The 54,410-nt window shown below is 68.9% G+C and carries 62 protein-coding genes (2 of these 62 only partly in view); 33 read left to right on the forward strand and 29 right to left on the reverse strand.

The features are described 5' to 3' along the window. The 3 genes from FMM06_RS07775 to FMM06_RS07785 all read left to right on the forward strand — a co-directional run. Positions 1–25 carry the 3' end of a hypothetical protein gene (locus FMM06_RS07775; RefSeq protein ID WP_144236696.1) on the forward strand. 482 nt of this gene lie to the left of the window's left edge, so 25 of the gene's 507 nt are visible here — the last part of the coding sequence; its start codon lies off the left edge, out of view; the stop codon is at positions 23–25. After that, positions 22–516 carry a CinA family protein gene (locus tag FMM06_RS07780; RefSeq protein ID WP_144236697.1) on the forward strand — a complete coding sequence of 165 codons (495 nt, stop codon included), beginning with the start codon at positions 22–24 and terminating at the stop codon, positions 514–516. The genes FMM06_RS07775 and FMM06_RS07780 overlap by 4 nt, the downstream gene beginning before the upstream one ends. A 100-nt stretch (positions 517–616) precedes the next feature. After that, positions 617–1,612, forward strand: a complete 996-nt coding sequence (locus FMM06_RS07785; RefSeq protein WP_144236698.1) for a sensor histidine kinase — start codon at positions 617–619, stop codon at positions 1,610–1,612. Here the strand turns inward: FMM06_RS07785 and FMM06_RS07790 are convergent. Beyond that, positions 1,604–2,062 carry a type II toxin-antitoxin system RatA family toxin gene (locus tag FMM06_RS07790; protein ID WP_144236699.1) on the reverse strand — a complete coding sequence of 153 codons (459 nt, stop codon included), beginning with the start codon at positions 2,060–2,062 and terminating at the stop codon, positions 1,604–1,606. The two genes, FMM06_RS07785 and FMM06_RS07790, sit on opposite strands and share 9 nt — an antisense overlap. Continuing rightward, entirely contained in the window at positions 2,049–2,966 is a 918-nt protein-coding gene (gene lipA / locus FMM06_RS07795; RefSeq protein ID WP_144236700.1) for a lipoyl synthase, read from the reverse strand. The genes FMM06_RS07790 and lipA overlap by 14 nt, the downstream gene beginning before the upstream one ends. Before the next feature lie 60 nt (positions 2,967–3,026). Between lipA and FMM06_RS07800 the strand changes: the two genes are divergently transcribed. After that, positions 3,027–3,674, forward strand: a complete 648-nt coding sequence (locus tag FMM06_RS07800) for a carbonic anhydrase (protein WP_144236701.1) — start codon at positions 3,027–3,029, stop codon at positions 3,672–3,674. Here FMM06_RS07800 and FMM06_RS07805 read toward each other — a convergent pair. The 11 genes from FMM06_RS07805 to eno form a co-directional block, all read right to left on the reverse strand. After that, complete coding sequence (locus tag FMM06_RS07805; RefSeq protein WP_144236702.1) at positions 3,671–3,874, reverse strand: hypothetical protein; 204 nt, start codon at positions 3,872–3,874, stop codon at positions 3,671–3,673. The two genes, FMM06_RS07800 and FMM06_RS07805, sit on opposite strands and share 4 nt — an antisense overlap. 56 nt (positions 3,875–3,930) lie before the next feature. Beyond that, entirely contained in the window at positions 3,931–4,509 is a 579-nt protein-coding gene (locus FMM06_RS07810) for an SRPBCC family protein (protein WP_185965088.1), read from the reverse strand. After that, on the reverse strand, positions 4,422–4,769 hold the full coding sequence (locus FMM06_RS16760) for a hypothetical protein (protein WP_185965089.1): 348 nt from the start codon (positions 4,767–4,769) through the stop codon (positions 4,422–4,424). Before FMM06_RS16760 ends, FMM06_RS07810 begins: the two co-directional genes overlap by 88 nt. A 105-nt stretch (positions 4,770–4,874) precedes the next feature. Next, positions 4,875–5,051, reverse strand: a complete 177-nt coding sequence (locus tag FMM06_RS07815) for a YdcH family protein (RefSeq protein WP_144236704.1) — start codon at positions 5,049–5,051, stop codon at positions 4,875–4,877. A 140-nt stretch (positions 5,052–5,191) separates the two neighbouring features. Further along, the gene (lpdA, locus tag FMM06_RS07820) at positions 5,192–6,586 is read right to left on the reverse strand and encodes a dihydrolipoyl dehydrogenase (RefSeq protein WP_144236705.1); all 1,395 of its coding nucleotides are present in this window, start codon (positions 6,584–6,586) and stop codon (positions 5,192–5,194) included. After that, positions 6,583–7,977 carry a pyruvate dehydrogenase complex dihydrolipoamide acetyltransferase gene (locus FMM06_RS07825; RefSeq protein ID WP_144236706.1) on the reverse strand — a complete coding sequence of 465 codons (1,395 nt, stop codon included), beginning with the start codon at positions 7,975–7,977 and terminating at the stop codon, positions 6,583–6,585. The genes lpdA and FMM06_RS07825 overlap by 4 nt, the downstream gene beginning before the upstream one ends. Before the next feature lie 26 nt (positions 7,978–8,003). Further along, positions 8,004–9,386 carry a pyruvate dehydrogenase complex E1 component subunit beta gene (locus FMM06_RS07830; RefSeq protein WP_144236707.1) on the reverse strand — a complete coding sequence of 461 codons (1,383 nt, stop codon included), beginning with the start codon at positions 9,384–9,386 and terminating at the stop codon, positions 8,004–8,006. After that, the gene (locus FMM06_RS07835; protein WP_144236708.1) at positions 9,383–9,802 is read right to left on the reverse strand and encodes a DUF6794 domain-containing protein; all 420 of its coding nucleotides are present in this window, start codon (positions 9,800–9,802) and stop codon (positions 9,383–9,385) included. The genes FMM06_RS07830 and FMM06_RS07835 overlap by 4 nt, the downstream gene beginning before the upstream one ends. Beyond that, complete coding sequence (gene pdhA, locus FMM06_RS07840) at positions 9,802–10,848, reverse strand: pyruvate dehydrogenase (acetyl-transferring) E1 component subunit alpha (protein ID WP_144236709.1); 1,047 nt, start codon at positions 10,846–10,848, stop codon at positions 9,802–9,804. Before pdhA ends, FMM06_RS07835 begins: the two co-directional genes overlap by 1 nt. 66 nt (positions 10,849–10,914) lie before the next feature. Continuing rightward, positions 10,915–11,235 carry an FtsB family cell division protein gene (locus tag FMM06_RS07845; RefSeq protein ID WP_235889147.1) on the reverse strand — a complete coding sequence of 107 codons (321 nt, stop codon included), beginning with the start codon at positions 11,233–11,235 and terminating at the stop codon, positions 10,915–10,917. A gap of 145 nt (positions 11,236–11,380) precedes the next feature. Further along, positions 11,381–12,655, reverse strand: a complete 1,275-nt coding sequence (eno, locus tag FMM06_RS07850) for a phosphopyruvate hydratase (protein ID WP_144236710.1) — start codon at positions 12,653–12,655, stop codon at positions 11,381–11,383. A 145-nt stretch (positions 12,656–12,800) separates the two neighbouring features. Between eno and FMM06_RS16765 the strand changes: the two genes are divergently transcribed. Genes FMM06_RS16765 through FMM06_RS07880 form a run of 7 tightly spaced genes read left to right on the forward strand, consistent with a single transcriptional unit; the run spans position 12,801 to position 16,340 of the window. Then, positions 12,801–13,253 carry a hypothetical protein gene (locus FMM06_RS16765; protein ID WP_185965090.1) on the forward strand — a complete coding sequence of 151 codons (453 nt, stop codon included), beginning with the start codon at positions 12,801–12,803 and terminating at the stop codon, positions 13,251–13,253. 31 nt (positions 13,254–13,284) lie between these two features. Beyond that, positions 13,285–13,674 carry a phage holin family protein gene (locus FMM06_RS16770; protein WP_185965091.1) on the forward strand — a complete coding sequence of 130 codons (390 nt, stop codon included), beginning with the start codon at positions 13,285–13,287 and terminating at the stop codon, positions 13,672–13,674. Between the two features lie 2 nt (positions 13,675–13,676). After that, positions 13,677–14,312 carry a DUF3618 domain-containing protein gene (locus tag FMM06_RS07860; RefSeq protein ID WP_144236712.1) on the forward strand — a complete coding sequence of 212 codons (636 nt, stop codon included), beginning with the start codon at positions 13,677–13,679 and terminating at the stop codon, positions 14,310–14,312. Positions 14,313–14,368: 56 nt separating this feature from the next. After that, on the forward strand, positions 14,369–15,004 hold the full coding sequence (locus FMM06_RS07865; protein WP_144236713.1) for an MlaC/ttg2D family ABC transporter substrate-binding protein: 636 nt from the start codon (positions 14,369–14,371) through the stop codon (positions 15,002–15,004). Next, positions 15,001–15,582: a gamma carbonic anhydrase family protein gene (locus FMM06_RS07870; RefSeq protein WP_144236714.1), complete on the forward strand. Its 582-nt coding sequence runs from the start codon at positions 15,001–15,003 to the stop codon at positions 15,580–15,582. The genes FMM06_RS07865 and FMM06_RS07870 overlap by 4 nt, the downstream gene beginning before the upstream one ends. A 9-nt stretch (positions 15,583–15,591) precedes the next feature. Further along, a complete protein-coding gene (locus FMM06_RS07875; protein ID WP_144236715.1) occupies positions 15,592–15,807 on the forward strand; it encodes a DUF4170 domain-containing protein in 216 nt (71 codons plus the stop codon). Further along, positions 15,804–16,340: a VOC family protein gene (locus FMM06_RS07880; protein ID WP_144236716.1), complete on the forward strand. Its 537-nt coding sequence runs from the start codon at positions 15,804–15,806 to the stop codon at positions 16,338–16,340. The genes FMM06_RS07875 and FMM06_RS07880 overlap by 4 nt, the downstream gene beginning before the upstream one ends. A 3-nt stretch (positions 16,341–16,343) precedes the next feature. On the opposite strand, the gene FMM06_RS07885 is transcribed toward FMM06_RS07880, so the two are convergent. Genes FMM06_RS07885 through FMM06_RS07920 form a run of 8 tightly spaced genes read right to left on the reverse strand, consistent with a single transcriptional unit; the run spans position 16,344 to position 25,781 of the window. Further along, positions 16,344–17,222: an MBL fold metallo-hydrolase gene (locus FMM06_RS07885; RefSeq protein ID WP_144236717.1), complete on the reverse strand. Its 879-nt coding sequence runs from the start codon at positions 17,220–17,222 to the stop codon at positions 16,344–16,346. Positions 17,223–17,271: 49 nt separating this feature from the next. Beyond that, a complete protein-coding gene (locus FMM06_RS07890; protein ID WP_235889148.1) occupies positions 17,272–17,628 on the reverse strand; it encodes a hypothetical protein in 357 nt (118 codons plus the stop codon). Next, a complete protein-coding gene (locus FMM06_RS07895; protein ID WP_144236719.1) occupies positions 17,625–18,803 on the reverse strand; it encodes a class I SAM-dependent methyltransferase in 1,179 nt (392 codons plus the stop codon). Before FMM06_RS07895 ends, FMM06_RS07890 begins: the two co-directional genes overlap by 4 nt. Continuing rightward, on the reverse strand, positions 18,800–19,822 hold the full coding sequence (locus FMM06_RS07900; RefSeq protein WP_235889149.1) for a nitrilase-related carbon-nitrogen hydrolase: 1,023 nt from the start codon (positions 19,820–19,822) through the stop codon (positions 18,800–18,802). Before FMM06_RS07900 ends, FMM06_RS07895 begins: the two co-directional genes overlap by 4 nt. Continuing rightward, entirely contained in the window at positions 19,819–21,369 is a 1,551-nt protein-coding gene (locus FMM06_RS07905; protein ID WP_144236720.1) for an FAD-binding oxidoreductase, read from the reverse strand. Before FMM06_RS07905 ends, FMM06_RS07900 begins: the two co-directional genes overlap by 4 nt. Next, on the reverse strand, positions 21,369–22,571 hold the full coding sequence (locus FMM06_RS07910) for an MFS transporter (protein ID WP_235889150.1): 1,203 nt from the start codon (positions 22,569–22,571) through the stop codon (positions 21,369–21,371). The genes FMM06_RS07905 and FMM06_RS07910 overlap by 1 nt, the downstream gene beginning before the upstream one ends. 19 nt (positions 22,572–22,590) lie before the next feature. Beyond that, complete coding sequence (locus FMM06_RS07915; protein WP_144236722.1) at positions 22,591–23,328, reverse strand: DUF3108 domain-containing protein; 738 nt, start codon at positions 23,326–23,328, stop codon at positions 22,591–22,593. After that, positions 23,298–25,781, reverse strand: coding sequence for a TonB-dependent receptor (locus FMM06_RS07920; protein WP_144236723.1), 2,484 nt, complete (start codon positions 25,779–25,781; stop codon positions 23,298–23,300). The genes FMM06_RS07915 and FMM06_RS07920 overlap by 31 nt, the downstream gene beginning before the upstream one ends. Positions 25,782–25,923: 142 nt before the next feature. Between FMM06_RS07920 and FMM06_RS07925 the strand changes: the two genes are divergently transcribed. The 5 genes from FMM06_RS07925 to FMM06_RS07945 are packed head-to-tail and all read left to right on the forward strand — an operon-like array spanning position 25,924 to position 30,517. Then, a complete protein-coding gene (locus FMM06_RS07925) occupies positions 25,924–26,592 on the forward strand; it encodes a hypothetical protein (RefSeq protein WP_144236724.1) in 669 nt (222 codons plus the stop codon). A 53-nt stretch (positions 26,593–26,645) separates the two neighbouring features. Further along, positions 26,646–27,155, forward strand: coding sequence for a MaoC family dehydratase (locus FMM06_RS07930; RefSeq protein WP_144236725.1), 510 nt, complete (start codon positions 26,646–26,648; stop codon positions 27,153–27,155). Beyond that, on the forward strand, positions 27,152–28,318 hold the full coding sequence (locus FMM06_RS07935) for an acyl-CoA dehydrogenase family protein (RefSeq protein ID WP_144236726.1): 1,167 nt from the start codon (positions 27,152–27,154) through the stop codon (positions 28,316–28,318). The genes FMM06_RS07930 and FMM06_RS07935 overlap by 4 nt, the downstream gene beginning before the upstream one ends. Continuing rightward, positions 28,315–29,499: a CaiB/BaiF CoA transferase family protein gene (locus tag FMM06_RS07940; RefSeq protein ID WP_144236727.1), complete on the forward strand. Its 1,185-nt coding sequence runs from the start codon at positions 28,315–28,317 to the stop codon at positions 29,497–29,499. Before FMM06_RS07935 ends, FMM06_RS07940 begins: the two co-directional genes overlap by 4 nt. Next, a complete protein-coding gene (locus tag FMM06_RS07945) occupies positions 29,480–30,517 on the forward strand; it encodes a CaiB/BaiF CoA transferase family protein (RefSeq protein WP_235889152.1) in 1,038 nt (345 codons plus the stop codon). The genes FMM06_RS07940 and FMM06_RS07945 overlap by 20 nt, the downstream gene beginning before the upstream one ends. On the opposite strand, the gene FMM06_RS07950 is transcribed toward FMM06_RS07945, so the two are convergent. Further along, entirely contained in the window at positions 30,514–31,242 is a 729-nt protein-coding gene (locus FMM06_RS07950) for a GntR family transcriptional regulator (protein WP_235889154.1), read from the reverse strand. The two genes, FMM06_RS07945 and FMM06_RS07950, sit on opposite strands and share 4 nt — an antisense overlap. Positions 31,243–31,274: 32 nt before the next feature. Between FMM06_RS07950 and FMM06_RS07955 the strand changes: the two genes are divergently transcribed. Genes FMM06_RS07955 through FMM06_RS07990 form a run of 8 tightly spaced genes read left to right on the forward strand, consistent with a single transcriptional unit; the run spans position 31,275 to position 39,601 of the window. Next, positions 31,275–32,513, forward strand: a complete 1,239-nt coding sequence (locus FMM06_RS07955) for an MmgE/PrpD family protein (RefSeq protein WP_144236729.1) — start codon at positions 31,275–31,277, stop codon at positions 32,511–32,513. After that, positions 32,510–33,763, forward strand: coding sequence for an MmgE/PrpD family protein (locus tag FMM06_RS07960; RefSeq protein WP_144236730.1), 1,254 nt, complete (start codon positions 32,510–32,512; stop codon positions 33,761–33,763). Before FMM06_RS07955 ends, FMM06_RS07960 begins: the two co-directional genes overlap by 4 nt. Then, the gene (locus tag FMM06_RS07965; protein ID WP_144236731.1) at positions 33,760–35,127 is read left to right on the forward strand and encodes a phenylacetate--CoA ligase family protein; all 1,368 of its coding nucleotides are present in this window, start codon (positions 33,760–33,762) and stop codon (positions 35,125–35,127) included. Before FMM06_RS07960 ends, FMM06_RS07965 begins: the two co-directional genes overlap by 4 nt. Beyond that, entirely contained in the window at positions 35,124–36,332 is a 1,209-nt protein-coding gene (locus FMM06_RS07970) for an amidase (RefSeq protein WP_144236732.1), read from the forward strand. The genes FMM06_RS07965 and FMM06_RS07970 overlap by 4 nt, the downstream gene beginning before the upstream one ends. After that, complete coding sequence (locus FMM06_RS07975; protein WP_144236733.1) at positions 36,329–37,108, forward strand: SDR family NAD(P)-dependent oxidoreductase; 780 nt, start codon at positions 36,329–36,331, stop codon at positions 37,106–37,108. Before FMM06_RS07970 ends, FMM06_RS07975 begins: the two co-directional genes overlap by 4 nt. Next, positions 37,108–37,962, forward strand: coding sequence for a polysaccharide deacetylase family protein (locus tag FMM06_RS07980; protein WP_144236734.1), 855 nt, complete (start codon positions 37,108–37,110; stop codon positions 37,960–37,962). The genes FMM06_RS07975 and FMM06_RS07980 overlap by 1 nt, the downstream gene beginning before the upstream one ends. Then, positions 37,959–38,723, forward strand: a complete 765-nt coding sequence (locus FMM06_RS07985; protein ID WP_144236735.1) for an enoyl-CoA hydratase/isomerase family protein — start codon at positions 37,959–37,961, stop codon at positions 38,721–38,723. The genes FMM06_RS07980 and FMM06_RS07985 overlap by 4 nt, the downstream gene beginning before the upstream one ends. Continuing rightward, positions 38,720–39,601 carry a hypothetical protein gene (locus FMM06_RS07990; RefSeq protein ID WP_144236736.1) on the forward strand — a complete coding sequence of 294 codons (882 nt, stop codon included), beginning with the start codon at positions 38,720–38,722 and terminating at the stop codon, positions 39,599–39,601. Before FMM06_RS07985 ends, FMM06_RS07990 begins: the two co-directional genes overlap by 4 nt. 90 nt (positions 39,602–39,691) lie before the next feature. Here FMM06_RS07990 and FMM06_RS07995 read toward each other — a convergent pair whose 3' ends face one another. The 4 genes from FMM06_RS07995 to FMM06_RS08010 are packed head-to-tail and all read right to left on the reverse strand — an operon-like array spanning position 39,692 to position 42,490. Beyond that, entirely contained in the window at positions 39,692–40,666 is a 975-nt protein-coding gene (locus tag FMM06_RS07995; protein ID WP_144237147.1) for a quinone oxidoreductase family protein, read from the reverse strand. After that, the gene (locus FMM06_RS08000; RefSeq protein WP_144236737.1) at positions 40,666–40,974 is read right to left on the reverse strand and encodes a DUF1330 domain-containing protein; all 309 of its coding nucleotides are present in this window, start codon (positions 40,972–40,974) and stop codon (positions 40,666–40,668) included. Before FMM06_RS08000 ends, FMM06_RS07995 begins: the two co-directional genes overlap by 1 nt. Beyond that, positions 40,974–41,864 (reverse strand): DUF1838 family protein, encoded by an 891-nt coding sequence (locus FMM06_RS08005; protein WP_144236738.1) that lies wholly within the window; start codon positions 41,862–41,864, stop codon positions 40,974–40,976. Before FMM06_RS08005 ends, FMM06_RS08000 begins: the two co-directional genes overlap by 1 nt. Next, the gene (locus FMM06_RS08010) at positions 41,861–42,490 is read right to left on the reverse strand and encodes a hypothetical protein (protein ID WP_144236739.1); all 630 of its coding nucleotides are present in this window, start codon (positions 42,488–42,490) and stop codon (positions 41,861–41,863) included. The genes FMM06_RS08005 and FMM06_RS08010 overlap by 4 nt, the downstream gene beginning before the upstream one ends. A gap of 122 nt (positions 42,491–42,612) precedes the next feature. Here FMM06_RS08010 and FMM06_RS08015 point away from each other — a divergent pair, with 122 nt between their 5' ends. From FMM06_RS08015 to FMM06_RS08045, 7 genes are all read left to right on the forward strand, one after another. After that, a complete protein-coding gene (locus FMM06_RS08015) occupies positions 42,613–43,590 on the forward strand; it encodes a COX15/CtaA family protein (protein WP_144236740.1) in 978 nt (325 codons plus the stop codon). Continuing rightward, the gene (locus FMM06_RS08020) at positions 43,587–43,940 is read left to right on the forward strand and encodes a DUF2237 family protein (protein ID WP_144236741.1); all 354 of its coding nucleotides are present in this window, start codon (positions 43,587–43,589) and stop codon (positions 43,938–43,940) included. Before FMM06_RS08015 ends, FMM06_RS08020 begins: the two co-directional genes overlap by 4 nt. A 110-nt stretch (positions 43,941–44,050) precedes the next feature. Beyond that, positions 44,051–44,563 (forward strand): 50S ribosomal protein L13, encoded by a 513-nt coding sequence (gene rplM / locus FMM06_RS08025; RefSeq protein WP_144236742.1) that lies wholly within the window; start codon positions 44,051–44,053, stop codon positions 44,561–44,563. After that, positions 44,563–45,060: a 30S ribosomal protein S9 gene (gene rpsI / locus FMM06_RS08030; protein WP_144236743.1), complete on the forward strand. Its 498-nt coding sequence runs from the start codon at positions 44,563–44,565 to the stop codon at positions 45,058–45,060. Before rplM ends, rpsI begins: the two co-directional genes overlap by 1 nt. A gap of 235 nt (positions 45,061–45,295) precedes the next feature. Further along, entirely contained in the window at positions 45,296–46,102 is an 807-nt protein-coding gene (locus tag FMM06_RS17175; RefSeq protein WP_235889156.1) for a choice-of-anchor W domain-containing protein, read from the forward strand. 63 nt (positions 46,103–46,165) lie between these two features. Continuing rightward, complete coding sequence (locus tag FMM06_RS08040) at positions 46,166–48,208, forward strand: protein-disulfide reductase DsbD family protein (RefSeq protein ID WP_144236744.1); 2,043 nt, start codon at positions 46,166–46,168, stop codon at positions 48,206–48,208. Between the two features lie 11 nt (positions 48,209–48,219). Continuing rightward, positions 48,220–48,810, forward strand: coding sequence for a redoxin domain-containing protein (locus FMM06_RS08045; protein WP_144236745.1), 591 nt, complete (start codon positions 48,220–48,222; stop codon positions 48,808–48,810). A 159-nt stretch (positions 48,811–48,969) separates the two neighbouring features. Here the strand turns inward: FMM06_RS08045 and FMM06_RS08050 are convergent, their stop codons facing one another. The 3 genes from FMM06_RS08050 to FMM06_RS08060 all read right to left on the reverse strand — a co-directional run bounded on the left by FMM06_RS08050 (position 48,970) and on the right by FMM06_RS08060 (position 52,279). Then, positions 48,970–50,520: an amidohydrolase gene (locus FMM06_RS08050; RefSeq protein WP_235889157.1), complete on the reverse strand. Its 1,551-nt coding sequence runs from the start codon at positions 50,518–50,520 to the stop codon at positions 48,970–48,972. Between the two features lie 227 nt (positions 50,521–50,747). Beyond that, positions 50,748–51,611, reverse strand: a complete 864-nt coding sequence (locus FMM06_RS08055) for an NAD(P)-dependent oxidoreductase (protein WP_144236747.1) — start codon at positions 51,609–51,611, stop codon at positions 50,748–50,750. Next, a complete protein-coding gene (locus FMM06_RS08060; protein ID WP_144236748.1) occupies positions 51,608–52,279 on the reverse strand; it encodes a DUF4760 domain-containing protein in 672 nt (223 codons plus the stop codon). Before FMM06_RS08060 ends, FMM06_RS08055 begins: the two co-directional genes overlap by 4 nt. A gap of 257 nt (positions 52,280–52,536) precedes the next feature. Between FMM06_RS08060 and FMM06_RS08065 the strand changes: the two genes are divergently transcribed. Then, entirely contained in the window at positions 52,537–53,781 is a 1,245-nt protein-coding gene (locus FMM06_RS08065) for a threonine ammonia-lyase (protein WP_144236749.1), read from the forward strand. A gap of 87 nt (positions 53,782–53,868) precedes the next feature. Further along, positions 53,869–54,410 carry the 5' portion of an arginyltransferase gene (locus FMM06_RS08070; protein WP_144236750.1) on the forward strand. The gene runs 199 nt beyond the window's last position, so 542 of the gene's 741 nt are visible here — the first part of the coding sequence; the start codon lies at positions 53,869–53,871; its stop codon lies beyond the right edge, outside the window.

Consider the following 54,410-nt stretch of genomic DNA (forward strand, 5'->3'; position numbering starts at 1 on the left):
GCTGTGCGAAGACGATCGCCGATGATCGACGACGAGCTGCTGGCCCGCGCGCAGGCGGTCATCGACGCGAACCGCGCGATCGGGCGCACGGTCGCGCTCGCTGAATCCTGCACCGGCGGACTGGTCGCGGCCGCGCTGACAGAGATCCCGGGCGCCTCGGAGGTCTTCGAGCGCGGCTTCGTCACCTACTCGAACGAAGCCAAGATGGAGAGCATCGGGGTCAACCAGGACATCCTCGAGACCTTCGGCGCGGTGTCTGTGGCGGTCGCCTGGGCAATGGCGCAGGGTGCCCTCAAGCACAGCCACGCCGACCTCGCCGTCGCGATCACGGGGATCGCCGGGCCCGGCGGCGGGTCGGAAAAAAAGCCCGTCGGCACGGTCGTCTTCGCGTGCGCGACGCGCGGCGAGGACGAGAGCCATGTGGTGGCCGACACGCACTGTTTCGGCGATCTCGGCCGGCGCGAAATCCGCCGCCAGGCGGCGCTGGTCGCGCTTGGGCTCCTGATGCCCGACTGAGTGTCGCAGCAGGCGAAATTTTTTCCGTTACGCCGCTACACAACGTAGAATATTATCAAGAGTTAAGTACTGGCCATGTGATGCCATGCAAAGGTACGCCATGACACACGACGAACCCCATCAGTGGCGCACCGAGCATCTGCATCTCGCGATCGTTGCGGCCGGCGTTTCGCTATGGGCTTGGAATGTCGATACCGACCAGTTCACCATGGACGAGCGCGGCTTCGAGCTCTGGGGCTTGTCATGGACCGAGAGGGTCACGTTCGAGAAGCTGTCGGCGCATATTCATCCCGCGGATCGCGACCGGGTACGCGCCGCCTTTGCCGCGACGCGTGTCGTGCTGGGCTCGTACGAAACCGACTTCCGCATTCTCGTCGGCAAGGAGGTCCGCTGGATCGCCGCACGCGGCAAGGGCGAGGATGTCGGAATGGTGGGCCGGACGATGTTCGGCATCTTCCTCGACGTCACCGGCCGCAAGCAGGCCGAGGAAGGCAACGAGCTGCTTGCCGGCGAGATGAGCCACCGCGTCAAGAACCTGCTCGCGATCGCCTCGGGCCTGACCCAGATCACCTCGCGCTCGGCGACGACGACCGAGGAGATGGCGACCGAACTGACCTCGCGGCTGGCCGCGCTCGGCCGTGCGCACGACCTGGTGCGGCCGCTGCCCAACGGCCAGGGCGACGCCGCGCTGCTCGGCGACCTGTTGTCGGTGCTGCTTGCCCCATACGACAGTCTCGGTGCATTCGAAGGGCGCATCCGCGTCGCGGTCGAGCGCTGCGGCGTCGGCGAGAAGGCCGCGACTTCGCTTGCGCTGGTGGTTCACGAACTGGCAACCAACTCGCTGAAATACGGCTCGCTGTCGCACTCGGAGGGCACGCTCGACGTGTCGAGTACAAGCAAGCCCGACACGATCATCCTCACCTGGCTGGAACGCGGCGGTCCCAAGATCGAGGAGCCGAAGGGCCTGGCCGGTTACGGCAGCAAGCTCGTCCAGCGCAGCGTCACCGGAGCCCTGAAGGGCAAGATCGACTATGAATGGAGCGAGGGCGGGTTGATCGCGACGCTGTGCGTCGACCGCTCGACCCTGCTAACCTGACGCCGGGATCGCGCCGCCGGGCACGCCATACACCGCGCGAGCCCGCGCCTCGAAGCTGGCGACCATGCGCCGGAACGCCTCGCCGAAGAAGGCGCCCGCCAACCGCTCGAACAGGAAGTTGCGGAACTCGAAGTCGACCGTGAAGTCGATCTCGCAACCCTTGGGCGTGTCGCGGAAGACCCAGTCGTTCTTGAGATAGCGCAGCGGCCCCGAAATATAGTCGACGTGGATGCGCGACGGGCGGTCGAGCGTCACGCGGCTGGTGAAGCGCTCGCGCACCATCTTGAAGCCGACGACCAGCTCCGCCGTCACGACGTTCGCCTCGCGGCCCAGCACGCGGGTCGCCTGGATCCACGGCAGGAACTCGTCGTAGCGGTCGACGTCGGCCACCAGGTCGAACATCTGCGCGGCGCTGTACGGCAGCGCGCGCGTCTCGCTATGCTTGGGCATGGCTGGCCAGCGTGCGGTCGCGCGCCGCCTTCATCACCGCGAAGTCGGCGCCGGCATGATAGCTCGACCGCGTCAGCGGCGATGCTGCGACCTGCAGGAAGCCCTTGGCGCGCGCGATCGCCGCATAGGCCGCGAAGGTCGCGGGCGGCACGAACTCGTGCACCTTGGCGTGGCGCGGGGTCGGCTGGAGATACTGGCCGCAGGTCAGGAAATCGACGCCCGCCGAGCGCATGTCGTCCATCACCTGGTGCATCTCGAGCCGCTCCTCGCCCAGCCCGACCATCAGGCCCGACTTGGTGAAGATCGACGGGTCGAGCCGCTTGACGCTCTCCAACAGTCGCAGCGACGCATAGTAGCGCGCTCCCGGCCGGATCGTCGGGTACAGGCGAGGTACGGTCTCGAGGTTGTGGTTATAGACGTCGGGCCGGGCGTCGACGATGCGCGCCACCGCGGTCTCCGCCTTGTTGCGGAAGTCGGGCGTCAGGATCTCGATCGTCGTGCGCGGGGCGCGCTTGCGCAGTTCCTGGATTACGCGGACGAATTGCGTCGCGCCGCCGTCCGCCAGATCGTCACGATCGACCGAAGTGATGACGATATGTTCGAGCCCCAGCTCGCCCGCCGCTTCGGCGACGCGCACCGGCTCCATGATATCCACCGGCTGCGGCATGCCCGTCTTGACGTTGCAGAAGGCGCACGCACGCGTGCAGGTGTCGCCCAGGATCATCACCGTCGCATGCTTCTGCGTCCAGCACTCGCCGATGTTGGGGCAAGCGGCCTCCTCGCACACGGTGACGAGGCCCAGACGGCGCATCAATTGCCGCGTCTCGGCGAAGCCCGCGGAGGTCGGGGCGCGGACGCGCAGCCAGTCGGGCTTGCGAACGCGCTGCGGTGCGATGTCGGTCATGCGGCGTCAGATAGCGACTGCCGCCTTCCCTGCCAATGCGGCGACTGGTAACGGCTGACAATGACAGCATTCGATACACTGCTCGATGGCTACCGCCGCTTCCGTGCCGGAGAGTATCAGGAACAGCGCCGCCGCTTTGATCAGCTCGCGATCGAGGGCCAGTCGCCGCCGATCATGGTCATCGCGTGCAGCGACTCCCGCGTCGACCCGACCCGGGTGTTCGATGTGTCACCGGGCGAGATCTTCGTGCTGCGCAATGTCGCCAACCTCGTGCCACCCTATGAGCCCGACGGCGGTCAGCATAGCGCGAGCGCGGCGATCGAATTCGCGGTGACACAGATCGGCGTGGCCGAGATCGTCGTGCTGGGCCATGCCAAGTGCGGGGGCATCGCCGCCTCGCTGACAGGACGCTTCGATGGCGCGGTGGCGGGCGAAGGGCATTTCATCGACCGCTGGATGGCGATGATCTCGCCGGCTCGAGACGCAGCGCGCGCCGCTGCCGAGGGTCACCCCGACATCGACGCGCAACAGGTGCTCGAGCTTGCCGCGATCCGGCTGAGCCTCGACCACCTGCGCAGTTTTCCGTTCGTCGCCGAACGCGTCGCCGCGAATACGCTGACCCTTCGCGGTGCCTGGTTCAGCATCGGCGACGGGTCGCTGCGTGTTCTCGACGACGCGACGGGACGGTTCGAGCCGGTCGCGCCCTAGAGCGCGTCGCGGGTGCGCGGCGGATCGACGTCCGCACGGCGGGCAGCGTCGAGATCGCTGTGCAGCCCTTCGTTCTTGCCCATCGGGTGGCGGTTTTCCTTCTTCCGGAAGAACCACGCCGCCGCGCCGATCGCGACGAGAAGCACAAGTCCGATCGTGATCAGATTAAGCGAGCCGAGAAGGCCTTGGGTCGTTTCCATGATACGTCTCCGTAAGCCCCGAACCGGAGAGACGCGAGCCGTGCCAAAGGGTTCCGTCAGGGCCGCCCGGTGTCGATCCGCCGCGCCAGCCGGTCGGCCGCCTCGCGCAGCACCCCGTCGACCGGCCCACCGAGGCCGTTCGCGGCCGTTCCGGCAACGCGCATTTCGATCGTGACGGTCGTTCCTCGCCCCGCCGGCTTGAGAGTGAAGGCCAGCCGCGCGACCACGGGCAGCGCCTGCAGCGGCCCCAGCGGCGCATCGATCAGCAGCCGCTTGCCCGGCATCACCATCAGCACGCGGCCATGCGCGACCTCGCCCGCCGCCCAGCGCTCGCACAGGCAGCCCTCGGCCACCGAATCGAGGCTGATGTTCGCTGCCTTGCCCGACCAGCTATGCCCGTCGCTCCACCAGCTGCCCCAGGCGGTCAGCGCGGTCCAAGCAGCGGCAGGCGACGCCTGGACGGAGCGCGTGTGGGTGATGGTGAAGCCGTCGGGCGTCGCGACGACCTCCGCTGCGGCGGGACCGGTCGCCAGCGCCAGAGCCAGCGTCAGTACGGCGTATCGTAGAGATAGCCGCGCTTGCTGCGCGCGCCCGAGCGCTGCTCGGTAGTGTGCTTGTGCTGCTTGTACGCGCATCCGTAGGCCCCCCCGGCTCCGACGTTCGAACATCCCTGATTGCCCGCGTCATAGTCGAACAGCGCGGCGCGCTCGCGGTTGACGCTGACCGAGGCGCGGCTGCCGAATTCGGGCGGCGGCGGCGGGCCCGGCAGGCGATATTTCGATGGCGGCGGGTCGGGGTCGGCGCAGACGACGATCTCGCCTGGCTCGGCCTTGGGGCACAGCGCGCTGAGCACCGACGGTGTCGCGGTCGCGAGGATCAAGCCGGCGATGACCATGCGCTACCCTCAGCTGCTGCGACGAAGCGAGGCTAGCACATCGCGGCGGCGGGGCGGTAGCAGCCCCGCCCCGCAAATGCGGAGCGAGGCTGGCATGCATGAACGTCAGGCGGTCGCGGTGTTCGGACCGACGGCGTTGAGGCGATCCTTGATCGACAGCTTGAGCTTCTTCAGCGCGTTGACCCGCGCCTGGTCGGGATAGCGCCGCGCGATCTCGGCGCGCAGGTCGTGGTCGAGACGGACGTGAATGGTGCGGAGGCGTTTGATCAGGTCGACGTGCATCTTGCTTCTCCCAGCGTTGGAAAAAGCGGTCCGACATCGCGCGCCCGTCAGGACGCGCCAGAGGGGCCCGGTCCGCATACTCGAACTGGGAATCCCGCCGCGCCTTGCAAGGGCCACGCGAAACGAAATGCGACGAGCTGCTAGAAGTGCAGCGCCCGGCCGTACGCGCCCAGCACGCTCTCGTGCATCATCTCGCTCAGCGTCGGATGCGGGAACACCGTCTCCATCAGCTCGGCCTCGGTGGTCTCGAGCTGGCGCGCCACGACATAGCCCTGGATCAGCTCGGTGACCTCCGCACCGATCATGTGCGCGCCGAGCAGCTCGCCGGTCTTGGCGTCGAACACCGTCTTGACGAAGCCGTCGGCCTCGCCAAGCGCGATCGCCTTGCCGTTGCCGATGAACGGGAATTTGCCGACCTTGACCTCGTGCCCCGCCTCCCGCGCGCGCGCCTCGGTCATGCCGACGCTGGCAACCTGGGGACGCGAATAGGTGCAGCCGGGGATGTTCCAGATCTCGAACTTGTGCGGGTGGTTGCCGGTGATGTGCTCGACCGCGACGACGCCCTCGTGGCTCGCCTTGTGCGCCAGCCACGGCGGGCCGGTGACGTCGCCGATCGCGTACAGGCCCGGCACGCTGGTCTGGCCGTAATCGTCGACCGCGATGTGCCCGCGGTTAAGCGTCACGCCCAGCGCCTCCAGCCCGATATTCTCGGTATTGGGCACGATGCCGATCGCGACGATGACATGGCTGTAGGTGTCAGTCGCCGCCTTGCCGTCGGCACCCGTGATCGTCGCCGAGACGCCGTCGGGGCCGGGTTTGACGTCGGAGACCTTGGAGCCCGTCAGCAGCGTCATGCCCTGCTTGGTCAGCGTCTTGTGCATGTGCGCCGAAATCTCGGCATCTTCGACCGGCAGCACGCGATCGAGCATTTCGACGACGGTGACCTTCGCGCCCATGTCGCTGTAGAAGCTCGCGAACTCGATCCCGATCGCGCCCGATCCGATGACGAGCAGCTTGGTCGGCAACTCGGGCGGCACCATCGCGTGGCGATAGGTCCAGACGCGCTTGCCGTCCGCCGCCACGCCCGGCAGGTCGCGCGCGCGGGCGCCGGTGGCGATGATGACGTTCTTGGCGTCGAGCACCCGGCTCTGGTCGCCGGTCGTCACCGTGATCTGGCTCGGCCCCGTCAGCGTGCCGACGCCCTCGACGACGGTCACCTTGTTCTTCTTCATCAGGCCCTTGACGCCGGCATTGAGCTGCCCGGCGACCTTGCGCGACCGGTCGACGACCTTGGCGAGGTCAAAGCTGACGTTCTGCGCGCTGAGCCCGTACGCGTCGGCGTGCTGCATATAGTGGTAGATCTCGGACGTCCGCAGCAGCGCCTTGGTCGGGATGCACCCCCAGTTGAGGCAGATTCCCCCCAACCGCTCGCGCTCGACGATCGCGACCTTCAGGCCGAGTTGCGACGCGCGGATCGCGGCCACGTAACCGCCGGGGCCCGAGCCGAGGATGGCGAGGTCGAATTGCTCGCTCATGCCAGCATGCTCATCGGCGCTTCGACCAGCGACTTGAACGCGCTCATGAACTGCGCGCCGACGGCGCCGTCGATGGCGCGGTGGTCGAAGCTGCCGGTGGCGCTCATCACCGTGGCGATGGCGAGGGCGTCATCGACGACATACGGGCGCTTCTCGCCCGCGCCGACCGCGAGGATCAGGCCCTGGGGCGGGTTGATGACCGCGTCGAACTGCTTGATGCCGAACATGCCGAGGTTGGAGATCGACGCGGTGCCGCCGGTGAATTCCTCGGGCTTCAACTTGCCGTCCTTGGCGCGCGCCGCGAGGTCCTTCATCTCGGTCGCGATGACGCTGAGGCGCTTGTTGGCGGCATCGGTGATCACCGGGGTTATCAGCCCGCCGGGGATCGCGACCGCCACCGACACGTCGGCGCGGCCGAACTTGTACAGCGTGTCGCCGGCGAACTGGACGTTACTGTCGGGCACCTGCGTCAGCGCGAGGCCCAGCGCCTTGATCAGCAGGTCGTTGACCGACAGCTTGATTCCAGTGGCTTCGAGCGACTTGTTGAGGTCGCCACGCAGCTTGAGCAGCGCGTCTAGGCGGACGTCGACGGTCAGGTAGAAGTGCGGGACCGTCTGCTTCGATTCGGTCAGGCGGCGCGCGATCGTCTTGCGCATATTGCTGAGCTTGATGGCCTCGGCGGGGACGCCCTCGGGCGGGGCGAGCGCGGCGGTGGGCTTGGCCGGAGCCGGCGCTGCGGGTGGAGCGGCGGGTGAAGGAGCGGCGACCGATGCTTGGGCAGCAGGCGTCGGCGCAACGGCGGGCTTCGCACCTGCCGACGCGCCGTCGATGTCAGCCTTGACGATGCGGCCGTTCGGGCCAGACCCCTTGATCCCGGAGAGTTCGACGCCCTTCGCCTCCGCTAGGCGGCGCGCAAGCGGCGAGGCGTTGACGCGCGCACCATCGGCCGGGGCCGGTGCGGCAGCGGGCTTTCCGGCGGGGGCCTTCAGGCTCGGCTCGGGCGCGGCGCGCTCGGCCATCTCGGGATTGGCTCCGGGCAGCTTGGCCGTATCGGGGACCGCGCCGGTTTCGCCGCCCTTCTGCTCGGGCGGTGCGGGCGCGGACGCCTCGGCCTTGGGTGCGGGCGCGCCGGCGGGTGCTGCAACCTCGCCCTCCCCGCCCAGCCGCGCGATCACCTGCCCGACGGGCACGCCGTCGGTGCCATCTGCGATCAGCAGTTCGAGGACGACGCCCTCGTCGATGCTCTCGACCTCCATCGTCGCCTTGTCGGTCTCGATCTCGGCGAGCACGTCGCCCGACTTGACCGTATCGCCGACCTTGACCAGCCACTTCGACAGCGTGCCGGCCTCCATCGTCGGCGACAGCGCGGGCATGGTGATGTCGATGGGCATTCTTGTCTGTCCTCGCTCAGCCGGAGTTACCGGTAGCAAACCTTCTTCGCCGCCTCGACGACATCCTCGACCTTGATCAGCGCCAGCTTTTCAAGGTTCGCGGCATAGGGCAGCGGCACGTCCTCGTTGGTGACGCGCAGCACGGGCGCATCGAGGTCGTCGAAGCCGTCTTCCATGGCGATGGCGATGATCTCGCTGCTGATCGAGCAGGTCGGCCAGCCTTCCTCGACGACGACCATGCGGTTGGTCTTCTTGAGGCTGGCGAGCACCGTCGCGCGGTCGAGCGGGCGCAGCGTGCGCAGGTCGACGACCTCGGCGTCGATGCCGGCCTCTGCCAGCTTGGTCGCGGCATCGAGCGCGACGCCGACGCCGATCGAATAGCTGACGAGCGTCACGTCCTTGCCGGTCCGCACCACCGACGCCTTGCCGATCGGGATCGCGACATCGCCCTCGGGCACGTCGAAGCTGTGGCCGTAGAGCAGCTCGTTTTCCAGAAACACCACCGGGTCCGGCGAGCGGATCGCGCTCTTGAGCAAGCCCTTGGCGTCGGCGGCGCTGTACGGCGCGATGACGATCAAGCCGGGGACGCTGGCGTACCACGGGCCATAGTTCTGGCTGTGCTGCGCCGCGACGCGCGACGCCGCACCATTGGGGCCGCGGAAGACGATCGGGCAGCGCATCTGGCCGCCGGACATGTAGTTGGTCTTGGCAGCCGAGTTGATGATGTGATCGATCGCCTGCATCGCGAAGTTGAAGGTCATGAACTCGACGATCGGCTTCAGCCCGCCCATCGCCGCGCCGGTGCCGAGACCCGCGAAGCCGTATTCGGTGATCGGCGTGTCGACGACGCGCTGCGGGCCGAACTCCTCGAGCAGCCCCTGCGTGACCTTGTACGCACCCTGATACTCGGCGACTTCCTCGCCCATCACGAAGACGCTGGGGTCGGCGCGCATCTCCTCCGCCATCGCGTCGCGCAGTGCTTCGCGGACGGTGGTGCGCTTGGTCGGCGTGCCGGGAACGACGTCGGGCTGGACCGCCAGGCTGGCGGGTGGCTCGCCCTTCGCGACTGTCGCGGTTTCGCCGCTGCTGGCAAGGGTGGAGTCCGACTGCTTCGGCGCCTCGTCGGCGGGGGGCGGATCGGCGGGCGCGCTCGCGGGGGCCGCTTCCTCGTCCTCGCCGCGGATCGTCGCGATCAGCGTGCCGACCTTGACCCCGTCGGTACCGCCCGCGACGTGCAGCTTTTCGACGACGCCGCCGTCATCGGCCTCGAGTTCCATCGTCGCCTTGTCGGTCTCGATCTCGGCGAGCACGTCGCCCGGCTTGACGGTGTCGCCTTCCTTGACGAGCCACTTGGCGAGCGTGCCCTCCTCCATGGTGGGGGACATCGCGGGGAGCTTGATTTCGGTCATTTGCTCTGGCGCTCCCGGTCGGCGGCTTCGCGCCCGTTGTTCGTCGAGGCTGCGGCGGCCGCGCGCACGTCGTAGGGCGCGCCGCCGTGGCGCGCGGCATAGGCGCTCAGGATCGCGCCGCTCATGTCGTCGGGACTGCGAAAGCCCATTTCGCGCATCGACACCGCCAGCGGGCCGTTCTTCCACAGCCCCCATTGGTTGCGCAGGAAGGTGCCGAGCCCGTGATGCGCGAGCGCGGTCCCGCCCGGCTGCACCAGCTGCGCCCTGGTCGCAGCCGGCAGACCGTCGTCGAGGCACTTGACTGCAGCCTCGAAGGTCGCGGGCGCGCAGGCGATAAGCTTGTCGCCGACCGGATCGGCCGCGGCACCCGTCGCGAGCGTCGCGGCGGCAACCAGCAGGAGCGCGACGCGCCGCATCAATAGCGCCCGACGAGCACGTCGGTGTAGAGCTCGCCCGGTGCCGGCTCGGGTGCCGTTTCGGCAAAGTCGGCGGCGTCGGCGACGATCGCGCGAACCTCCTTGTCCAGTTCCTTGAACTTTGCCTCGTCGACGCCGAGCGTCATCAGCTCGGCCTTGGCGTGTTCGATCGGGTCGGACTTCTCGCGCACCGCGGCGACTTCCTCGCGGCTGCGGTACTTGGCGGGGTCCGACATCGAGTGGCCGCGGTAGCGGTAGGTCTTCATTTCGAGCAGCACCGGCCCCTTGCCGCTGCGCGCCCAGTCTGCGGCGACCTGCGCCGCGCCCTGCACCGCGAGCACGTCCATGCCGTCGACCTGCAGGCCGGGGACGCGGAAGCTCTCGCCGCGGCGGAACAGCTGGTCCTCCGAACTGGAGCGGTTGACGCTGGTGCCCATCGCGTACTGGTTGTTTTCGATGACGAAGATGACCGGCAGCTTCCACAGCTCGGCCATGTTGAAGCTCTCGTAGACCTGCCCCTGGTTCGACGCACCGTCACCGAAATAGGTCACTGCAATGCCGCCGTCGGCCTTGTACTTGTGCGCGAAGCCGAGGCCCGTGCCGAGCGGCACCTGCGCCGCGACGATGCCGTGGCCGCCGTAGAAGCCATGCTCGACCGAGAACATGTGCATCGAGCCGCCCTTGCCCTTGCTGATGCCGGCGGCGCGGCCGGTCAGTTCCGCCATGACGACCTTGGGGTCGATGCCGCAGGCGAGCATGTGGCCGTGGTCGCGGTAGCCGGTGATGACGCTGTCGGTCGGCTTCAACGCCGCCTGCATCCCCGTCACGACCGCCTCCTGCCCGATGTAGAGGTGGCAGAACCCGCCGATCAGCCCCATGCCGTACAGCTGGCCCGCGCGCTCCTCGAAGCGGCGGATCATCAGCATCTCGCGGTACAGCTTGAGCAGGTGTTCGGCGGTGGCAACGTGCCGCTGCGGTTCAGGCGGTCGCTCGCGCGTCGGTGCGGCGGGCGTCGCGGGGGCGCTGCGGGCGGGGGCTTTGGCCAAGTCGGTGCGCTCCGGTGCTGACGTGCGCATTCGCTATAGCGTCCGCGGCGGCCGCGACAACCCGATTCAGCGGACGGGTGGCAAATCCACGATGACTTCGTCGGGACCGACGACGCCCAGGTTGCGGCGCACCAGCTCGTCGGCGAGGTCGGGATCGACGTGACGCGGGTCGAGCAGCGCAGTCTGGCGCTCCAGCGCGATGCGCTGCGCCTTCACCGCCTCGGCCTGGCGCTCGAGCGCGGTGCGTTCGGCCTTGTACCCCTGCCACGCGACCATGCCGGTATTCCCGGCGACGGCGTGGAAGGCGAAATAACCGATGACCATGACGCTGATCGCCGGCACGGCGGCGCGGCGCATCAGATCGGCAAAGGCGGCACGATTGGTCACGCGGCGACTGAATCACGGGCGCGGCGGCGAATCAAGAAGATAACGCGGTTTGCTGCCAAATTTTGTCATCCCCGCGAAAGCGGAGACCCAAGGCACCAAATCTAGCGACTTTGGGTCCCCGCATTCGCGGAAATGACGAACGCAATCAGCGCAGCACCGACCGCCCCGCATAGCGCGCGCTGGACCCCAGCTCTTCCTCTATGCGGATCAGCTGGTTGTACTTCGCCAGCCGGTCCGACCGCGCGAGGCTTCCCGTCTTGATCTGGCCGCAACCGAGCGCAACCGCCAGATCGGCGATTGTCGTATCCTCGGTCTCACCCGATCGGTGCGACATGACGCTCGTGTAGCGCGCCCGATGCGCCATATCGACCGCCGCGATGGTCTCGGTCAGCGTACCGATCTGGTTGACCTTGACCAGCAAGGAGTTTGCCAGCCCGCCCGCGATGCCGTCCTTCAGCCGCGCCGGGTTGGTCACGAAGAGGTCGTCACCCACCAGCTGGTGCGTCGCGCCCAACTTGTCGGTGATCGCCTTCCAGCCGACGAAGTCGTCTTCGGCCATGCCGTCCTCGATCGACAGGATCGGGTAGCGCGCGCACAGGTCGGCGTAATAGTCGACCATCTCGTGCGGGGTCAGCGACTTGCCCTCGCCCGCCAGCTCGTAACGGCCGTTCTTGAAGAACTCCGATGCCGCCGGATCAAGCGCGACGAACACGTCCTCGCCGGGCTTGAACCCCGCCTTCTCGACCGCCGCCATGATGAAGTCGAGCGCGGCGGTGGTGCCCGCGAGGTTCGGCGCAAAGCCGCCCTCGTCGCCCACGGCGGTCGGCTGGCCCGCGGCGCTCAGTTCCTTGCGCAATGTGTGGAAGATCTCGCTGCCCCAGCGCACTGCCTCGGCCAGCGTGTCGGCGCCGATCGGCATGACCATGAATTCCTGGAAGTCGATCGGATTGTCGGCGTGCGCACCCCCGTTGATGATGTTCATCATCGGCACCGGAAGCAGGTGCGCCGAGACGCCGCCGACATAGCGGTGAAGCGGCAGGCCGCGCGCATCGGCAGCCGCCTTCGCCGCGGCGAGACTGACCCCCAGGATGGCATTCGCCCCCAGCCGCGCCTTGTTTGGAGTGCCGTCGAGGTCGATCATCGTCGCATCGATTTCGCCCTGCTCCTCGGCGTCGATGCCCGACAGCGCGTCGAAGATCTCGCCGTTGACCGCGGCGACGGCCTTCAGCACGCCCTTGCCGCCGTAGCGGCGGGCGTCGCCGTCGCGCAGCTCGACCGCCTCGTGCGCCCCGGTGGAGGCGCCCGACGGAACCGCGGCGCGGCCGGTGCTGCCGTCTTCCAGCACGACGTCGACCTCGACGGTCGGATTGCCGCGGCTGTCGATGATCTCGCGGGCGTGGATGTCGACGATCGCGGTCATGGGCGGGCAATCCTTACGGTAACGTGACGGCATGTCTTGCGGTGCGCGCTTCTAATCACCAAAACAGTTTCGGGCAACGCGTGCGGAACCCGCCTGCCGCGCCCTCGTTCACCGCGTCGTTGAGCTTACCGGTACAAGGATTAGCATGATGGCGACCAACACGATGTACGACGCCCCGATCGACACCCCCGACTATGCCGACGGCATTAACGAGACGTCATTCGGCATGGACCGCGGCACGGGCGACACAATCCGCGACAAGTCCGCCGACCTGCGGAGCCAGGCAACCGCCAAGCTGCGCGGCTTCGCCGACAACGGCAAGGAGCAGGTCGCGAACTCGCTCGACGGTCTGGTGACCGCGGCGCGCGAGATCGCCGACAAGCTGCAGGACGGCCAGTTCGGCCCGATCGGCGGCTATGCCACGACGGCTGCCGACACGCTGGAAGGCTGGGTCCGCACGGTGCGCGACAAGTCGATCGACGAACTGGTCGACGATGGCCGCGAGCTGGTTCGCACGCAGCCAGCGATTGCGGTCGGCGCGGCGGTGGCGGCGGGCTTTGCGCTGTCGCGTTTCCTCAAGGCGAGCGGCGGGCGCTGATTTGATCCTGCGACTGCTCGGAGCATTATTTATGGCGACCCAACCCACCGACGGCGCGTCGATCGGCGACCTGCTGCGCTCGCTGATCGGCGACATCCAGCATCTGCTGCGAACCGAACTCCGACTGTTCCAGACCGAGGTGCGCAGCAACATCGCCGGGCTGAAGACCGGTATGATCCTGCTGGCGGCCGGTGGGACGCTGATGCTGGCGTCGCTGATCACTCTGTTCGCGGCGTTTGTCGGCTGGTTGATCCCCGTCGTCGGACATGGCTGGGCCGAGCTGATCGTCTCGGTCGCCTCGGCGGTGATCGGGTTCATCCTGCTCGGTACTGGATCGAAGAAGCTGGGCGCCGCCGGGTTGACGCCCGATCGTACTATCGCGTCGTTGAAGCAGGACGCTGAAACGTTGAAGGGAAATTGACGATGGCCGACGACACCACGACCTTAGCCGACGAAGCCGAGGGCACCCGCGAGCGCATTTCGGCGACGATCGACGAATTGCAGGACCGCCTCAATCCACGCCGCATCGTCGGTGACGCGGTCGGTTCGGTGCAGTCGGGCGGTGCCGACCTGCTCAACCACGCCGTCGGGCTGGTGCGCGCGCATCCGGTGATCGCGGCAGCTGCTGGTCTGGCCGTCGGCCTCGTCCTGCTTGGATCGAACCGCTTGAGCAAGGCGACTGTCGACCTCGGCGACACGCACGAGTCCTACAGCGACTATGACGACGATTACTCGCTGCGGGCCTCGGAGCCGGCCAACGAGCGCTTCGCACTGCTGCGCGACAAGGCTGGCGCGCGTATCGAGGACAACCCTCTCGTCGCGATCGTTATCGGTGTTGCGGCGGGTGCGCTCCTCGGCGCGCTGTTCCCCGAGACCGAGCGCGAGCGCCGCCTGATGGGTGCCAGTGCCTCGAAGCTGAGCGCTGCTGCCAAGGCTGCCGTCGCGTCGGCGCGCGATGAGCTCGCGACGGCGCGCGACAAGGTCGCCGACGTCACGACGCATGCCAAGTCGGCGGTGCAGTCGGTCGTTGGTGCCGCCAAGTCCGAACTGGGCGGTTAAAACCTCGTTCACGGAGGGGGCGGCACAAGCAGCCGTAGTATCCCCAGGAGTTTAGAATGCGTTCGATCAAGATTATTGCCGCTGCCCTGCTGGCGGCGTCCGCCCTTCCCGGCGTCGTCGCCACTCCGGCCTATGCGCAGGCAGCGACCGCCGCCGACAGTGCAGCGGCGTCGAAGTGGGTCGTGGACATCTCGAACAAGGTGTTCGCGGTCCTGAAGGATAAGTCGCTGTCGCAGAACGCCATCCGTGGCAAATTCCGCGGCATGATGCGCGAGTCGTTTGCGCTCGACGAGATCGGCAACAAGCTGATCCGCCGTTATCGCAGCCAGATCACGCCGGCGCAGTATGCGGCATACCAGGCTGCGCTGCCCGACTTTGCGATCAACGCTTACTCGGACCGTCTCGAGAACTACGCCAATGCCAGCGTGCAGCCGGTCCGCACCGTCCCGCGCGGCACCCGCGGTGACATCGACGTTTACTCGCGCATCTCGCGTCCGGGCAGCCAGCCGTTCGACGCGGTGTGGACCGTTCGCAAGGTCGGCAACGACTTCCGGATCGTCAACATCACGGTGGCGGGCATCAACCTGTCGCTGACGCAGGAGGCGGATTTCTCGGCGTATATCGCCAAGAATGGCTTCGACGCGCTGGTGACGTTCATGAAGTCGTCGAACGCCAAGGCTCTCGCTGCTTGAGCCAACTGCTCGATCTCGACGCCGCCGCGTTCATCCACCCGTCGGCGTCGATTTACGGCAAGGTGCGGCTGCACGACGGCAGTTCGATCTGGTGCAATGCCGTCATCCGTAGCGAGGCGGCGCACGTCGAGATCGGGGCGTTCACGAACGTCCAGGATTTCGTGATGATTCACACCGATCCCGGCCGCCCGGTGGTGGTCGGGCGCAACTGCTCGATCACCCATCACGCGACGCTACATGGCTGCACGATCGGTGACGATGTGCTGGTCGGCATCAACGCGACCGTCTACGGCGGGTCGGTGATCGGGTCGGGATCGATCGTCGGGCAGCATGCCTATGTCAAGGACGGCACCATCGTGCCGCCCAATTCGATCGTCGTCGGGTCGCCCGCGAAGGTCATCCGCACCGCCGACAGCCGCATTCCCAACCGCGTCAACGCCGCCTTCTACCATCGCAATGCGCTCGCCTATGCCCGAGGCGATCATCGCGCGTGGGACGGTCCCGAGTTCGAGGCTTGGATGGCCGAAACCGTTGCGCGGATCAGCGCCGAGGTTGCAGCCGAGGGGCCTGTTGTCTAAGCCGGGGCGATGTCCTCCAAACTCCATCTCGTCTTCGGCGGCCGTGTCGCCGACCCGCGCGGCACCGATTTCGTCGATCCCGCAGCACTCGATATCGTCGGGATCTTCGACAGCTACGCCGGCGCCGAGGCAGCGTGGCGCGCCAACGCGCAGCGTACCGTCGACGACGCAGCGATGAAATACGTCGTCGTCCACCTCCACCGCCTGCTCGAACCCGCCGCGTGATCGCGCTGGCGGCCCTGCTTCTGGCGCAGGCGTCGCCCGGCGTTGCAGTCCCCGTCGAACGCGTACCAACCGACGTGCGGCGGGTGACGCTGATCGTCCGCGACATGGAGACGTCTCTCAAGCTGTACCGCGACGTCGTCGGCCTCAAGATCAATTACGACACCGTCGTCCAGACCTCGGGCGTCGCATTGCCGGCAGGTGTGCCGGGGGCGAAGGCGCGGCTGGTGCTGCTCAACGGCAACGACCCCTGGGTCGGCTGGATCGGCCTGATGCAGTGGGTCGACCCGCCGCTTGCCGACCCGGGACCCTATCCGAAGCGCATGGGCCCGGGCGGGCACGTCATCGTGCTGAACACCGATGACGTCGACGGACGCTGCGCCGCTGCGCTGAAGGTGCCTGGCGTCGTGCAGACGGCGCTGCCGCGGCTCCAGACCTATCCGGGGCGCAACGGCGGACCCGAGATCCGGGTCCGCGGCTGCAACTTCTTCGATCCCGACGGCACGCTGATCGAGATGAACCAGATCCTCAAGTGACCGCTATTTGACGGGCACCCAGGCGTAACCGTCGCCCTCGACGCGGATCGTGCCGACGCCGGGAAAGGGGAAATGCTGGGCGTACAGCGTCAGCTTTTCGTCGACTGCCCGCTTGAGCAGCGCGCGCCGCGTCGGCTCGGCGGTCGCGGGGTCGCCGTCGAAGGCGATCGTATACTCGGGCTGACGGACCGAAACGATGTACTGGTGCGCGCTGTCGCCGATGACCATCAGCTTGGCGCGGCCCGACGTGACCAGATAGCCGGTGTGGCCCGGCGTGTGGCCGCGCAGCTCGACCGACTGGACGCCGGGCACCACCGTTGCGCCGGGGGTGAAGGTCGCGACCTGCCCCGCCACCGCGGTGACGGGCGACGCGGGCTTGAGCGACGCGCGCTCGCCCGCGGTCATGTGGATGCGCGCCTTGGTGAACACTGACTTGCCGTCGGCGTCGACCAGCCCGCCGACATGGTCGCCGTGTCCGTGGGTGATGAAGATGTCGGTCACCGACGCGGGCGCGATGCCGGCGAGCGCCAGGCTCTCGAGCATCCGCCCCTTGCGCGCCGCGCCGTTGCCGGTGTCGAACATCATCGTGCGCCCGCCGCCGCGCAGCACGAGGACGTTGATGTCGAGGCGGATCGGATCGGCGGGCACGCCCGCTGCAGTCAGCACCGCGCCGACTTTGGCGGGCCCCTCGTCGATGCCGAGCACCTTGCCGTCGTTGGGCAGCTGGTTGGTCGCGTCGAACAGCGCGAAGCCTTCGAGCGATCCGACCTTGAACTTGTGGACCGCCGGCTTGGCGGGGCTGGCGGCGACGGCCGGCGCGGGCGAGGCGGCGGCGGGTGCGGCGGCGATCAGCAGAGCGGTGGTGGCGAGCAGGCGGAGCATCGGCAGTTTTCCCCAAGTGTCGTTGTGGGGCACGATAGCCGAAGCGAAACTACATGTCGCGCAGTGCCGCGCTGACCTCCTCGATCGCGGGCTCGGGGGCCGCCATCGCCTCCACCTCCTGCTGCACCCCGCGCATGACGCGCGCGATGTAGTCGCGGATCAGCTCGCCGCGCTCCTGCGCCGCCGCAGTGTCGGGAGTGTAGGCCTCGATCGCCGCGCGGGTAACCGGGGCGCCCGAATCGAGCAGCCGCTCGACCGTATCGAGGCGCTGGCGCATCACCGACACTTCGCCGATCAGCGCGGTGAGCATCGACAGCATGCGATCGGCGGCGGGATCGTCGAAGAACGCCGGGCGCTTTCCCTTCGCCTTCGCCCCTGCCCTAGCGATCCAGTCGAGTTCGCTCACGGCTTCCACGCGCCATAGGCGTTCCACACCGCGGCGCGGCCGTGATCCTCCTCGCCCTGGCTCTGATCGGGGAAGATCGAGGTATCGACCACCGCACGCACGCCGGTGACGAACACGTCGGGTAGCCCGGCGTCGCGCATGAGTTGCTTGAGGTCGAGGCCGTGCATCGCCGACCAGAAGGGCTCGTTGTTGTTGAACGCGTCCCAGTCGCGGATGAACTGCTCGTACAGCGGCATCGCGTCCGAATATTGCGGCTGCTCGAGGTGGAGCATCAGCCCGCCCGACGCCAGCACGCGCACCCCCTCGGCGATGACGCGCGGCAGCGCGGTACCCGACAGCTCGTGGAGGTACATCGTCGTCTGTACCCAGTCGAAATGCCCGTCGGGAAAAGCCATGCTTTCGGCATTCATCTGGACGAACTGCAGATTGGTCGCCCCCAGCGCCTGCGCGCGGGCATGGCCGTAGCGCAGCACGGGTGCGGCGGTGTCGATCGCCACGACCTCCGCATCGGGAAAGACCAGTGCCAGCGGCACGACATTGTGCCCGACGGTCGCGCCGAGATCGAGGATGCGCCGCGGCTGCCAGCCCGGCCGCTCGCGCCGCACCCAGTCGACGAGCGCCTGCCCGCCGCCGTCGCTCAGCGCACCCAGCCCGCCCGCCGTCGTCGCGAAGAGCCCGCAGTCGTAATTCGCCCCCGCCGACACGTCGCCGGGGCGTTCCTCGCCGTGATAGCTGCCCGGCATGCAGTGGATGTCGACCGCCCGCTGGTAACGCGGAACCTCGACGCCGGGGTCGAGGCGCAGCGTGTCCTTGCCGTCGTTGAGCGCCGCGGCGCGCGCATCGAGGTTGTCCAACTGGCGCAGCACCATCGCGCGGCCGTTGTGCTGGCGCATCTCCATCGAGTTGCGCTTGAGGCCCGACCAGAGGCGGTGAAACGGATCGGCGTTCATCGCGCGGCGGATCTCGAACCGGTCGACGGGGTCGCGGCCGTGCGCGCGCGCGAACGCCGGGCGGACGCGCGTCTCGTACGCCCGCGCATTGCCCGGCCCCAGCGTGCCCGACAGGTACTTGTTGAAATTGGCGAGGAAATCGAAGCGCGCGGCGTCGTCGTGCTTCGGCTCCGGAAACACGGCGTGGCGCGCGACGGCGGCGTACGGCGGGGCGATGTCGCTCATATCAATCCCTCACGGTCGAGACGGGCGATCACTTCGTCGTGCGCCCGGCGAAAGTCATCGCGCGTCGGCACCGTGTTCGCCAGGCGGTCTGCGGGCTGCACTTGCGGATTGTGCGCGAACAGCTCGGTGCGCTGGCGGGCGAGGTAATTGGTCATGCCCGGCTTGCGGCGCGCGGCGCGCAGCGCATGCAGGTCGATGTCGGCGAACGCCGTGAAAGTCTCGCCGCTGTTCGATTCGCTCAACACCGCGCCGCGCCAGTCGACGACGCACGAATTGCCATCGGCCGACGCCAGCGGCAGCGCGGTGCCGCTGATCCCCGCGGTGTTCGCCGACACGACGTAGGCGAGATTCTCGAACGCCCGCGCGCGTTTCGCCAGCGCCTTGTGCGTCGGGTTTGGGGAGCCGATTTCGGACGACGAATGGACGAACACCTCGGCCCCGCGCAGGGCATGGGCGCGCGCGATCTCCGGGTAGACGATTTCCTCGCTCGCGATGGCGCTGAGGTTGCCGATCTCGGTACGCGCCACCGGGAAGACGCCGTCGATGCCGTAGTGGTCGAGGTACGCCGTCCACACGTCGTGCGGCGTCGGCGCGAACATCGAATTGAGGCGACGGTAGCGCAGCACGCAGTCGCCCGACGGCGCGAACACCAGGCTCGCCTGGAAATACAGGCCGGGAAAATGCACGTCGCGCTCATAGGCGTTGACCGCGAGGTGCAGCCCGCGGTCCTGCGCGACCTTGCCGAGTGCCGCGTATTCGGGGCCGTCGACGTCGAACGCGACCTTCTCGGCGAAGTCGCCGACACCGATGCGGCCGGGATAGCTGGTGAACAGATATTCGGGCAGCACCGCGAGGCGCACCGGCGCCCCGCCATATTGTTCGATGAAGATGCACGCGGCGTGCAGCTGGGTCGCGACGTCGGCGATGTGCGCGCGCACTTGCGTCGAGACTGCGGCCCGGTCGGCGCAACCCTCGACCGAGCGCGCGGTGAGCTGCATCGCGACGGCGGCGTAGGTCACAAGCCGAGAGCGCTCGGGTTCATCGCGCCTGCGGGATCGACCGCCGCCTTGATCTGCCCGAGCAGCGCCCAGGCGGCCGGGTCGCTGCCCGCCCGCAGCGGATAGGTCCGCCCGATCTGGAAGTGCGCCGCCCCGTGCGTGGCGAAGATGTCGATGACGGCAGCGCGCAATTCATCGACCAGCGCGCGCGCCGCGTCGTTCGCGGCAAAACCCTTCAGGCGCGCGAGGTGCGCGGGTTCGACCGCGCGGCGGTGCAGTTCGGCGGTCGCGCCGGGGTAGTAGAACACCGGCTCGATCAGGAAGGCGCCGTGGCCGACGGTCAGCAGCATATGCCCTGCCCCGATGCCGAGCGCCTCCATCTCGGCGGCGCGCGCCTCGAACAGCGCCTCGATCGCCGCAAATGCCGGCGCCGCCTGACCGTGCGTCACAATGCCGTGGACGGGCACCCAGCGCTCGCCCTCCGGCCCGAGCATCGAGTTGGGCGGCGGGAAGGGGTTGGCGCGCAGCACCTTGGGGATGGTGTTCGCCACCGGCTTGCCGCCGTGCGCGAGTGCGATCGTCGTCAGCGCGGCGAGGTCCGCGTCGGCACTCGCCTGATTTCGCCCCTCGGTGATGAAATGCGCCGAGAAATTCGCTCCGCCGAGGAAGGAACGGCCCGCGGCGACGACCTTGGCGCCTTCGACGAAGCCCTTCCACAGTCCGCCCTGCGCCTTCGCCATGCCGAGCAGCGACTTCGCGTCGGCGGCGAGGCTGTCGCGCTTCATGCGCTGGCCGGTGAGGAAGGGGTCGAAGCCGAACGCCTCGGTCGCGAGTCCGGCGCGCGCGATCTTGCTCAGCGCGTCCATCACTGACGCCGCGTCGGTGAACTCGAACGAGGCATAGCCGAGCGCCGCAGCCTCGGGGATCAGCGGCAGCGTCACCTCGGCCTTGATGCCCAGCGCGCCCGCGTCGGCGGCGAACAACGCGGTCAGGTCGGGGCCGAACTGCAGGAAACCATTGCCCGTCGTGACGACCGTGCCATCGGCGAGCACCACCCGGAAGCTCAGCGCCTGGCTGGCGATGCTGCCGCGCGCCGCACCCCAGAACAGGCCGTTCTGGCTCATCCCGCCGCCGACCGTCGCGCGCAGGCCCGACAATGTGCCCCAGCCCGGGGTGCGCAGCCCGCGCGGGTGAAGCTCGGCGTAAAGCGCTGCCCAGGTGCACCCCGCCTCGACGGTGACGGTCATGTTGTCGGCGTCGACCGCGAGGATGCGCGACATGCCCCCCATGTCGATCAGCAGTGCGCCGGGCGCATCGGCGACATAGCCGCGGGTGTAGCTCATGCCCCCGCCGCGCGGCACGACGGCTAGGCCCTCGGCGTGCGCCGCCGCAAGGCCGGCGGCGAGGTGGGTGGTGTTCTCGGGCCGGAACACCGCGAGCGGCGCGGGCCCGAGCGTGTGGACGTCCTGCGCGTAGTAGGCGCATTCGGCCGCGTCGGTGATCAGTGCGTCCGCACCGACCGCGGCGCGCAGGCGGTCGAGCGGCGTCGGGGCGGGCATCGTCGCCATCAGGCGTGCGCCAGCTTGGTGGTCGCGGTGCCCGGGTAGCGCCCGAGCGTCAGCAGCAGTGCACCACCCGCGACGAACAGGACGGCTGCCGCCATCAGCATGCCGTCATAGCTGCCCGTGCGGTCGCGCACGATGCCATAGACGAGCGGTGATACGGCCGAGAACAGGCCGAACGGCATGTAGAGCATCCCGTAGATGCGCCCGAAATGCGCCATCCCAAAGTAGCGCGCTGCGAGGAAGGCGATCAGGTCGCTCTCCGCGCCTGCCGCAAAGCCGAGCAGGAAGGCGGCGACCGTGATGGCGCTCGTCTCGCTCGACGTGCCGAGCAGCAGGAAGCACGCGACGGCGGGCAGGCACAGCACCGGAAACGCGATCGCTGGACCCCAGATGCGGTCGAGCAGGAAGCCGACGCCGATCCGCCCCGCCAGCAGCCCGAGCCCGACCACCCCCATCATCGCCGCCGCAGCTCCCGGCGCGAAGCCGTGATCCATGACGATCGGGATCAGGTGGATGTGCGCGCCGCCGTACGCCAGCGCGATGAGCAGGATCGACACCCAGAGCGTCCAGAACTGCCGCGTCTTCGCCGCCGCGCCGAAGGTCATGCCCGCCACCGCACCATCGCGGGTCGACAGGCCGGGCGGGCGCTCGTCGGGGCGTGGCTCGCGGAACCACAGCAGGCCGATCGGAAGCGCCACGAGCAACGGCAGCATTGCGACGATCGGGAACATCGCGCGCCAGCCGTAGGCGTCGATCGCCCAGACCGCGAGGCCGGGGACGACGAACGCCGCCGCACTCGTACCGATCAGCATGATGCCGAGCGCGAGGCCGCGATTGTCGAGGAACCACAGGCTGATCGCGCGGCTCCAAGTCACCGGCGTCGACCCGATCCCGACCAGGCCGACAAAGAACCACAGCGCGTAGTAACCAACCAGCGACGGCGGCGTGAAACCCATCGCGGCAAAGGCGACGATGAACGCCCCGAGCGACGACAGCGCGACGCGCCGCACCCCGTAGCGGTCCGCCAGCCAGCCGAACACGGGGGCCATCAGCGACGCGACGATGCCGAACACCGTAATGCCGCCGCTGATCTCCGCGCGGTTCCAGCCGAACTCCTCCTGCAGCGGCTTGAAGAGCGTACCGAGCACGTTGAACGGCAGGGGCGAGGCGCCGCACATGACGCCCAGGAACGCGGCGGCAAGCACCTTCGAGCCCCTGCGGAACTCACCCATCGGACAGGCTGGCCAGCTCGAACACCGAATCCATATATCCTTCGACGTCGCCCTTCACATACAGGAACTCGCCGTCGCGCGTGACCCACATGTCGTACGCAGGATGATTATTCGTCAGGCCCACGAAGCGGATGCGGTGGCAGTCGAAGGTGCCCGCGGGCACGTCGATCGTCTCCGGCCCCACATACGTCAGCCCCGACCCCGTGGTGCTGATGAACGGCCCCGTCGCGCCGAGGTGATGCACCGAGTGGAGCAGGTTGCGCCCGAAGAACTGGGTGTGGCCCGGCCCCTTGTCGTAGGGGAAGGTCGCCGCGAGCCAGCCGTCGCCCTGCACCGCGTGGATGCCGAAGCCGCGGATCGGCCGGACGATCGGCATCGACTGGGTGATTCGCCCCTCCGCCGCCGTCCAGCTTTCGCAGGTCGCCGCAACGTCGGTGAAGTGGAACCAGCCGGTGCCGCTGACGGTGCCGTCGCGCATGATCCGCACGAAGGCGTCGTGGGGGTGGAAGTCGGGGTGGACCGACAGCACCGAGTCGCGCACCACCCGCTCGTCGCCCAGCGCCATCTCGCAATGCGCGCTCATCACGCGCAGGCCGTCGGCGCCCTGCCCGATCGCCCATTCCTCGAAGCCCCACACGTCGCCGTCGCGCTTGCGATAGGTGACGCGGCCCTTGCGGCGCGGCAGGGGCGCGAACGCGCTCAGAACGACACCCGCGCGCGGACTTGCCACATCATCGGCTGGTTCAAATAGGTGGTGTTGGCGAGCGCCGACTGGACGAAGGTCTCGTTCAGGCAGTTGGTGCAATTGACCGACAGCTGCCAGGCCTTGTCCGGGCCGTTGAGCGCGATGCCGGCATTGACCAGCCACGCCGCCTCGCTGAACGACCCCTGCAGGGCCTGCCCCGCGGTCGGGTTGGCTGGGAAGGTGCCGTTCGTCCCCGTCACGCTGCCCGAATAGATCGTGTAGTTGGACGTCTGCACCTCCTGTTTCGAGCGGAAGCTGCCATTGACCGAAGGTACGAGGCTCAGGCTGCCCAGCGGAATCTCGTAACTGCCACCGATCGCGAGCGAGAATTTCGGCGTTCGCACCGGCGTCGCGATGCTGCCGTTCGGGGTGATGATGCCGCTGGCGCACGCCGCGATCGACGGCAGGGTGGCGGGCACGTTGGCACCGCCGGCGATCTTGCCTGCCGCGAGTGCCGCCTGGCACGCCGCCTGCTGCGCCGCGACCGACTGGATGCCGTAGATGTCGGCGGCGGGCGCGCTGCGGTCGATGATGTACTTGTCGTCCTGGTAGCCGAAATTGGCGTAGAGGTTGAGGCCGTCGACCGGCTGGAAGGTGAATTCCGCCTCGACGCCCTTGTTGCGATAGTCGGCGAAGTTGCGCGTCAGGAAGGTGATCGAGCCGTTCGCCGCGACGAGTGCCGAGGGCGTCTGCAAATTGGTCACGTCGGCGTAGAAGAAGGTCAGGTTGGCGCGCACGCGGCGGTTGAACAGGTCGGATTTCAGCCCCGCCTCATAGCTCCAGATCTTCTCCGGGCCGAAGGGCAGCAGCTGGCTCGCCGCGGTGCCGCGCGCGTTCCACCCGCCCGACTTGAACCCGCGCGTCGCGCTGGCGAAGAACAGGATATTCTCGTCGACCTTGAAGTTGGCGGCGAAGCGCGGCGTCCACACCTTGGCGCGCTGGCTGCGGGGGATGGCGACCCCCGACGGGCCGGTCAGGTTCTGGTTCGACAGGCAGTTCGCCTCGATGCTGCCGTCGTTGCACGAGGCGCGGTTGTCGAAGATGCTGAATTTCTTCTCTTCGTCGGTGTAGCGGATACCGGCGGTCAGCTTGATCTGGTCGGTCAGGTTGGCGTCGGCCTGGAAATAGCCGGCATAGGCCTTAGTCGAGTTGGTCAGCGTGCGGTCGCCGAGAATGATCGTCGTGTTCGGCGCGACGGTGAACAGGTCGGCGAAGTCGGTGCGGTTGTTCTCCTTCAGGTAATAGAAGCCCCCGACGAAGTCGAAGATCGAAACCTTGCCGCTCAGCTTCACCTCCTGGCTGAACTGGTCATTCTGGCCGTCGTTGAGGATGGTGAAGCCGCCGCGCGTATCGCCGCGCACCGCCGGGTTGGGATTGGCGAGGCTGGGCAGTGCGCGCCCGTCGCTGAAGTCGATCGAATACTGCTGGATCTGGTTGACGAAGCCGGTGATCAGGTTGAGCGACAGGTCGTCGCCGAGGCCGAACTCGAGGTTCGAGGTGACGAGATCGGACGCGGTGCGGTTGCCCAGGCCATAGTTCGCCTTGCGGCCCGAAATGACGAGCGGCAGGTACGGCGACGGGCTGATCTCGTTACCCTTGCGCAGGCCGGTCGAGACGAAGCGGCCATCGCAGTCGCCGTTGTTGCGCGGGTCGCATTCCTGGTTCAGCAGGTTCTCGCCATTGGCGATGATGCGTGCGTACGACCCCGTCCAGCGCACCGAGTCGGAAAGCTCGCCGCGCACGCCCAGCCGCGCGCCCCAGCCGTCGTCGTCGTTGGCGCGCTCGCCGGTGGTGATGTTCTTGGCGTAGCCGTCGTCGTCCTGGAAATAGCCCGAGACCTTGACCGCCAGGCTGTCGGCGAGCGGCACGTCGACCGAGGCGCGAACCAGCTTCTTGTCGAAGCGGCCATAGCCGACCTCGGCATAGCCGCCGAAGTCCTCGCCCGGCTCGCGCAGGATGACGTTGATCGCGCCGCCGGTGGTGTTGCGCCCGAACAATGTGCCCTGCGGCCCGCGCAGCACCTCGACGCGCTCGACGTCGAACAGGCTGAGGTTGTTGGCGTTCTGGCGCGACAGATAGATGTCGTCGACATAGGTGCCGACCGGCGGATCAAAGGTCGCGATCGTCTCGGTATTGCCGAGCCCGCGAATGTAATAGGCGTTCGCCGAGCCCAGCCCGGTGTTGTTCTGCGCGACGAGGTTGGGCACGAACTGGCCGAGCTCGAGGGTGTTCGACACGCCCTGCGCACGCAGCTGGTCGCCGGAGAAGGCGCTGATCGCGATTGGAACGTCCTGTACGCTCTCGCGGCGGCGCTGCGCGGTCACGACGATGTCGGCGATGCCGTCCTGCACCTCCGGCTCGGCGGGTGCCGGCTGGGCCCAGGCGGGCGTGGAAGCCAGTGCGATCAGCGAGACCGCGGCCAGGAATTGCTTGTGCATCGACACGCTCCCTTCGTCCGGCGCGCCCCCCGCGAGCGGCCCGGCAGTGTCTTCAGCCCTGTGCTTGCCCGCTCGGGCTTATTGTGATTTGTCCGGACAACTTCGGGCGGATTCGCGCGCCTGTCAAGCCGGGGGCAAAACGATGGCCGACCTCGCCTACCCGTCGCTGGTGTACGTCCACCTGCTGCTGTTCGTGCTGTGGCTGGGCGCCGACGTCGGCGTGTTCGTGCTGGGCCAGCACTTTCGCAAGCGCGACCGCTACACCCTGCCCGAGCGCCTCGTGCTGCTGCGCCTGCTGGTCACGGTCGACATGGTGCCGCGCAGTACCTGGGCGCTGATGGTGCCCCTATCGCTGTCGGTGGCGGCGGCCGGCAACTGGGTCGTGCTGCCGCTCTGGCTGATCGTCCTAGCCTGGATCGTCGCCGCGGGCTGGCTGTGGCTGGTCTGGGATGCGCACGCGCACGACCAGACACCGCGCGCCGCTCGCGACCGCAGGATCGAGAACTGGCTCAAGATCGCGCTGACCCTCTTCTACTTCGGCCTCGGTGCGCTGTGGCTGGTGACCGACGCCGCGCCGGCGTGGCTGGCGTGGAAGGCGCTGCTGTTCGGCGCGATCTTCGCCGCCGCGATCATGATCGACGTCGCGTTCAAGCCCGTCGGGCCGCAGCTCGGCCGGCTGCTGACCGAAGGGTCGAGCGACACGACCGAGGTGCCGCTGCTCGCCACGATGAACCGGACGCGCTACTGGGTGTGGTGCGTCTACGCGCTGCTTGTGGTCACCTCGTGGATAGGCGTCGTCAAGCCCGGTTGACCGGCCCCCGAGGCCCGTGCAAAGTTGTCCGGACAAATTGGGGGAACCGCACCGTGCGTCCAGGCAGTATCGAGATCGGACCGCAGCGTTACCGCGAGAGTTTCGGCCGCTTTTACGAGGAGTTCATCGTCGGCGACGTTTACGAACACCGCCCCGGCCGGACGATCACCGACTACGACAATATTCAGTTCACGCTGATGACGATGAACACCCATCCGGCGCATTTCGACTATGAATTCGCCGCCAAGACCGAGTTCGGCAAGCCGCTGGTCTGCTCCCCGCTCACCGTCGCGCTGATGGTCGGCATGTCGGTCAGCGACGTCAGCCAGAAGGCGGTCGCCAATTTGGGCTGGGACAATATCCGCCTGACCCACCCGCTGTTCCCCGGCGACACATTGTACGCCGAGAGCGAGGTCGTCGAGAAACGCGAGAGCAGCTCGCGCCCCGAACAGGGCATCGTCACCGTGCGGACCACCGGCAAGAACCAGCACGGCGATGTCGTGTGCACCTTCAACCGCTCGATGCTGATCTGGAAGACGGGTTGCGGACCGATGGAATCATGACGACTGCAAGGCCTGCGATGGACCCGGCGGAGGAAACCGCGCTGCTCGATTCGATCCAGAAATGGGTCGACCGCGAGGTGCGGCCCGTCGTGATGCACCATGACCACAACGACATCTGGCCCGCCGAACTCGTCGACCAGATGGCCGAGATGGGTCTGTTCGGCGCGACGATCGGCAGCGAGTACGGCGGCCTCGGCCTGCCCGCGACGACGTACGCGAAGATCGTCTCGCAGATCGCGTCCTACTGGATGGCGATCACCGGCATCTTCAACTCGCACCTGATCATGGCGGTCGCGGTCGAGCGGTTCGGGACGCCCGAGCAAAAGGCCGAATGGCTGCCGAAGTTCGCGACCGGCGAAATCCGCGGCGGGCTGGCGCTGACCGAGCCCAACGCCGGCACCGACCTGCAGGCGATCCGCACGACTGCCGTGCGCGACGGCGACGATTACGTGATCAACGGCACCAAGACGTGGATTTCGAACGGCCTCAACGGCTCGTGCTTCGCGCTGCTGGTCAAGACCGATCCCAAAGCCGAGCCGCGCTACAAGGGCATGAGCCTGTTCATCGCGCCCAAGGGCCCGGGGTTCACGACCGGCAAGAAGTTCGAGAAGCTCGGCTACAAGGGCATCGATTCGGCCGAGCTGATCTTCGACAACTACCGCATCCCGGCTGCAAACCTGATCGGCGGCGTCGAGGGCCAGGGGTTCTTCCAGGCGACCGGCGGCCTCGAACTGGGCCGCATCAACGTCGCGGCGCGCGGCGTCGGGTTGGCGGAAGGGGCGCTGCGCCTCGCCACCGACTATGCCCAGCAGCGCCAGACGATGGGCAAGCCGATCGCCGACCACCAGGCGATCCAGCTCTACCTCGGCGACATGGTGACCCGCGCCCGCGCCGCGCGGCTGCTGACCTTCGATGCGGCGGAAGCCTACGACCGCGGCGAGCGCTGCGACATGCAGGCGGGGATGGCCAAGTATTTCGCGTCGGAAGCGGCGGTGAAGAACAGCCAGGAGGCGATGCGCATCTACGGCGGCTACTCCTATTCGAAGGAGTATGAGATCGAGCGCTTCTACCGCGACTCGATGCTGATGTGCATCGGCGAGGGCACCAACGAGATGCAGCGCATGATCATCGCGAAGCAGTGGGTGAAGCGGAATCCCGCTTGAGCCCGACCCTCCCCCTCACCGGCACGCGCATCCTCGCCTCCGAGCAGTACGGCGCAGGTCCCTACGGCACGATGTTCCTGGCGCAGCTCGGCGCCGAGGTCATCAAGCTCGAACCACCCAAGGGCGGCGACAGCGCGCGCGCCACCGGGCCGTACTTCCTGGGGGCGGACGACAGCCTGTTCTACCAGACGTTCAACCTCAACAAACGCTCGCTGACGCTTGATATCCGGACGCAATCGGGAAAGGCAGTTCTGCACCGGCTGGTCGCCAAGGCCGACGCGGTGACCAACAATGCGCGCGGCGACTTGCCCGCGAAGCTCGGCCTCGACTATGCGGCGCTGGGCCGAGTGAACCCGGCGATCGTCTGCGTCCACGCCTCCGCCTATGGCCGCGAGGGGCCGCGCGCCAGCTGGCCGGGGTACGACTATCTGATGCAGGCCGAGGCCGGGTTCATGTCGGTGACCGGAGCGCCGACCGACCCGCCGACGCGCTTCGGCCTGTCGATGGTCGACTTCATCACCGGCACGATGCTGGCCACCGCGACGCTCGCGGGGCTGAAAGAGGCGGCGGCGACCGACAAGGGCCGCGACTTCGATATTTCGCTGCTCGACGCGGCGCTGCACCAGACGAGCTATCCGGCGTACTGGTATCTCAACGAGGGCTTCGTCACCGGACGCGCCGAGCGGTCGGCGCACCCCAGCGTGACGCCGTCGCAGACCTTCCGCACCGCCGACGGCTGGGTCTTCGTGATGGCGCAGCTGGCGAAGTTCTGGGTGCTGCTGACCGACGCGCTCGGCGTGCCGCACCTGCAGGGCGATGCGCGCTTCGCGACGATGCCGGCGCGGCTGGAAAACCGCGACGCGCTGACCACCATACTCGACGGCATCTTCCTCCAGCATCCGACCGCGCACTGGGTCGCGAAGCTCGGCGGCATCGTGCCCGTCGCGGCGGTCAACGACCTCGCCCAGGCGCTCGACGGCGCGGGCGACATGGTCGACACCGTAGCGCACGCCGCGCGCCCCGAGGGCCTGCGCGTGCTGAGCAATCCGATCCGCATTGATGGCGCGCGCCTGCCCAACCGCGCCTCCCCCGCGCTGGGCGCCGACACGCAGGCGATCCTCGACGAGGCGGGGTTCACATCCGCCGAGATCGCCGCGCTGCGTGCCGACGGCACTGTGTGAGATGGGCAAGCTGGCCGGCATTCGCGTCGTCGACCTGACGCTCTTCCTGCCCGGCCCGATGATGACGCTGATGATGGCCGAAGAGGGCGCGTCGGTAATCAAGGTGGAGCCGCCCGGCGGCGATCCCGCCCGCGCCATGCCGCCGTTCGGCGACCGGGGGTCGCTGTGGTTCGACGCGCTCAACCGCGGGAAGATCTGCGTCGAGCTCGACCTCAAGTCGGACGCCGGCAAGGCGGCGCTGTGGGACCTGATCGACGAGGCAGACGTGGTCGTCGAGGGCTTCCGCCCCGGCGCGATGGCACGGCTGGGGTTCGAATATGCCGCGGTCGCAGCGCGCCGGCCGTCGGTCGTCTATTGCTCGATCTCGGCCTTTGGCCAGGCGGGGCCGCGCGCGCATCACCCGGCGCACGACCTGGCGGTGCAGGCGCTAAGCGGCTTCCTCAGCGTCAACGACGGCCCCGGCGGGCCGGTGGTGCCAGGCGTGCCCGCCGCCGACGTCGCGGCGGGCCTCACCGCGCTGTCGGCGGTACTGATGGCGCTGATCGGGCGCGCCGCCACGGGCCGCGGCGATTATGTCGACGTGTCGATGTTCGGGTCGCTGCTGCCGTGGAGCGCGCATATCGCCGCCGACGCCATGCGCGGCGGCCCTGCCCCGCGCTCGGCCGAGCAGCGTTCGCTCGGCGGCGCGGCCTTCTACCAGGTTTATGCGTGCAAGGACGGTGGCCATGTCACGCTGGGCGGGCGCGAGGCGAAATTTGTCCGGACATTGCTCGAGGCGCTGGGCCGCCCCGACCTCATCGCGCTCGGCGACGCCCCCGCGGGCGAGGCACAGGCCCCCTTGCGCGACTTCCTCGCCGCGACCTTCCTGACCCGCACCCGCGACGAATGGACCGCCTGGTTCGACGGTCGCGACGTCGCCTTCGCCCCCGTCCTCGACTTCACCCAGGCCTTCGCCGCCGCCCCTGATGCAATCGTCGACGGCCGGGTCAAACCCGCGATCCGGTTCGCCTCGTGCTAGACGTCGGTGTGCATCGCATAGGCGAAGCGGTCGCCGGGGTGGTGGCTGACCGAAATCTCGACGAAGCCCCCCTCCTTGCTCATATAGCAGCGCACGATGCGCAGGCATGGGCTCCGCTTCGGCACGCCCAGCGCTGCGGCGATCTCCTTCGACGCCGGCACCGCCTGGATGTCCTGCGTGACGCGCGCGATGCGGATCCCCGCTGCCGCCTCGAGCTGACGGAACAGCACGCCTGCCGCGGGGTCGATGCTGGCCGCGGCGCGGGCGTAGGCGCCGTTGATGTACGCGTCGATGTGCGCGATCGCGGTCTCGTCGCGGTCGTGCCGGCGGACGCCGCCGAAGTGCACCCAGCGCTGGTCGGGATCGAGGCGCAGTTCGGTGATCAGCGCGCGCGGCAGGGCCTTCAGGCCGTGCGGGGCATAATCGACCCGCGTGTCGCGCGCGTATTGCAGGATCTCGTCGAGGTTCGACAGTGGCTGGTGCAGCGTCGTGCGCTCGGGCGCCTTCAGCGTCGTGCCCGACCCGCGCCGCCGCTGGATCAGCCCCTCCGCCTGCAGCGCGCGCAACGCTTCGCGCACCGTGAAGCGGCTGACGCCGTAGCGCGCGCACAGCACGCTCTCGGTCGGAAACTGGTCGGCGGGAACGGTGCCCTTGGCGATCCCGTCGCGCAGTTCATCGGCAAGCAGCATATAGCGCGGCTTGGACTTCGTCTCGGCTCCCTGCACGCCGTCACTCTCCCCCTGCGGTCGCGGCCGCGATGAACAGCTATAGCCTGATCGAACGCGTTGCACAGCATTTGCAACGCCGTGTCGAGGATGCGACGCGGGCCCGCGCGCGGCTGCACCTGCTCGACTGGCTGGGCTGCGTTGCAGGAGCGCGCCAAGGGCCGGTTGCCGACATGGCACGCACCGCCGAACGCGACGTGCTGACCCGCACGGCGTTGCTCGGCAACGTGCTGGAAATGGACGACGTCCACCGCACCGCGCTCCTCCACCCCGGCCCCGTCGTCTGGCCCGCGGCGCTGTCGGCGGTACGCGAGACCGGCGGCACCATGGCCGACCTGCTCGACGCCGGCGTGCGCGGTTACGAGGCGATGATCGCCATCGGCGCGACCTTCGACGCGCACCACTATGCGCATTTCCACAACACCTCGACCGCCGGCGGCTTCGGCGGCGCGGCGGCGGCGGCTTCGGCGTTCGGACTCGATGCGCAGCGGACCGGCTGGGCGCTCGCCAATGCCGGCTCGACCGCGGGCGGGCTGTGGGCGATGCGCCATGCCGACACGATGACCAAGCAGATCCACGCCGCGCGCGCCGCGCTGGAGGGCCTGTGGTTTGCGCGGCTGGCGCGCGCCGGGGCGAGCGGACCCGTGGCGGTGCTCGAGGGGCCGCAGGGCCTGTACGCGGCGACCGTGCGTGAGCCGCGCCCGCTGGTGCTCGGCGACGGGTGGCGGATGGCAGAGGTCAGCTTCAAGCCCTGGGCCGCGTGCCGCCACGTCCATCCGGCGATCGACTGCGCACTCGACCTGCGCGCGGCCGGGCAATTGTCGGGCAAGATGCAAGTCGCGACCTACGCCGATGCGCTGGCGTTCTGCGACAACCCGCACCCGGTGACCGAGGCACAGGCGAAATTCTCGCTCCAGCACGGCGTCGCTGTGATTGCGGCGGGGCGCGACGCAGGGCCCGAGGATTTCACGCTGGCGGCAATCGAGGCTCTCGCGCCGCTGCGGGCGCAGGTCACGGTAACCGAGGATGGCGCGATCACAGCGCGTTACCCGGCGCATTTCGGTGCCAGCCTGAGCTGCGGTGGGGGATCGGTGGCACTGGTCGACACGCGCGGCGACCCCGAGCGGCCTGCCAGCGAAGCACAGATCGTGGCCAAGGCGCGGTCATTGATCGCTTGGGGCGGGCTCGGCGACGGCGACCATAGCATCGAGGCCGCGATGCATGGTGATGACCCTCGCGCGCTGCTCGCCTTGCTGGACGCGTGGCTGTGACCGCGACCGCCGACCTGCTCGACTTCGCCGCCGCCGAGCACCGGCTGCCGCCCGCGACGCGCGCGGCGACGCTGCGGCTGCTCGGCGACACGCTGGCGGTCGGAGCGGCGGGAGCGACTGCGCCCGGGGCGGCGGGCGTGCTCTCAGCGGCGCGCGGTTGGGGAGCCGGCGACGACGCATGCCTGCTCGGGCACCGCGGCACCCTGCCCGCGCCGTCGGCGGCGTTCGTCAATGGTTTCAACATTCACTGCCTCGAATGGGATGCGGTGCATGAAGGCGCGGTGGTGCATGCGCTGTCGGTCGTCACTGCCGCCGTCGCCGCCGCGTGCCACCGGCGCGGCAGTGTCGATCCCGAGGAAGCCCTCACGGCGATCGCGGTCGGCGTGGATATTGCAGCCGGTCTCGGCATCGCCGCGGAAAGTCCGCTGACCTTTTTCCGTCCTGCCACTGCGGGCACGATAGGCGCAGCGCTCGCGGTGGCGCGCATAGATGGGGTCGGTGCAGTCGCCGATGTCCTCGGCCTCGCCCACGCGGCGTGCGCGGGCACGATGCAGGCGCATGTCGAGGGCTCGATCGCCCTGCCCCTCCAGGTCGCCAACGCCGCGCGTGCCGCGGTCGCCGCGGTCGATCTGGTCAAGGCCGGCCTGACCGGCCCGCACGACGCCCTCGCAGGACCGTTCGGCTATTTCGCCCTGTTCGATCGCGGCGACCTGTCGACCTACACTGCTGGCCTCGGCACCCGCTGGCTGATCGACGAGGTCAGCACCAAATCCTGGCCGAGCGGTCGCGCCAGCCACGGCGTGCTCGGCGCGCTCGCCGCGCTGCGCCCCGAGATCGGCGGGCTGGTCGCCGCCATCGAGGCGCGCGTCCCAAGCCTCGTCATCCGCCTGGTCGGGCGTCCGCCGCTGGCGGAGATGACACCCGCCTACGCCCGCCTGTGCCTGCCCGTCCTTGCCGCGCTGATGCTGCGCGACGGCCGGATCGACCCGCGCGCCTTTACCGACCTGCCGCCGCCCGCGCCGCTGACGCTGATTGACGATGGCAACCCCGATCCCAATGCGTTGTCGCCCCAGTATGTCATGGTGACACTCGCCGACGGTACCCGCCTCGAACGCGCCGTGCCCGCGACGCCGGGCAGCCCGGGGGTGGACTTCGATGCGACCGCCAAGCTCGCCCTCGCCCGCGAGCTCGCGCCGCACGCCGACCCGCGCATCTACGACGCCCCTCTCGACTGGTTGACCGCCGCATGACCTACCCGACCTATTTCGAGACCTTCGACGCGCGCGCGATGCTGGCCGAGTATCCGGTCGGCGACGCCTTCGTGGCGCGCTACACTGCGATGAGCCGCGACGAACTGCGCAGCCAGCAGGAGGTGCGCTTTGCCCGGCTGATGACGCGCGGTTGGCAGATCCCCTTCTACCAGCGCCTGTGGGGCGAGCGCGGCATCGAGGCGGGCGATGTTAAGGGCCTCGACGACATTACGAAGCTGCCGGTTTACGACAAGGCCGACCTGATGGCGTCGATCGCCTCGCATCCGCCCTATGGCGATTTCGCCGGGATCGGCGGCGCCGATCGACCGCCGCAGATCCTGCACACCACGAGCGGCACGACGGGCCGCCCGCAGGCGCTGCTGTTCGGGCCGAAGGGGCGCGAGATCACCAATTTGCTCGTCGGCCGGATGTACCGCTGGCAGGGTCTGCAGCCATCCGACGTCGTCCAGTCGGTGTACGGCCACGGTGTGATCAATGGCGGGCACTACATCCGCGAGGCGGTGACGCATTTCACCAACTCGATCTTCCTGTCTGCGGGCACGGGCATCGAGACACGCTCGGCGGCGCAGGTCCGGCTGATGGCCGATTTCGGCGTTACGGTGCTCGTCGGGTTCGTCGATTACCTGAGGAAACTCGCCGAAACCGCGCGCGACGAAGGACTTCTCGAGCAGATCAACGTCCGCATGATCTGCGGTCATCTCGGGACCGAGGATCGCGCCTCGGTCGAGGCGGCGTGGGGCGGCGCGAAGGCGTACGACTGGTACGGCGTCGGCGACACCGGCAGCATCGCGGGCGAAGGCCCCGAACGCGACGGGCTGTACGTCTGGGAGGACGCGCAATATCTGGAGTTGCTCGACGTCCAGTCGGGCGCAGCGGTCGCGCCGGGCGAGACCGGCGATATGGTCGTGACCTGCCTGTTCAAGGACGATGTCGCGCCGTGCATCCGCTTCAACACTCACGATATTTCGCATGAGGTGCTGGGCGCAAACGCCACGGGCATGGCGTTCCGGCGAATCGCGGGGTTCAAGGGGCGCAGCGACAATATGGTCAAGCTGCGCGGCATCAACGTCTTCCCGCACGCGATCGGCGCGATCATCGAGAACCGAAGCGAATTGACCGGCGAATTCGTCTGCCGCGTGGCGCGCGACGCCGCCGGGCGCGATGCGATGACGGTAGTGCTGGAGGCGAAGGTCGGCGACGCGGCGGCACTCGTGGCGCTGCTGCGCCAGGGGCTGGGGGTCGAGGTCGAGGTCGAATTGTGCCCGCCCGGTGGCACCGCGGCGCTGACGCAGATCGACGTGCGGCAGAAGCCGATCCGCCTGATCGACGAGCGCGGCCTGTGAGCGCCGTCGCGCGCGTCGAGGCGGCGCTCGTGCGGATCGCGCGGTCGGACCTGCGCGCGTTCGTCGATCTCGACCGGGAGGCGGCCTTGGCGGCGGCGCGGGCCAGCGATGCGCGGTCGGCGCCGCTGCCGCTCGACGGCGTGACCTTCGGCATCAAGTCGAACATCGCCGTCGCCGGCCTGCCTTGGACGGCGGGCATGGCGCTGCACCGCGAGCGTATCGCGGCGAAGGACGCTGCGGTGGTGACGCGGCTGCGTGAGGCAGGCGCGATCATCCTCGGCACCGTCAACATGCACGAGGCGGCCCTCGGTGCGACGACCGACAATGCGTTTTTTGGTCGAACGCTCAACCCGCACGATACCGGCCGCACGCCCGGCGGATCGTCGGGGGGGAGCGGTGCTGCCGTGGCAGCGGGCCTGTGCGACGCGGCGCTGGGGACCGACACATTGGGGTCGGTGCGCATTCCCGCGGCGTACAACGGGGTTTATGGGCTGAAACCCACCCACGGCGCGGTCGACGACGACGGCCTCGAGCCGCTGGCACGCGACCTCGACGCCGTCGGGCCACTGGCGCGCTCGCTCGATCTGCTTGAACGGGTGTGGGGAGTGATCGGTACACCTTCCGCAGGCCACGCGAAGCGCCTCGTGCTGCTCGACGAACTCGCCGGCGTCGAAGTCGAGTCCGCGGTCCGCACCGCCTACGACCGCGCCGTGGCGGCGCTCGACCTGCCCCGCTCCTCGCTGACGCTGCGCGACACGCCGCAAACGATCCGCCTTGCGGGCTTCATCGCCGCAGGGCGCGAACTTGCTGCCGACCTTGGCGACCACGACCCAGCACTGATCTCGCCCGAACTGCGTTACATGCTGAGCTTCTGCACCGGTGCGGCCCCCACCCCCGACGTGCTGGCGCGAACTCGCGAGACGCTGCTGGACGCCCTCGGCGACGACGGCGTACTGCTGACCCCCACCGCGCCACAGGCCGCCTTTGCGCACGGCCGCGGTCCGGTGAACCAGGCCGATTTCACGGGCCTCGCCAATATCGCGGGCTGCCCGGCGCTCAGCCTCCCCGCGGGACGTGATGGCGACGGCATGCCGGTCGGCGTGCAATTGGTCGGCCCGCCGGGCAGCGAGGGCACGCTGTTCGCGCTCGCCCGCACCCTCGACGCCGCACTCGACGGCTATGCACCGCCCCCGGAGGCCCCATGAGGTTTGCAGGCAAGACCATCGTCGTCACCGGCTCGGGCAAGCAGCGCGGGCTGGGCCAGGCGATCCTGCGCCGCTTCGCCGACGAAGGCGCGAACTGCGTCGTCTCCGACCGCGTCGTCGACGACGAGACGAAGGCAGTAGCGGCGGAACTGGGCGCCGCCGCCTTTGCATGCGATGTGAGCGATGCCGCGCAATGCACTGCACTGGTTGAGCAATCGGTGGCGCGATTCGGCAGCGTCGACATCTTCGTCAACAATGCCGGCATCGGCTTCATGATGACGCCGCTGCTCGACGTCGACCCCGCCGACTGGGACCGGGTGATCGGCGTCAATCTGTCGGGCGCTTTCTACGGTACCCAGGCAGCAGCGCGCGCGATGATCGGCGCGGGGAACGGCGGGCGGATCATCAATATCGCGAGCCAGGCCGCCAAGACCGGCTTTCCTCACATGGCGAGCTATTGCAGCTCGAAGCACGGCATGATCGGCCTGACGCGGGTCGCTGCGATCGAGCTGGGGAAGCACGGCATCACGGTCAACGCGGTGTGCCCGAACCACGTCACCACCGGCCTCGGCGCGCAGCAGAACGACTATTTCTCGAAGCTGCTCGGCTTCGACAGCGTCGAGGCCTATCTCGCCAGCATGGCAGCGAAGAACCCGATGGGGCGGCCGGGCCTTGCCAGCGACACTGCTGCCGCGTGCGCCTGGCTGGCGTCGGACGATGCTGCGTACATCACCGGCGAAGCGATCAACGTCAGCGGCGGCGAGGAGATGCACTGATGGTGCCCGAGAGCATCGCCTGGCCGAACGGCGCGCGGCTGGCGCTGAGCCTCGTCGTCAACGTCGAGGAAGGCTCCGAAATGTCGGTGGCGCGCGGCGACCGGGGCATGGAGCCGGTCGATGAGCTGGGTGTCTTCGTGAAGTCGCCGATCCGCAACTATGGCAACGAATCCAATTATCTGTACGGCATCAAAGCAGGGGCGCCGCGCGTCGTCGGGCTGCTGCGCGACCTGAAAGTCAAGGCGAGCTGGACGGTCGCGGCAATGAGCCTCGAGGAGCATCCCGACCTCGCCCGCGCCATCGTCGAGCTCGGCCACGAGCCCGTCAGCCACGGGTGGCGCTGGGTCCACCAGTTCAAGATGGACGAGGATGCCGAGCGCGCCTTCATCGCGCGCGCCGTGACCTCGATTGAGGCGACGACCGGCACCCGCCCCTACGGCTGGCTGAGCCGCTATCTCCACACGCCGAACACGCGCCGGCTGCTGATCGAGGCGGGCTTCCGCTATCACATGGACGATTATTCGGGCGACGTGCCGTTCTGGGACCGCGACACGGAGCCCGGACGGCCGATCGCCATCGTGCCGTACCAGCTCGACACCAACGACATGAAGATGTGGACCGACCCCGCCTACACTCCAGACGCCTGGCTGGCGTACGCGATCCGCAGCTTCGACCAGCTGCACCGCGAGGGCGGGCAGATGATGAGCCTGGGGCTGCACCTGCGCATCATCGGGCGACCGGGGCGGTTCTGGGCGCTCGAGGCGTTCCTCGATCATGTCGCGTGCACGAGCGACGTGTGGGTCGCGACGCGGCTTGAGATCGCCGACCATCTGGCAAAGGTTGAGCCGGCATGAGCCTGACGCTGACCATCGACGGCGCCGTCGCGCACCTGGGCATCGATCGGGCGGCCAAGCGCAACGCCTTCACGCAGGCGATGTGGGAGGCGTTTCCCGGTCAGCTCGCACAGGCCGTCGCGGCACCCGGCGTGCGCGTCGTCGTCCTCGAAGCCGCGGCCCCCGGGGCATTCTGCGCGGGGGCCGACATCGGCGAGTTTTCGACCGGCTCACGCGATCCGGCGTGGCGCGCCGCGAACGCCGCCGCGATCCGCCGTGCGCAGTACGAGCTGGCGCGCGCCGAAAAGCCCGTGATCGCGCTGGTCGAGGGTGACTGCATCGGGGGCGGCTGCGGACTGGCGATCGCCTGCGACATGCGCGTCGCGAGTGCTTCGGCGCGGTTCGGGATCACGCCGGGCAAGCTCGGCCTCGTCTATTCGCTCCACGATACCAAGCTGCTCGTCGATCTCGTCGGCCCGGCGCAGGCGAAGCGCATCCTGTTCACCGCCGGGCTGCTCGACGCGGCCGAGGCGCAGCGCATCGGGCTGGTCGAGATCGTGGCGGATGATGCGCGCGGCGCGGTCGCCACGCTGTGCGCACAGATCGCCGCCGCCTCGCCGCACAGTGTGGGGGCGAGCAAGAAGATCGTGCGCCGCATCCTCGACGGCCAGGCCGACGACGACGACGCCAGCCTCGCACTGTTCGGCGAGGCGTTCACCGGCCCCGATTTCGAGGAGGGCGTCGCGGCATTCCTCGCCAAGCGCCCGCCGGTGTTCGGATGAGCCACGGTCGCATCATCGGCGCGACGGTAACGACGCCCGATCTCGACGCCGCGCTCGGCGACTACCAGGGTCACCTCGGCCTGCGGCTGGTCGAGCGCGGCACGGTATCCGAGGCACTGGCAAACAGCTGGGGCACGCCGGGCAGTGCCGGGTCGGCGTACGCGACGCTGCAGCCGGTCAGCGGGCACCCATGCCTGCTGCGCCTCGTCGAACAGCCGGTGCCCGCCGATTTCGTGCCCGTCCGCACCTATGGCTGGGCAGCGTACGAGATTACGGTGCAGGACGTCTTCGGCTGGCCCGCGAAGCTGGCGGGGAGCGGGTTCGACCTTGTGGGCCCGCCGCGCGCAATCGAAGGCCTGCCCTATTTCGTTGCGATGCAGATGCTCGGGCGCGGGCGCGAGATGATCTACCTGAACGAGGTCGCGTGCGACACGCCGACGTCGGACCTGCCGCGCGCCGCCAGCCCGGTCGACCATGTCTTCATCGTCATCCTCGCGACGCCCGATGCGGACGCGACCTGCGCCTGGTACCGCGACCGGCTACGCCTCGACATCGGGGGCACGTACGAGATCGAATACACGATGATCAACCACGCCTTCGGCCTGCCGCCGTCGCACATCACGCGGCTCGCGATGATGCAGAAGGGCCGCATGCCGATCGTCGAGGTCGACACCTACCCCGATGCGGCGACCGTCCGCCCGGGGCCGGCGGACCGGCTGCCGGCGGGCAATGCGCTGGTGACGCTCGAGGTCGACGACCTCGATGCGCTCGATCTGCCGCTCATCGCTCCGCTGCTGGTGCTGGGCGGGAAGCGGACCGCGACCGTGCGCGGACCGGCTGGGGAGTTGATCGAGCTGGTTGAGCTGGGCGGCACCTGACTCTCACGTCGTCATCCCGGCGAAAGCCGGGACCCATCTCTGGAACTCAGGTGATGGGTCCCGGCGTGCGCCGGGATGACGAGCAGACCGTTACGGCAGCAGCAGCGTCGACCCCGTCGTCGCCCGCCCCTCGAGGTCGCGGTGCGCCTGCGCGGCGTCCTGCAGCGCGTACGTCTGCCCGATCGTCACCTTCAGCACGCCGCACGCCAGCAGGTCGAACAGCCGAGCCGACCCCGCCGCACGCTCGTCGGGGGTGGTGTAGTAATCGAACAAGGTCGGCCGCGTGCTGAACAGCGAGCCCTTGCGCGCCAGGATGCCGAGGTCGACGCCGCCGACCGGCGCATCGGCATTGCCGTAGCTGGCGATCAGCCCGCGCCGCCCGGTCGCGTCGAGCGACGCGGCCCAGGTCGCCATGCCGATGCCGTCGAAGGTGACGCGCACCCCCGCGCCCCCGGTCAGCTCACGGACGCGCGGTGCAATCTCCTCGTCGCGGTAGAGAATAATGTGATCCGCCCCTGCGGCGCGCGCGATCTCGGCCTTCTCCTCGCTTCCGACCGTGCCGATCACCGTCGCGCCGACATGCTTGAGCCACTGCACGAGCAGCAGCCCGACGCCGCCCGCCGCGGCGTGCACCAGCACCGGCCAGCCCGCCTCGACGTGCGCGCAGCGTTCGACGAGGAATTCGACGGTGCAGCCCTTGAGCAGCGCCGCCGCCGCGGTGCGGTCGTCGACGCCGTCGGGCAGCTTGAACAGCGCCGCACCAGGCAGGTTGCGCGCAGTCGCATAGGCGCCCAGCACCGGCCCGAAGGTGGCGACGCGGTCGCCGGGCGCGAAGCCGGTGACCCCCTCCCCGACTGCCTCGACGACGCCCGCCGCCTCCATGCCCAGCCCGCTTGGCAGGGGCACGGGATAGATGCCGCGCCGGTGGTAGGTGTCGATATAGTTGAGCCCGACGGCGCGCGTGGCGAAGCGCACCTCGCCGGCGCCGGGCGGCGGCAGGTCGACCTCGACCCATTCGATGACCTCGGGCCCGCCATGGGCCTTCATCTGCGCCGCCAGTGCCATCACTGCGTTCCTATCGCCGCCGACTCGATCAGCACCACCTGGACCTCGGCGAGGCCGTCACGCAGACGCTTGACCTCGGCATACTCAGGCGAGTTCCAGAACGCCAGCGCGGCCGCCTTGTCGGGCCATTCGGAAATGACCAGCGACGCGCCGTCGCCGAACTGCCCCTCCAGCCCCATCGCGCCGGGCGCACGCAGCACGTAGCGCCCGCCGAACTGCGTAACGAGCACTGCCGCCGCCTTGCCATAGCCCGCGATGAACGCCTCGCGGTCGGCGATCTTCGCGGTGACGACCATGTACGCGGGCATCAGGGTTTCTTCGCCGCTGCCGCCGCGGCGCGCTGCGCCTCGACACGCTTCTTGTAGACCGTCCACGTCGTCTCGTTGGGCCGCGCGTCGTCGCCCGGCGGCGGCGCGGTATAGGTCGGGTAGTTGAGCGCGATCTCGTCGCGGATCACCGCGGGCAGTTCGGCGTAGGATTTGAGCTTCGCGCCCATCGCGTTGAAGACGATGCCGCCCTGCCGCCCGCGCATCTTCATCCACGGCATCCAGTCGGAGATGCGCACCCATGACACGCTGGGATAGGCAGTCGGGTATTTGGTATCGAGCAGTTCGTCAGCGCGCGAGGCGAAGTCGAAGATCTCCATCGCGTGATACTTGCCGCCGATGTAGTCCTGAAAGTCGCCCGCCAGCACGTTGTGATAGAAGAGCGGCACCTCGATCCGCATCTGCGCCCATGGCCCCATGAGCTTCAGGTCGATCGTCGCGGGCTTGCCGTCGACGCCGATCGGGAAACTTGGCCGCGAATTCACGGGGTCGTTGGCGATCTGCATCACCTCGACCTTCTCCCCCGTCCAGGGATTGAGCCATTCGCGGACGATCTTGCCGGTCGCGGGATCGGTGAAGAACATCACTTCGCGGCTGACCTGACGATAGCCCTTGCCGCGCACCGGATCGCTGACCGCGACGCACATGCGGATGTTCATGCCCTCGCCGTCGAAGAGATGCCGGTCGGGCTCGCCGGTGACGCGCGAATAGACCGCACCCGACCAGTAATAGACCGCAGGCTCGCCGTCCTTCGCGCCGCACTGGGTGCGCTTCTGCAGCTCGACCGCGTCGGCGGGGACTGCGGGGTCGAGGATGCGCGCGGCGGCGGGGGCCGCGATCAGCGCGGCGAGGGCGAGGGTGCGGATCATCATCGGGTCTCCAGGTCCTTGTTTACCTTGTCGATCGTGCAGCTCGCCTGCATCCAGCGCAGATTGATGCCGATGCGCCGCGCCGACGGATCGGCCCAGCTATAACTCTCGGCGATGTCGGGACTGCCCGGCTTGTGGACGTACAGGACGAGGCTGGGCTGGTTGGGCCCGCTCGGCCAGACCACGTTGCGGAGGCGGAGCACCACCGGCGCAGCACCGGTGTCGCCGCCGCCGAAGGCGACGCGGCCGCCCTGGTCGTGGAGCTTCAGCGTGCGTTCGAACAGCCAGTCTTCGCTGCCATCGGCCTTCTTCGCGGCGCGCGGCACCGATCCCCAGCACGTTACCGGGCGACCGCGGCGCAGCTGGGTGGTGCGGCCGTCGGCGAAGGTCAGGGTGAGGCGCGACTGCGCACCGCTCAGCGTGCCGCTCGGCAAAGTGGCCGGACGCCCATAGGCGTCGACTGCAGCGACCCCGCCCGCGCCGATCTTCAGCCCCGTCCACGGTGCCGCAGGGCGCTTCGCGGCACGGTCGAAGTAGACCTCTTCCTCGTTGGTGAAGACGCCCGGCGCGATGCCCGGCGGTGCGGTCAGTGCCGCAGCCGCCCCCGCCATCAGTGCCGCCAGCATCATCGCCCTGCCCCCACGCCGCGCACGCTAACCCAAGCCCGGCGACTTGCAAAGCTGTCCGGACAAATTCGGTGCGGCGCGATGTCCGGCTTGGCGTGGACGACGCGTGCGCCTAGGTGGCGGGCATGGCCAGCATCGCCCTGCCCCTAGCCGAAACGCGCGCACGTCCGCTGGCAATCGCCAACTGGCTGCTCGGCGTCGCGGCTCTGGTGTTTCTGATCGTCGTCGTCGGCGGCATCACGCGCCTGACCGAGTCGGGCCTGTCGATGGTGCGCTGGGAGCCGATCAGCGGCATCGTCCCGCCGCTGAATGCCGCCGACTGGGCAGCCGAGTTCGCGGCGTACCAGGCGAGCCCGCAGTACACTAAGATCAACGCCGGGATGACGCTCGAGGCGTTCAAGGAGATCTACTTCTGGGAATACGTCCACCGCGTGCTGGCGCGGATCTTCGGCGTCGCGCTGCTGCTGCCGCTGCTGTGGTTCGCGGTGAAGCGCGCGATCCCGGCGGGCTATGGATGGCGGCTGGGCGGCATCCTGGCGCTCGGCGTGCTGCAGCCGGTGGTCGGCTGGTGGATGGTCGCGTCGGGCCTCGTCGACCGGCCGTCGGTGGCGCACGAGCGGCTGGCGATTCATCTCTGCCTCGCGCTGACGATCATGGGCGCGTGCATCTGGACCGCGCTCGACCTGCGCGAAGGCCGCGCGCGCCTTGCCGGCTGGGCGGCGCCGTTCCTCGCGCTGCTCGGCGTGCAGATCGTCTGGGGTGCGTTCACCGCGGGCCTGCGCGCCGGCCATGCCGCCGACACCTGGCCGCTGATGCTGGGGGCGCTGGTGCCGCCGCTGGGGAGCATCATCGACGATCCGGTCAGCGTGCAATGGGTGCACCGCAGCCTGGCGTGGTTCGTCGCCGCCGCGGCGCTGTGGATCGCGGTGCGCGAGGGCGGACGGCGAGGCGCGCTGCTCGGCGGACTCGTCGTGCTGCAGTTCGCGCTTGGCGTGCTGACGGTCGTCGGTGGCGTGCCCATCGCGATCGCGGCGGCGCATCAGGCGGGGGCGGCGGCGCTGCTCGCGGCGACGTTGTGGCTCGCGCACCGGGGGCGGGCATGAACGTCCTCGGGCGCCCGCTGCAGTCGTGCTCGACCGACCCGATGACGGGCTGGACGCGCAACGGCTGCTGCGAAACCGGCGCGAACGACCGCGGCGTCCACACCGTCTGCGCCGAAGTCACCGAGGAGTTCCTGACCTTCAGCAAGAGTGTCGGCAACGACCTGTCGACGCCGCGCCCCGAATTCAACTTCCCCGGCCTGAAGCCCGGCGACCGTTGGTGCTTGTGCGCTCCGCGTTGGGAAGAGGCGCGCATCGCCGGCTTCGCGCCGCTCGTCGTGCTGGAGGCGTGCCACATGGGCACGCTCGAACACACCGCACTCGGCCACCTTCAGGCCCATGCGGTAGAATAATACCGGCGCTCAAACCCGCCTATTTCCTTGCTTTGCGCGAGGTGATCGGCGATAGGCACTCCGGTACCGGTCAGCCGTCGCTGGCCGGTTTTGCATTTCGAGAGGGCATCATGCCGACCAACCTATCCAAGACGACCGCGGCGGCGAAGCCCGCCGAGGTGGTCAAGCAGTGGCTGCTGATCGATGCCGAGGGCCTCGTCGTCGGCCGGCTCGCGTCGATCATCGCCGACCGCCTGCGCGGCAAGCACAAGGCGAGCTTCACCCCCCACGTCGATTGCGGTGACAACATCATCGTCATCAACGCCGAGAAGGTGAAGTTCACCGGCGGCAAGGCGGGCAAGAAGATCTATTACCGTCACACCGGCCACCCGGGCGGCATCAAGGAAGTCACCGCGGCGAAGCTGCTCGAGGGGCGCTTCCCGGAGCGTGTCATCGAGAAGGCCGTCGAGCGCATGGTGCCCCGTGGCCCGCTCGGCCGCCAGCAGATGCGCAACCTGCGTGTCTTCGCCGGCCCCGACCATCCGCACACCGCGCAGGACCCGCAGGTCCTCGACATCGCGGCGATGAACCCCAAGAATCTGGCGGTCCGCGTGGCCGTCACTGCTGAACAGGCGAGCGCATAATGTCCGACGATCGTCAGAGCTTTGCCGACCTGGGCGCCGCGATGGATATCGCGCCCGCCGGTCACGATGGCGTTTCGCCTGCGCCGCTGCGCGAGCAGCAGATCGACGCGCAGGGCCGCGCCTACGCCACCGGCAAGCGCAAGAACGCCATCGCGCGCGTCTGGCTCAAGCCCGGCAGCGGCAAGATCACCGTCAACGGCCGCGATCAGGAGGTGTATTTCGCCCGCCCGACGCTGCGCCTGGTGATCAACCAGCCGTTCGACATCGCTGAGCGCCGCGAGCAGTTCGACGTCGTCTGCACCGTCGTTGGCGGCGGCCTGTCGGGCCAGGCCGGCGCGGTCAAGCACGGCATCGCCCAGGCGCTGACGCGCTACGAGCCGACGCTGCGCACCGTCGTCAAGCACGCGGGCTTCCTGACGCGCGATCCGCGCGTCGTCGAGCGCAAGAAGTACGGCAAGGCCAAGGCCCGCCGCAGCTTCCAGTTCTCCAAGCGGTAAGCGGCCGACGCCAAGGTGGAATTTGCTCTTCAGCGAATTCCACCTTGGCGACGGACTCGCGTCCGCGCTGGCCGGCGGAGCGGCGGGTACACCGCCGCCCGTCCGACGGCGCGGCTTTGCCGCGACGTACCCGGCGCGCCCCGCTGTTAACACATTTTTATATTGACGTTCACGTAACGACTTCTTAACCCCGCCCCGCGCCGGTCAGGGCGCGCAGCTTTTTGGGGGCCTTCTCATGTCGTTCAAGTCGCTCGCGGCGTTGGCCGCGCTTACGCTGCTGCCCGTTTCGGCCAGCGCCGCCGTAACCCTCGTCACGACGCAGAGCGACGACGCCGCGTTCGAGGGCGCGGGCGGTTTCTTGCAGACCTATTACAACCTGCCGCTCGAAGGTAACACGGCGCTGCCGCCGCTCGAGCGTGCGGTCGGCCAGGTCAAGACCGGCACAAACACGCGCCGCGGCCTCCACACGCCGGTCGCAGGCTCCGGCCTGCCGACGCCCGCCGGCACCGGGGTCACCCAAGCGCTGACCAACTTCGGCGCGTTCGGCGGCGGCAGCGACACGAACTTCGCCAGCGGCGTGCCGGTGGCCTTCACCTTCAGCCGCGTCGGCACGACGATCACCTACACCGTCGGTGCGGATACGTGGAGCGACACCAAGGCCTATTACGCCGACATCGACGGCTTCGAGGCGCGTATCCGCTCGAACGTCCCCACCGCTGGCACGCCGACCGACAGCCACGGCATCACCAACCTGACGCTGACCGACGCGGTGACCGTCGCGCAGTCGCTCGGATCGCTCAACGCTGCGGACGGTGCGGTGGCGATCAAGCTGTGGAGCGGGCTGACCGGCGATTTCACGCTGAGCGGCAGCTATGTCTTCGCGTGGACGGGCGGCCAGCCGACCGGCGCGCGCCTCGCGTCGCAGATCAAGCTGCTTGACCTCCCCGCCACGGTGCCCGAGCCCGCGAGCTGGGCGCTCATGATTGGCGGCTTCGGCCTGGTCGGCGCGGCAATGCGCCGCCGGGTCGCTGTGACCACCTAGGACGCTTCCAGCATCGGGCGCGGCGGTGTATTCGGTGGCTCCATCCGCCGGAGACACCCCGCCTTGCCGCTGTCGCGCCTCCTGATCCTGCTGTTCGCAGCGCTGTTCGCCGTCCCCGCCGCGGCCGCCAACGTCGCGGTGACGATCGCCGCGGAGAGTGCGCGGCCAGCGCCGGGCAAGCCGCTCGCCATCGCGCTGACCTTCGCGCCCAAGCCGACGTGGCACACCTATTGGAAGAACCCAGGTGACGCCGGGATCGAGACCCAGGCCGCGTGGACGCTGCCGCCGGGCGCGACCGCGGGGGTCTTGCGCTATCCGGTGCCGGGTCGGCTGCTCGTCTCGGGCCTGATGAATTACGTCTATGAGGCGCCGCAGACGCTGCTGGCCGAGGTGCAGGTGCCCGCGACGGCGAGCGGCACGTTCCCGGTTGCGGTCAAGCTCGACTATCTGGTCTGTACCGACGAGATCTGCGTGCCCGAGAGTGCCAGCGTCGCCACCACCCTGACCATCGGCGACGGCGCCCCCGACCCGGCGCAGGCCGAGACCTTCGCTGCCGCGCGCCGGGCTATGCCGGTGCCGCTCGCCGAGGCGGCGCGCTACACGGTAACCGGCGAGCGCGTCGCGATCGGCGTGCCGATGGCGGGGCTGGAGAAGGTCCGCGGCGCCTATTTCTTCCCGCTCCGGGACGGCATCGTCGATTATAGCGCCGCGCAGGTCGTGACCCGCAGCGGCGACCTGCTGCGCATCGAGACCAAGGGCGCGCCGACCGGGCGGATCGACGGCGTGCTGCGCATCGAGCGCGAGGGCGAGGCGCCGCGTGGCTTCCTCGTCGCCGCCCAGCCCGGCACGGTGCCGGCCGCGGGTACGCCGCTGGCTGCCGCTGCCGACGACAGCGGTGCGGGCGCGATGGCGTTCCTGCCCGCCTTCCTGCTCGCTGTGGCAGGCGGCATTCTGCTCAACGTCATGCCGTGCGTCTTCCCGATCCTCAGCCTCAAGGCGCTGAGCCTCGCGAAGGGCGGCACCAGCGACCGCACCGCGCGGCGCGACGCGCTCGCCTATGCGGGCGGCGTCATCCTCGTCTGCGTCGCGCTGGGGGGGGCGATCCTCGCGCTGCGGGCCGGCGGCGCACAGGTCGGCTGGGCGTTCCAGCTGCAGACGCCGGAGGTCATCCTCGGCCTGCTGCTGCTGACCACGGCGATCGCGCTGAACCTCGCGGGGCTGTTCGAGGTGAGCCTGCCCGGCGGCGGCGCGGGGCAGCGCCTCGCGAGCCAGGGCGGTGCGGCGGGGAGCTTCTGGACCGGCGCGCTCGCAGCCTTCGTCGCGACGCCGTGCGCCGGGCCCTTCATGGCGACCGCGCTGGCGGCGGCGCTGGTGCTGCCGCCGCTCGCCGGCCTGGCGGTGTTCGCCGGGCTGGGGCTTGGCCTCGCCCTGCCCTTCGTTCTCATCGCGTACATCCCGGCACTGCGCCGCCGCCTCCCCAGGCCGGGCGCCTGGATGGGGACCTTCCGACGTATCCTGAGCGTGCCGATGTTCCTGACCGCGCTGGCGCTAGCGTGGGTGCTCGGGCGGCAGGCCGGGATCGACGGCATGACGCTGGGGCTGGCGGGCGCACTGGCGCTCGGGCTGCTGCTGTGGTGGATCGGCACCGCACAGGCCAAGGGCCGCCCGGTCTGGGTGCCGCTCGGCGGTGCAGCGGTCGCGGCGGTGCTGGCGATCATCGCCCTGCCCACTGCCGGCCCGGCGACCGCGCAGGTCGCGTCCGCGGGCACCCTCGCCGCCCAGCCGTTCAGCGAGGCCCGCCTTGCTGCCTTGCGCGCCGCGGGCACCCCGACCTTCGTCTATTTCACCGCCGACTGGTGCCTGACCTGCAAGGTCAACGAGCGCGGTGCCCTGCGCGATGCCGATGTCGCCAAGGCCTTCGCCGCCGCCGGGGTGACGACGCTGGTCGGCGACTGGACCAACGGCGATGCCGAGATCGGCCGCTTCATCGACGCGCGCGGCGCCGCGGGGGTGCCGCTGTACCTGTTCTACCCGCGCGGGGGGGAGTCGACGACGCTGCCCCAGATCCTCACGCCCCGCACCCTGATCGACACTGCAACCACCTGAAGGAGAGACCGATGATCCGTACCCTCGCGCTCAGCCTCGTCCTCGCCGCCCCGGCCTTCGCCGTGACGGTCGGCCAGCCGGCCCCGGCGTTCACCGCCACCGACAGCAACGGCAAGGTCCATCGCCTCGCCGACTTCAAGGGCAAGCCCGTCGTCCTCGAATGGACCAATTCAGGCTGCCCCTTCGTCAAGAAACACTACGGCGCGGGCAACATGCAGGAAACGCAGGCGGCCGCCACCAAGGCCGGCGCGGTGTGGCTGACGGTCAACTCGGGCGCGCCCGGCAAGCAGGGCCATGTCGACGCCAAGGGCGCCAATGCCGAGGTCGCCGCCAACAAGGCCAAGCCCACCGCCTATCTGCTCGACCCGACCGGCGCGATCGGCCGGGCGTACGATGCCAAGACGACGCCGCACATCTACGTCATCGATGCCAAGGGCAATCTCGCCTACCAAGGCGCGATCGACGACAAGCCGACCGCCGACCCCGCCGACATCAAGGGCGCGACCAACCTCGCGCTCGCGGCGCTCAACGACGTGAAGGCGGGCAAGCCGGTGAAGGTGGCGACGTCCAAGCCCTACGGGTGTGCGGTCAAGTACGGGTAATCCTTAGCGAAACAGCCGAATCTTCCGCCTTCTTACTCTTCGCGACTTCGCGCCTTCGCGTGAAATCCTATGTCCCGGCCTCTACCAAAAGCGGGACCGAAGTTTTTCACGCGAAGGCGCGAAGAAGCGAAGGCGCGAAGAAGCAGGAAAGCTAGCTTCCTATCGCTTGAACACCCGCTTGCCCCCTACCCACGTCTCCTCGACCCCAATCTTCCACAACCCATCCGCCGGAAGCACGAACGGGTCCGCGTCCACCAGAATGAAGTCCGCCCACTGCCCGGGAACCAACGTCCCCGTGCGAACACTTCGGTTCGCCGCCGCCGCCCCGGTGGTGAAGGCCGCGAAGGCTTGCTCGCCGGTCAGCGCCTCGCCGACGCGCCACCCGGCCAGGGGCTGACCGCCCCGGTCCTGCCGCGTCACGGCGGCGTGCCAGCCATAGAAGGGGTGCGGCGGCTCGACGGGGAAGTCGCTGCCGCCCGCGAAGGCGGCGCCCGACTTGATCAGCGTCGCCCAGGCATAGCCCCCTGCCAGCCGCGCCTCGCCCAGCCGTGCCTCGGCCATGCCCTTGTCGCTGGTCGCGTGCGTCGGCTGCATCGACGCGACGACGCCGAGCTTGGCAAAGCGCGACAGGTCGGCGGGGTCGACGATCTGGGCGTGTTCGATGCGCTTCATAACCGGTGCGGTGACACCCGCGAACACGTCGAGCGCCTGCGCGTCGGCGGCGTCACCGATGGCGTGGACGGCGATGTCGAAGCCCTGGCTCGCCGCCTTCCCGACCTGCGCGCGCAACTCGGCATCGGTGTTGAACTGCAGGCCGCGGTTGCCCGGCGCGTCGGTGTAGTCGGCCTTCAGCCACGCGCCGCGCGACCCCAGCGCGCCGTCGCCGTACAGCTTGACCCCGTTGAGCGCGAGCCGCTCGCTGCCGCTCCAGCGCACGGGCGCCCTCGCGATCTTGCCGAGCGCGTCGATGCCGGCCGCATAGGCCGCGATGCGCAGCGTCAGCCGCCCCTCGCGCTCGTACTTGCGGTACAGCTGCCAGGTGCCGGGCTCGACGCCCATGTCGGCCGCCTGCGTCAGCCCGACCGATGCGAGAATCGCCATAGCCTTGTCGAGCGCCGCCATCGACTGCGCCGGCGTCGGCTTGGGTACGGCGCGGTTGACCAGCGCCATCGCGGCATCGACGAGGACGCCGCCAGGCGCGCCGCCCGCCAGCCGCTCGATGCTGCCGCCCGCCGGGGCCGGGGTCGCGGCGACGACCTTGCCCGCCGCCAGCGCGCGCGTATTCGCCCAGCCGGCATGGCCGTCGACGCGCTCGAGCCACGCCGGTCGGTCGGGCACAGCGCGGTCGAGTTCGGCGGCCGTCGGGAAGCGGCCGAGGCCCCAGCGCTCCTGGTTCCACCCGCTGCCGATGATCCACGGCGCGTTCGGATTGGCGGCGGCATAGGCCTTGATCTTCGCGAGCGCCGCGTCGAGCGAGGTCGTGTCCGACAGGTCGACCGCGAGCGCCTTGTACCCCAGGTCCATCACATGGCCGTGTGCGTCGATCAGCCCGGGCAGCAGGGTGCGGCCCCCGGCATCGACGACGGTATCGCCCTTGGCCGGCGTGGTCGTGGCGGTCCCTGCGACCCGTCCGTCATCGCCGACGACCAGCGTCGAGAAGCGCACGAGCTTGCCGCCATCGAGCGTGTAGCCGTTCGCGTTGACCACCACGGTTCGCGCCGCGGCGGGAACGCCAACAACCACCGCGGCAAGGAGCAGGCCGCGAAGATGAACAAGTAAGCGAATTTGACACCCACGAACGACCTGCGCCGACGCGCTTAAGTTCACTCTAAAGCGACGCCCACGCACATCGGTCGCGGGGCGGTCGGCGAGGGTAGAAGGAAGCCGCACGGTCATTTCACCTATCTGGCACATTGTAATCGAATAGGACAGCGAAATCAGCGCGGGTCGAAGCGCCGGATCAGGCTCGACGTGTCGTGGCGGCCGCCGCCCATCGCCTGCACGTCGGCGTAGAACTGGTCGACCAGCGCGGTCAGCGGCAGGCCCAGCCCGGCGCGCGACGCCTCGTTCAGCACCAGCCCCAGGTCCTTGCGCATCCAGTCGACCGCAAAGCCGAAATCGAACTCGCCCTTCGCCATCGTCGCGGCGCGATTGTCCATCTGCCAGCTCTGCGCCGCACCCTTGGAGATCACGTCGACCACGGCGTCGCTGTCGAGCCCCGCGGCGCGCGCGAACGCCAGCGCCTCCGCGAGCCCCTGCAGCACGCCCGCGATGGCGATCTGGTTAACCATCTTGGTCAGCTGCCCGCTGCCCGACGGCCCCATGTGCCCGACGCGCTTCGCATAGGCCGCGAGCACCGGCTGCGCGGCAGCAAACGCCGCCTCGGTGCCGCCGCACATGATCGTCAGCGCGCCGTTCTCCGCCCCCGCCTGCCCGCCCGACACCGGCGCGTCGAGCACCAGGACGCGACCCTCGCCCGCGGCCGCGATCTCGCGAGCGATCGTCGCCGACACAGTGGTGTGATCGACGAACAGCGCGCCGGGCGCCATCGCCGCGAGCGCCCCGTCCGGACCCAGGACGACGGCGCGCAGGTCGTCGTCGTTGCCCACGCACGTCAGCACCACCTCCGCGCCCGTCGCCGCCTCGGCCGGTGTCGCCGCCGCCCGCCCGCCATGCGCCGCCACCCAGGCTTGTGCCTTTGCGGCGGTGCGGTTGTACACGGTCACGTCGTGCCCCGCCGCCGCCAGATGCCGCGCCATGGGAGCGCCCATGACGCCGAGGCCGAGGAAACTCAATTTCATCCGGGGGTTCCGCTTGTGTCTGGCAGGGGTTCGTCACCGGGACTGATCGGCGTTCCGCCCGGTACGTCGGGTGTATCCACCGGCGGGGCACCGGCGACAAGTCGCCGGGCCTCTTTCGACCAGCGACAGGCGACGGTCTGGTAGGTGGCGTAGATGCCGTCGCGATAGACCCACGCCTCGGCTGTGCCGCGCCGCCAGCGCTCGCGCTGGATCCAGTCGGCAGCCGCGTTCCAGTCACGGACGAATGGACCCGCCATCCAGAGCCGGTACATCGCCTCATCGAGGATGCGGTTTTCGATCCCGATGGCGACGAGTTCGTAGTGATTGAGATAGGCCCCGACATCGAGGCGAAGCGCCTTGCTGTCGACGTCGTTCGGGTCGTCGAGGCGGTCGAAGAGATTTTCCCGCCGGACCCGCGTGAAACTGGCGTTGATACGAAGGTAGAAATCCGAAGACTCGGCCTTTTCGATCAGGTCGAGCGTCGCCTTCAGGCGAGCGGTGTCTCGGGCGTTCTTGATCGATGCGCGGGCCACGAAGATGGCGGCGCAGACCCCGAGAATAGTAGCAAGAGGCGCGAGGAGGAAAGCGTATGGAAACGCGGCGCCCGCGTCGTGGGTGACTATCGTGTACCAGGCACCAACAGCCGAAGGGACCGCCGTGCCGTCCAAGGTTTAGTCGCGAAGGCCTTCGATCGTCATCACTCGTCTCCTTCGACAAAATCGCTACCCGAAACCGGGCGGAAAGTCAAGATTACCGCCTCAACGGCGGCAGTTGCCATGGGTTGCGGTCAGTCCCCGAAAGACCCTCGATCACGCAATCCCTCGCGCATCGCTCGCTCTCCCATCGACACCCGAAAGATGGCGCCCCGCCCGCCACCGGTCAAGCCTTGCTGGCCAAGCGGGCGCCCCCCCGCTAAGCCGAAACAATGACCGCCCTCGCTACCGCCGCAGCCACCGCGCTGCCGATCGAACTCGCCGACGTCGTCGCGGCGCATATCGCGATCGGCGACAAGGTGATCCGCACGCCGTGCCTGCACAGCCGGACGCTGAGCGAGCTGACCGGTGCGCAGGTCTGGATCAAGTTCGAGAATCTGCAGTTCACCGCAGCCTACAAGGAGCGCGGGGCGCTCAACAAGTTGCTCACGCTGACGCCCGAGCAGCGGGCGCGCGGGGTCATCGCGGCGAGCGCCGGCAATCACGCGCAGGGCCTGGCGTATCATGCCGCGCGGCTGGGCATTCCGGCGACGATCGTCATGCCGCGCTTCACGCCGGTGGTGAAGGTGCAGCAGACCGAGAGCCACGGCGCGCATATCGTCCTGCATGGCGAGAAGTTCGAGGAGGCGTCGGCCGAGGCGTACCGGCTGGCGGACCTGCGCGGGCTGACCTTCGTCCACCCGTTCGACGACCCCGCGGTGATGGCCGGCCAGGGCACCGTCGCGATCGAGATGTTCGAGGATGCGCCCGCGATCGACACGCTGATCGTGCCGATCGGCGGCGGCGGGTTGATCTCCGGCATGGCGACCGTCGCCAAGGCGCGGGCGAACCCGGTCGAGGTGGTCGGCGTCCAGGCGGAACTCTACCCCTCGATGCACGCGATGCTGCGCGGCCAGACGGTAACGTGCGACGGCGACACGCTCGCCGAGGGCATCGCGGTCAAGACGCCCGGCGTGCTGACGTCGCAGGTCGTGCGCGCGCTCGTCGACGACATCGTGCTGGTGGGCGAGCGCGACCTGGAGCACGCCGTCGCCATGCTGCTGACCATCGAGAAGACGGTCGCCGAGGGTGCCGGCGCCGCGGGTCTCGCGGCGTTGCTCGCGCATCCGCGGCGCTTCCGCGGGCGGACCGTGGGCCTGGTGCTGTGCGGCGGCAATATCGACACGCGGCTGCTGGCGAACGTGCTGCTGCGCGACCTCGCGCGCGCCGGGCGGCTGGCGCGCCTGCGTATCCGGCTCAAGGACCGGCCGGGCCAGCTGTTCGAGGTCGCGCGCATCTTCGACCAGCAGCAGGTCAACATCCTCGAGGTCTATCACCAGCGCGTCTTCACCAACCTGCCGGCGAAGGGCCTGATCACCGACATCGAGTGCGAGACGCGCGACCGCGACCATCTCGACCGGCTGGTCGAGGCGCTGCGGGCGGCGAGCTATGAAGTGCGGATGATCGAGCTGGATTAAGCGCGATTAAGGCTGTTCGCGCCGCAGATTCGCAGCCACACTGCCGTCTTGGACGTGGGGAGGCTCGGGAGGGAGCGGACGCGCGCGATGACCGACCAGAGTTTCAAGTTTCCACGCTTCTTCGTCACCGCGCCGAGCCCCTGCCCCTATGTGGCGGGCCGTTTCGAGCGCAAGGTGTTCACCGAGCTGAAGCGCACCGACGCGCCCGAGATGAACGAGGCGCTGGCCCGCATCGGATTTCGCCGCTCGCAGAACATCGTGTACCGCCCGTCGTGCGACGGCTGCAACGCCTGCGTCTCGGTGCGCGTCGCGGCCGGTGCCTTCCGCCCGAGTGCCTCGCAGAAGCGGCTGCTCCGCCGTCACGCCGACCTCGACGTGCGCGCGTGCGAGCCCTGGTCGACGCAGGAGCAGTTCGACCTGCTGCAGGATTATGTCGGCGCGCGGCACCCGGCGGGCGGTATGGCGCGGATGGACGCCTTCGACTTCGCCGACATGATCGAGCATTCGCCGGTCGACACGATCGTCGTCGAATACCGCGAGCCCGCTGCCCCCGACGGCACCCCGGGCCGCCTTGTCGGGGCGTGCCTGACCGACAAGCAGTCCGACGGCCTGTCGATGGTCTACAGCTT

This window comes from Glacieibacterium frigidum (genome assembly GCF_007097155.1).
GTDB classification, from domain to species: domain Bacteria; phylum Pseudomonadota; class Alphaproteobacteria; order Sphingomonadales; family Sphingomonadaceae; genus Glacieibacterium; species Glacieibacterium frigidum.

Coding starts and splice junctions, on each gene's coding strand:
- FMM06_RS07825 (WP_144236706.1), bottom strand. CDS start 7,977: ATGCCCATCGACATCACCATGCCCGCGCTGTCGCCGACGATGGAGGCC.
- FMM06_RS08015 (WP_144236740.1), top strand. CDS start 42,613: ATGGCCAGCATCGCCCTGCCCCTAGCCGAAACGCGCGCACGTCCGCTG.
- FMM06_RS07905 (WP_144236720.1), bottom strand. CDS start 21,369: ATGGCGACGATGCCCGCCCCGACGCCGCTCGACCGCCTGCGCGCCGCG.
- rplM (WP_144236742.1), top strand. CDS start 44,051: ATGCCGACCAACCTATCCAAGACGACCGCGGCGGCGAAGCCCGCCGAG.
- FMM06_RS07835 (WP_144236708.1), bottom strand. CDS start 9,802: ATGCGGCGCGTCGCGCTCCTGCTGGTTGCCGCCGCGACGCTCGCGACG.
- FMM06_RS07995 (WP_144237147.1), bottom strand. CDS start 40,666: ATGGCACTGGCGGCGCAGATGAAGGCCCATGGCGGGCCCGAGGTCATC.
- FMM06_RS07800 (WP_144236701.1), top strand. CDS start 3,027: ATGACAGCATTCGATACACTGCTCGATGGCTACCGCCGCTTCCGTGCC.
- FMM06_RS07810 (WP_185965088.1), bottom strand. CDS start 4,509: ATGCGCGTACAAGCAGCACAAGCACACTACCGAGCAGCGCTCGGGCGC.
- FMM06_RS07815 (WP_144236704.1), bottom strand. CDS start 5,051: ATGCACGTCGACCTGATCAAACGCCTCCGCACCATTCACGTCCGTCTC.
- FMM06_RS07925 (WP_144236724.1), top strand. CDS start 25,924: ATGGCCGACCTCGCCTACCCGTCGCTGGTGTACGTCCACCTGCTGCTG.
- FMM06_RS08010 (WP_144236739.1), bottom strand. CDS start 42,490: ATGATGCTGGCGGCACTGATGGCGGGGGCGGCTGCGGCACTGACCGCA.
- FMM06_RS07790 (WP_144236699.1), bottom strand. CDS start 2,062: ATGCCCAAGCATAGCGAGACGCGCGCGCTGCCGTACAGCGCCGCGCAG.
- FMM06_RS16765 (WP_185965090.1), top strand. CDS start 12,801: ATGATGGCGACCAACACGATGTACGACGCCCCGATCGACACCCCCGAC.
- FMM06_RS08020 (WP_144236741.1), top strand. CDS start 43,587: ATGAACGTCCTCGGGCGCCCGCTGCAGTCGTGCTCGACCGACCCGATG.
- FMM06_RS17175 (WP_235889156.1), top strand. CDS start 45,296: ATGTCGTTCAAGTCGCTCGCGGCGTTGGCCGCGCTTACGCTGCTGCCC.
- FMM06_RS08005 (WP_144236738.1), bottom strand. CDS start 41,864: ATGATGATCCGCACCCTCGCCCTCGCCGCGCTGATCGCGGCCCCCGCC.
- FMM06_RS07805 (WP_144236702.1), bottom strand. CDS start 3,874: ATGGAAACGACCCAAGGCCTTCTCGGCTCGCTTAATCTGATCACGATC.
- lpdA (WP_144236705.1), bottom strand. CDS start 6,586: ATGAGCGAGCAATTCGACCTCGCCATCCTCGGCTCGGGCCCCGGCGGT.
- FMM06_RS08000 (WP_144236737.1), bottom strand. CDS start 40,974: ATGCCCGCGTACATGGTCGTCACCGCGAAGATCGCCGACCGCGAGGCG.
- FMM06_RS07985 (WP_144236735.1), top strand. CDS start 37,959: ATGAGCCTGACGCTGACCATCGACGGCGCCGTCGCGCACCTGGGCATC.
- lipA (WP_144236700.1), bottom strand. CDS start 2,966: ATGACCGACATCGCACCGCAGCGCGTTCGCAAGCCCGACTGGCTGCGC.
- FMM06_RS07895 (WP_144236719.1), bottom strand. CDS start 18,803: ATGAGCGACATCGCCCCGCCGTACGCCGCCGTCGCGCGCCACGCCGTG.
- FMM06_RS07975 (WP_144236733.1), top strand. CDS start 36,329: ATGAGGTTTGCAGGCAAGACCATCGTCGTCACCGGCTCGGGCAAGCAG.
- FMM06_RS07955 (WP_144236729.1), top strand. CDS start 31,275: ATGAACAGCTATAGCCTGATCGAACGCGTTGCACAGCATTTGCAACGC.
- FMM06_RS07920 (WP_144236723.1), bottom strand. CDS start 25,781: ATGCACAAGCAATTCCTGGCCGCGGTCTCGCTGATCGCACTGGCTTCC.
- FMM06_RS08045 (WP_144236745.1), top strand. CDS start 48,220: ATGATCCGTACCCTCGCGCTCAGCCTCGTCCTCGCCGCCCCGGCCTTC.
- FMM06_RS08065 (WP_144236749.1), top strand. CDS start 52,537: ATGACCGCCCTCGCTACCGCCGCAGCCACCGCGCTGCCGATCGAACTC.
- FMM06_RS07785 (WP_144236698.1), top strand. CDS start 617: ATGACACACGACGAACCCCATCAGTGGCGCACCGAGCATCTGCATCTC.
- FMM06_RS07990 (WP_144236736.1), top strand. CDS start 38,720: ATGAGCCACGGTCGCATCATCGGCGCGACGGTAACGACGCCCGATCTC.
- FMM06_RS07830 (WP_144236707.1), bottom strand. CDS start 9,386: ATGACCGAAATCAAGCTCCCCGCGATGTCCCCCACCATGGAGGAGGGC.
- FMM06_RS07865 (WP_144236713.1), top strand. CDS start 14,369: ATGCGTTCGATCAAGATTATTGCCGCTGCCCTGCTGGCGGCGTCCGCC.
- FMM06_RS07885 (WP_144236717.1), bottom strand. CDS start 17,222: ATGCTCCGCCTGCTCGCCACCACCGCTCTGCTGATCGCCGCCGCACCC.
- FMM06_RS07935 (WP_144236726.1), top strand. CDS start 27,152: ATGACGACTGCAAGGCCTGCGATGGACCCGGCGGAGGAAACCGCGCTG.
- FMM06_RS07980 (WP_144236734.1), top strand. CDS start 37,108: ATGGTGCCCGAGAGCATCGCCTGGCCGAACGGCGCGCGGCTGGCGCTG.
- FMM06_RS07860 (WP_144236712.1), top strand. CDS start 13,677: ATGGCCGACGACACCACGACCTTAGCCGACGAAGCCGAGGGCACCCGC.
- FMM06_RS07875 (WP_144236715.1), top strand. CDS start 15,592: ATGTCCTCCAAACTCCATCTCGTCTTCGGCGGCCGTGTCGCCGACCCG.
- FMM06_RS16770 (WP_185965091.1), top strand. CDS start 13,285: ATGGCGACCCAACCCACCGACGGCGCGTCGATCGGCGACCTGCTGCGC.
- FMM06_RS16760 (WP_185965089.1), bottom strand. CDS start 4,769: ATGGTCATCGCCGGCTTGATCCTCGCGACCGCGACACCGTCGGTGCTC.
- FMM06_RS07965 (WP_144236731.1), top strand. CDS start 33,760: ATGACCTACCCGACCTATTTCGAGACCTTCGACGCGCGCGCGATGCTG.
- rpsI (WP_144236743.1), top strand. CDS start 44,563: ATGTCCGACGATCGTCAGAGCTTTGCCGACCTGGGCGCCGCGATGGAT.
- FMM06_RS07780 (WP_144236697.1), top strand. CDS start 22: ATGATCGACGACGAGCTGCTGGCCCGCGCGCAGGCGGTCATCGACGCG.
- eno (WP_144236710.1), bottom strand. CDS start 12,655: ATGACCGCGATCGTCGACATCCACGCCCGCGAGATCATCGACAGCCGC.
- FMM06_RS08055 (WP_144236747.1), bottom strand. CDS start 51,611: ATGAAATTGAGTTTCCTCGGCCTCGGCGTCATGGGCGCTCCCATGGCG.